The sequence below is a fragment of the Clostridium sp. UBA3061 genome, assembly GCF_002367465.1.
Taxonomy (GTDB): domain Bacteria; phylum Bacillota; class Clostridia; order Clostridiales; family Clostridiaceae; genus Clostridium_J; species Clostridium_J sulfidigenes.
In genome coordinates, this window is record NZ_DFCF01000017.1 from 1 (window position 1) to 49,456 (window position 49,456).

Consider the following 49,456-nt stretch of genomic DNA (forward strand, 5'->3'; position numbering starts at 1 on the left):
TGCAGTCCTATAGAATTAAAATTCAACAACAGAAGCAACAAAAAGACATAATGGAGATAAAACAACAACTTTACAGAGACTTAATTAAGGAGTCTAAGGAACTTTATGATAAGTATTTTGATGTTGCGAAAACAGATAGTTTACTATTAAGCAAGAATTGGTCAACAGTAAAATTTCAATCATCCAATGAGAATGTGTTAACTGTAACTGGTGGTAGTGATGTAAAGCCGGGAAATTACACAGTAACAGGGAATGCAGCCACAGCAGCTAAGGCAATAGTGACAGAGGGACTAGATTCAGGTAATAGCCTTGTGATAAATGGAAAAGAATTTACGCTACAAGGTGATACAGCAAAAGCAAGGGCTGAAAACTTAAATAAAGAATTACAAACTGCTGGAATGAATGTATCGGTTAGATATAGTGATTTTGCAGGAACAGAAGCTGGAAATCAAAGTGGATTTATCTTTGAATCTACAGTTTTAGGTAAGGATAGTACATTTACAATAGGTGGGACAAGTTCATTAGTAGGAACTGTAGTAGATGGAATAGCTGCAACAGCTGCAACTGTAACTGGTTTTACAGTTCAGGATTTAAAAGATGCTAATGGCGAAATAAATATAAATGGTGAAATATTAACTATTGATATTACACCTGAAAATGTTAATGATGATATAGAGAAATTATTACAGAGTAAATTGAAAGATAAAAAATTAACTGCGGAAATTGATGATAGTGGAAATATTACTTTTAGTAGCACAGTATTAGGAAGTAAAGTTGAAGACCCTAATATCAAAATAAGTGGTAATACTGGAACTTTTACTAGTGGAATAAATGCTACTTATACTACTAATACTTTAAATGCAGCTGATATAAAAGGGAAAACTATATCTATTAATGGAAATGTTATTGACTTATCTAAAGCAGTTGATGGACAAGAAGTAGAATATTTAAATAAGGTATTAAAAGAACAAAACATAAAGGTAACTGCTAAGTTAGATGAAGTTGATACAAGTAAGATTATATTTACTTCTACCAAAGCTGGAGCAGATGGTAAAGTTGATGTAGGTATATTAGATGGTACAACAATGTCATCACAAGGCACAGACGCTGAAATAGTATTAAAAGATGATAAAGGTGGAGTATTTACCCATACTGGTATTTCAAATACGTTAACTTTAGATGGAATGACTTTTAAATTTACAGGAGAAATACCAGCAGAAGGGATAAGTGTAAATGGTAAAAATGATGCTGCTGGGGTAAAAGATAAGCTTGTTAATTTTATTAACGATTATAATAAGCTTATGGAAAAGCTTAACACCTTAACTTTAGAAAAAAGAAATAAAAACTATATGCCATTAACAGATGAGCAAAAGAAAGAAATGTCAGAGAATGAGATAAAAATTTGGAATGAAAAGGTTAAGCAAGGACAGTTATATAAAGATTCTGATGTATCAAGAATAGCAAATTCTATGAAGAGTGCTATGAGAGGTCTTGTAGATGGAGTAGATGGAAATTTAGAGAAGTTTGGTATTAAACCAGTGGCAGATTATCAAGGAACTAAAAATGGAACTTTTGTTATTGATGAAGATAAACTTACTAATGCTTTAGAAAATAATTTAGAAGATGTAATGAAATTATTTATTTCAACTCCACCATCAGATGATAGCTTAACTGCTCTAGAAAAGAATAAATCAACGGGCGTTGCTCAAAGGTTAAAAGGCATACTATATAATGAAACTGTAAGTATATCATCAAGTTTAATTAAAAAAGTTGGTATAGAAGGTTCAGCTTCATCGGTTAATAGTGAGATAACAAAAGCTATAAAAAAATATGATAGAAAGATGGAAGATATGGAGAAGGATTTTGCTAAAAGAGAACAGCAGCTATATTCTAAATGGGCAACCATAGAATCTATGATGAATAAGCTTAATGCACAACAAAGTTATCTTACATCTCAATTAGGAATGTAGTATGTTATGGAATTAAAAGAATTGCTTTTAAGGTATAAAGAAATTACAGAGAAGTTTATTGAAGCTATAAAAAATGATGAAGAAGCGGATAAATTTCTAGAAGAGAGAACAGAAATAATAGAAGAAATGAACGGTATGAATATAAAAAAAGAAGAATTAAAGAAAGTAGTAGAAGAAATAAATTTATTAACTGTGGAAAAAGAAGCTTTTAATATTCTTAATGAAGAAAGAAGTAAAATAAAAGATGAGATCTTTCAATTAAAGAAAAGTAAAAGGGCTGCTTTTACATATGAAAATAAATTTAATGGTATTAATTTTATAAATAAAGAGATATAAAATTAAAAAAGAAAAATTAATAAAAAAATAAAAAAAAGTATAAAGTTCATCTTGAACCTACCGATAAATATATTAGAAGATAAAATTAGAATAAACTCATGAGAAACATATCTAGTTATATACTTCTATCAAAGAAGTTATAAATATAAAAGGACAAGGATGTCCGTTAAAATCAAGGAGGAATTAATTATGATAATTAATCACAACATGAATGCGTTAAACGCACACAGAAACATGGGAATCAACACTACTTCAGCAGGTAAATCTATGGAGAAATTATCTTCAGGTTTAAGAATAAACAGAGCTGGAGATGACGCTGCAGGACTTGCAATTTCTGAAAAAATGAGAGGACAAATCAGAGGTTTAGATCAAGCTTCAAGAAACTCTCAAGATGGTATTTCTTTAATTCAAACAGCTGAAGGTGCTTTAAATGAAACTCATTCAATACTTCAAAGAATGAGAGAATTAGCAGTTCAAGCAACTAATGATACTAACATCGGCGATGATAGAGTACAAATTGGTAAAGAAATCACAGAATTACAAAATGAAATCAATAGAATAGCAAGCCAAACTCAATTTAACAAAAAAGGGTTATTAACTGGTTCTTTAGCATCAGGTAAAGGTTCTGTTATATTACAAGTTGGAGCTAACTCAAAACAAACTGTAAAACTAACAATTGCTACAATGAATGCAAGTGCTTTAAAAGTTAATGCTAGTAGTATTAAAATAGCAACAACTACAAATGCTTCAACTATTACAGCTATGATAGATACTATCAACACTGCAATAGATAAAGTATCTGGTGAAAGAGCAAAGCTTGGAGCAATGCAAAACAGATTAGAACATACAATTGCTAATGTTAACACTTCATCAGAAAACTTAACAGCTGCAGAATCAAGAGTTAGAGATGTTGATATGGCTAAAGAAATGATGAACTTCTCTAAAAACAACATTTTACAACAAGCTGCACAAGCTATGCTTGCTCAAGCTAACCAACAACCACAAGGAGTTCTTCAATTATTAAGATAATTTAGAACTGAATTATTTATAAAAGGTACCGATTTATCGGTGCCTTTTTTGTGTAGAGCATTTAAGTTTTTGTGTGAAATAACGATAATAGTGATATATAGAAAAGTGACAGTAAAAAGGAGTGATTTATATAGTTATTAATAAATTGACACAAAATAATATAGATAAAGCTACAGAATATGAGGTATGTGAGGAAATAAGTAGAGATAATAAAAAAATACTAAAAATATTAACTGATGGCAAAAGTATTTATTTAGGAAGCAAATATTCTGTTCAAAGGGATATAGATTGTATAAAGGATTTTATTTTAAGTAATGGGGATAAACATATTATAGTCATTGGATTAGGAGCTGGAGAGTACATAGAAGAAATAGAGCCTTTAATTAAAGACGATAATAAGCTGATTATAATAGAACCTAATATTGAGGTTTATAATAAATATATCTATGGAAAAGAGAATAAGTATGAAAACATAGCAATAATTTCCATGACGGATGAATATTTAAAGTATTTAGAAATGTATATTGGAAGTATTGCTTTAAAGTCCTTTGTAGTTTATGAATACCCTAATTATAGAAATACATATCCTACAGAGATTCATAAAATTTATGAGCTTATTAGAAGCGTAACAAGAAGGAGAGTTATCAATAGAAACACCAATATATTTTTTTCTAAGATTTGGTTTGAATCTACTATTTCTGATCTTAAATATTTAAGTAAAAGCAAAAATATAGTAAATATGAAAAATGCATATAGTGGTAGACCAGCAGTTATAGTATCGGCAGGGCCATCACTATCTAAAAATATAAGTCAACTTAAACAGTTTGAAGATAAAGCTGTGATTTTTACTGGAGGAAGAACCTGGAGAACTCTAATAGAAGAGGGAATAAAGGCAGATTTTCTATCTATAGTAGATGCCCATGAATTATCTTATGAATTGGTTGACGAAGTTATTAATAAAGAAGAAATAACATTAGTACATTCAGAGATTTTGCCTAATAAGGTTCTGAAATTACATAAAGGAAATAGAGTGTTCTATCCTTATGCACCTTGGATAAATGATATATTAGAAAGTCCTAATTATAATTTTACTCATTCATCTGTTGCACATACTTGTACAAAATTAGCTATGTATATGGGATGTAATCCTATAATATTTTTAGGTCAGGATTTAGCTTATACAGATGATAAGGTTCATGCAGAAAATGCTGAATTTGTACAAGAAAAGTATAAAGATAAAGAAGATATCACTAAGGTAGCTGATAACTTTAGTCCTTATGTTGAAGATATATATGGAAATAAGGTAAGAACAAGTATGACATTAAATTTTTTTAGAGAAGAATTTGAGGAAATTATTAAGGAAAACCCTAAAATAGAATTTATTAATTCTACAGAAGGCGGAGCAAATATTAAGGGAACACAGATTAAAGAATTTATGGATAATAAAGTTATGTTTGATAATGTAACAGATAAGAATCATATATCTGTTAATTATGAAAATATGATTGGATGTATAAGCGATGATAAAGTTATAGATATAATTGATTGTGCTATAAATTATTTAAAAGAGTTAGAGATAAAATTAATAGAAGCTATAAAACATAATGAAAAGTATTATGATAATTTTACTAGTAAACATAAAATATTAAAGAGCTCATTAAAGATATTAGAAGAAACAGATGAATTTATAAGAGAAATACCTAAAGAAATTAGATTTATAGAATATTTATTTGCAGATACTATTAATATAGTTTTATATAATCCAGATTATAAAATTGGAAATGAAGATACGGAGTTAAGTAAGGCTAAGAAGATATATGAAAAAAGTAAAACACTATATTCAAACTTGTTAAATGAAGCTGAGTATGCATTAAAATATATAAAAAATGAAAGAAAATCTATATGTAAAGGGGAAACTTACAGTGAATATTAAGGAATTTGCAGAAAATTTAGTAGAACTTATTAGTATAAATAACGAAGAAACAAGAAACAATGGGGGTAAAATAAATACTCAAGTGTTTGAAAGTATACTTGAATATATACAAATATTCATGACAGAAGCTATAAAATTAAATAGTAATTGTATTAATATAGAAAAATTTAATGAAATTCTTAAAGAGATATTAGAAGCCCTAAAAAACAATGATTTAATCTTAATGAGTGATATGTTTGAATATGAGATTATACCAGAAATAAATAAAGTTATAGAACAATTAAGTTAATGAGGTGTATTAGATGAGTAAAAAGATATTAATAACAGGAGCAGATGGATTTATTGGAAGTCATCTTACGGAAACACTTTTAGAAGAAGGTTATGATGTTAAGGCATTTACATATTATAATTCATTTAATTCATGGGGCTGGTTAGATACATTGTCTAAAGATAAGTTAAAGGAAATTGAAGTGTTTACGGGAGATATAAGAGATTCTAATGGGGTTAGAGAAGCTATGAAAGGAGCAGATGAAGTATTTCATCTTGCAGCCTTAATTGCAATTCCTTTTAGCTATCATTCACCAGATTCTTATGTTGATACTAATATAAAAGGAACTCTGAATGTACTACAAGCTGCAAGAGACTTGGAGACTGAAAGGATACTGGTAACTTCTACGTCAGAAGTTTATGGAACAGCCCAGTACGTACCTATAGACGAATTGCACCCATATCAGGGTCAATCTCCTTATTCAGCAACTAAGATAGGTGCAGATAGGTTAGCTGAATCTTTTTATAGAAGCTTTAATATGCCAATTTCTATTGTTAGACCATTTAATACATACGGCCCAAGACAGTCAGCTAGAGCTGTTATTCCAACAATAATTACCCAATTATTATCTGGAGAAACTGAAATAAAATTAGGTTCTTTAACGCCTACAAGAGACTTTAATTTTGTTAAGGATACAGCAAGAGGATTTATAGAAATTGCTAAATCAGATAGAACCATAGGCGAAGAGATAAACATAGCTACTCAAGATGAAATATCCATAGGAAGATTAGCAGAGGAAATGATAAGACAAATAAATCCAAATGCAAAAATAGTATGTGATGATCAAAGATTAAGACCCGATAAAAGTGAAGTAAATAGATTATTAGGTTCAAATGAAAAAATTAAGAAGTTAACAGATTGGTCGCCTAGTTATACTTTCGAAGAAGGAATTAGAGAAACTATAGAATGGTTTAGAAAACCAGAAAACTTAGCAAAGTATAAAGCCGACATATATAATATTTAATTAAAGGAGATGGGCTAAGTGAAGAAGTTTATTCCGCTTTCAGTACCTAATTTAAAAGGAAATGAATTAAAGTATGTAGTAGATGCAGTAGAAAAAGAATGGGTATCTACTGGTGGATCATATATAAATGAATTTGAGGATAGCATAGCTAAATATCTTAATATTGAATCTGCTGTTGCTTGTCAAAGTGGAACTGCTGGTATTCATTTATCGTTAATTTTAAGTGGAGTAGATGCTGGAGATGAAGTTATAGTTCCTACATTGACATTTATTGCAGCAGTAAATCCTGTTAGATATATTGGAGCAGAACCTATATTTATGGATTGTGATGATTCATTAACAATGGATGCTAATAAATTAAAAATGTTTTGTGAAGAAGAGTGTGAATTTATTGGCGGGAAATTAATAAATAAGCTTAATAGGAAGCATATAAAAGCCATAATTGTAGTTCATGTTTTTGGTAATAGTGTAAATATAGAGAGGATAATGGATATTGCGCAAAAATATAATCTTAAAGTTATAGAGGATGCAACAGAAGCATTAGGAACTAAATTCATTTCAGGAAGATATATTGGAAAGTATGCAGGAACTATAGGTGATTTTGGGGTGTACTCGTTTAATGGAAATAAAATAATTACCACTGGTGGAGGTGGGATGATGGTATCCAATCATCCGGAACTTTTAGCAAAAGGAAAATACCTCTCTACTCAAGCTAAAGATGATGAACTTTACTATACACATGATGAGATAGGATATAATTATCGAATGACTAATTTACAAGCAGCACTAGGGGTTGCGCAATTAGAACAATTAGATAAATTTATAGAAATTAAGAAAAGAAATTATGAGTTATATAATAATGGATTGAAAAATACTAAGGGATTAACAATGCTTGATTTTAATAAAGATATACAACCCAATTATTGGTTTTATTCTTTATTAATAAAGAATGATATATATCCATTAAATGTTAAGAAGATTATTCCATATCTTAAAGAAAAAAATATACAAGTAAGACCAATATGGAATTTAATTCATACTCAAAAGCCTTATAGAGAATCAAGAGCTTATAAAATAGATAGAGCTAATTATTATTTAGAAAATGTGATAAATATTCCATGTAGTAGCAATTTAACAGAAGAAGAAGTTAATTATGTTATTAATGTTTTGAATAGTATTTAAAGCATTATTAAGTATGGGGAGATATAGCTATGAATATTCAGGATATAATAATAAATGAAGAGATAAGTATAAGACAAGCTGCTAAGATTTTAGATAAAACTGCCAAGCAGGTTTTACTTATAACAGAAGATAATAAGTTAAAGGCTGTACTTACAGATGGTGATATAAGAAGATGGATTTTAAAGAGTGGGGATTTGTCGGCACCTATAAAAGAAATTGCTAACTATTCGCCTAAATATATAACAGAAACAGAGAGATATAAAGCTAAAAGCCTTATGAAGAAATATTCAATTAGTTCTATACCTGTAGTTAGTATTGAAGGTGAAGTAAAATCAATAATATTTTGGAACGACTTGGATATGTCTAGTGTTGAGAAGAAGCCTTCATTAGATATACCAGTGGTGATTATGGCTGGAGGGTTAGGAACTAGGTTATATCCTTACACTAAAATTTTGCCTAAGCCTCTTATACCTATTGGTGATATACCTATAGTAGAAAGAATCATTAATAGATTTAAGGGATTTGGATGTAATGAATATTATTTAACCGTTAATTATAAGAAAAATATGATTAAAGCATATTTTGAAGAAGTAGTTAAGAATTATAATATATATTATATAGAAGAAGATAAACCACTAGGTACTGGGGGAAGTCTTTATTATCTTAAAGATAAAATAAAGAGCACATTTTTTGTATCTAACTGTGATATATTAATAGATAGTGATTATGAAGCCATGTATGATTATCATAAAGAAAATAAAAACTTTATTACTATGATATGTGCAGTTAAAAATATGGTAATACCTTATGGAGTAGTTAATTTAAATAGTGAAGGAAATATACAGAGTATGGTAGAAAAACCTGAGTATTCATTTTTAACTAATACAGGAATGTACATAATAGAGCCTGAGGCACTACAATTAATAAAGGAAGACACATTTATTCACTTACCTGATATAGCAAAAGAATGTATGGATAAAGGAATGAAAGTTGGAGTTTATCCAATAACAGAGAGAGCTTGGATGGATATGGGACAACCAGATGAAATGCAAGAAATGATGAAAAGATTAGAGGAAGGTTAATGAAAAAGATTGTATTAGTAGGTGGAGGAGGGCACTGTAAAAGTGTCATTGGCTCTATAAGAAGTAAAAATGAATTTGAAATAGTAGGTATTACAGATCCTGTTGACAAAGGGGAGATACTTAATGTTAAGATACTTGGAACGGATTATATATTACAAGATATGCATAATCAAGGTGTTGAATATGCATTTATTACAGTTGGAAGTATTGGAAATCCTAAATTAAGAATTACTTTATATGATATGCTAAGTAAAATAGGATTTAAATTTCCAGCTATAATAGATAAAACGGCTATTGTATCGGAAGAATGTAGTATAGGTGAAGGAACTTTTGTAGGAAAAGGTGCTATAGTAAATACAGAAGCTATAATAGGCAAACAAGCTATTATAAATACAGGAGCTATAGTTGAGCATGACTGCCTAGTTGGAGATTTTGTACATATTGCTCCAGGAGCAACTCTGAGCGGAGGAGTGACCATAGAAAAGTATTGTCATGTAGGAACAAATGCTACTATTATTGAGGGAATAAGTGTAGTCAAAAGTACTGTAATTGGAGCAGGATCCGTAGTAATTAATTCAATAGATAAAGCATCTAAAGTATATGGAAATCCAGCAAGGGGGAAAGAATATGAATAAGGTATTTATTATTGCAGAAGCTGGTGTTAATCATAATGGAAGTGTTGAAGTAGCAAAAAAGTTAATAGATGAAGCAGTAATAGCAGGAGCTGATGCAGTTAAGTTTCAAACCTTTAAAGCGGAAAATTTAGTGACTAAGAATGCTAAACAAGCTAAATATCAAGTAAGAAATTTAAGCGAAGAGACTTCACAGTTTGAAATGCTGAAAAAGTTAGAATTGGATTACGCTGAATATAGAGAGTTGATGGAATATTGTAAAAAGAGACATATAATGTTTTTATCATCACCATTTGATATAGAAAGTATAGAGTTTTTAGATAACTTGGGAATTGAAGTATTTAAAATTCCGTCTGGAGAAATAGAAAATGTCCCTTACCTTGAAAAGGTAGCTAGAACAGGTAAAAAGATTATCTTATCTACAGGAATGAGTGATTTATCAGACATAGAATTTGCTTTAAGCACTCTAAGAAATAATGGTAATAATGAAATTATTGTATTACATTGTAATACAGATTATCCTACTGATATGAATGATGTAAATTTGAAAGCAATGAAGACAATAAAAGAAGCATTTAAGGTTGATGTTGGATACTCTGATCATACAGAAGGAATAGAGGTTTCAATTGCAGCTGTAGCAATGGGAGCAAAGGTAATAGAGAAACATTTTACACTTGATAAAACTATGGAAGGACCTGATCATTTAGCTAGTTTAAATCCAGATGAGCTTAGGATGATGATTAAGTCTATTAGAAATATAGAAAAGGCTCTTGGAGATGGAATCAAGTATCCCACCACTGTAGAAAAAGAAAATAAGAAGATAGTAAGGAAAAGTATCGTTGCTAGTGTAGATATAAAATGCGGTGAAGTTTTCACAGAAAAAAATTTAACTGTTAAGAGACCTGCAAATGGAATAAACCCCAAGATGTGGCACGCTATAATTGGTATGGTTTCTAAAAAAGATTATAGAAAGGATGATCTAATTCAATGGTAAAAAGAATATGTGTGATTACTGGAACAAGAGCTGAATATGGATTACTGAAGCCGTTAATAATGAAAATAATAGATGATAAAGAGATAGATTTAAAATTAGTTGTTACAGGAATGCACATGTCAACAGAATTTGGACTTACATATAAATTGATTGAAGAAGATGGCATAGTTATTGATGAAAAAATAGAAATATTACTAAGTTCAGATTCACATGTAGCTACTTCAAAAGCAATGGGATTAGCTATTATTAGCTTTAGTGAGTATATTAATAGAACTAAGCCTGACATGGTAATTGTACTTGGTGATAGATATGAAATATTGGCTGCAAGTATTTCAGCTATGGTAGCTAATGTTCCTATAGCACATATACATGGAGGAGAGATAACTGAGGGGGCACAGGATGATGTATTTAGGCACTGCATAACTAAACTGAGCTATCTTCATTTTACAAGTACTGAAAGTTATAGAAAGAGGGTAATGCAGTTAGGGGAAGAGCCTAATAGAGTTTTCAATGTTGGAGCTATAGGAATAGAAAATATTAAAGAATTAAAATTATTATCCAAGGAAGAAATAGAAAAAAGTATAAATTTTACTTTGAATAAAAAATTTGCGCTTGTTACATTTCATCCAGTTACACTAGAACAGGGATTAGCAGAGATACAGATTACAGAGTTATTAGGTGCTTTAGAAGAATTTGATGATATGAAATTTATAATTACAAAAGCTAATTCTGATAATGAGGGGAGAAAAATAAATAGAAAGATAGATGAATTTATATCTAAAAACCCAGAGAAATATATTGGTTTTGTTTCTATGGGACAACTAAAATATTTAAGTGCTATGAAGTATTGTAGTATGGTAATAGGGAATTCATCTAGTGGAATTATAGAAGCTCCTTCCTTTAATATCCCTACTATAAATATTGGTGATAGACAAAAGGGAAGATTGCAAGCTAAAACGGTAATCAATTGTGACCCTATTAAAAGTGATATTATTAAAGCAATAAAAAGAGGACTAAGTAAAGAATTTAAAGATAAAATATCAAAGATTGAAAATCCATATGGAGATGGAGATACATCTAACAAAATACTATATGAAATAAAAAAAGCGTTAAGCAAAGAGATAGAGTTAAAAAAAACTTTTTACGATATAAATATGATGTGAAAGGTAAAGGTATAAATGTATAGTAATAAAAGAATCTTAGCAATAATACCTGCAAGAAGCGGTTCTAAGGGGCTAAGGCATAAAAATATAAAATTATTAAATGATAAGCCATTAATAGCATATACCATTGAAGCTGCTATTGAAAGTGATATATTTACCGATATAGTTGTTTCTACTGATTCAGAAGAGTATGCCAATGTATCTAAAAGATATGGAGCAAGTATACCATTTTTAAGACCAGATGAATTAGCTAGCGACATAGCTAGTAGTACAGATATGATTGTGTATACCATTCAAAGATTAAAGGAGTTAGGGAAAGTATATGATTATTTTATGTTACTACAACCTACTTCACCCCTAAGAAAAGCTTTAGACATAAAAAAATCATTAGATTTATTAATAGAAAACAAATTAGATTCTGTAGTAAGTGTTTGTGAGGCCGAACATTCTTTAAGTATATATAATACATTGAGTGATAGTTTATCTTTAGAAGGTTTTATAAATAAAAACAGTGCAACTCGAAGGCAAGATGACAAAAAGTATTATCGTATAAATGGTTCAATATATATATCTAATGTTGAAAAATATTTAAGTGAAAGGGATTTCTACGGAAAGAAAAGCAAAGCATACATTATGAGTAGAGAAAGCTCAATAGATATTGATACAGAGCTAGATTTTAGAATTGCAGAATATATTATGGCCCAAAATATATAATTGAGCTAATTATGTTGAGGTCAAATATCACTCATCATAATGCTATGGAATATTCATACTGGTCTTTCATTTATTAAGAGGTGATAAATTTGTATTATAAACTAAACACACTATATTTTAGTGCTACAGATACAACTAAGAAAGTAATATCTGGTATAGCAGAAGGACTTTCGGAAGCTATGAACCTAAAGGAAAGCATAAATAGTATTGATTTTACCTTACCAAAGATAAGGGAGAAATCTGTATCTTTTTCAAAGGATGATATTGTTATTGTAGGAGTTCCAGTTTATGCAGGGCGAGTGCCTAATGTGCTTTTAAGGTATTTAAATTCTATTGTGGGTAATGGTGCGTTGACTGTCGCAGTGGTGGTTTATGGAAATAGAAATTATGATGATGCTTTGATAGAGTTAAGAGATATATTAGAACTAGATGGCTTTAGGGTTATTGCAGGGGCTGCATTTATAGGACAACATTCTTTTTCTAAAACCTTAGCTAAGAATAGACCTGATGAAAAGGATATGGATATAGTTAGGAATTTTGCTGATAAAATATATAGTAAAATTGCTGCTGGAGAAGATGGACAGGATCTATTAATAAAAGGACAAAAGCCTTATAGAAATTATTATATGCCTAGGGATGAAAAGGGAGAGCCTATTGATATAAGAAAGGTGAAGCCCAAAACTAAGGATAGTTGTATAGATTGTAAACTTTGTGCTAGTGTTTGTACTATGGGCTCTGTTGAGCTTGAAGATGTGACTAAAGTTAATGGAATTTGTATTAAATGTTGTGCATGTATTAAAAAATGTCCTGTAGAAGCAAAGTATTTTGATGATATTGGATATTTAAAGCATAAAGAAGAATTAGAAATAAATTTTATACATAGAAAAGAACCAGAATTATTTTTGTAAACAGATAATTGTAAAAAGCATTAATGGCTAATAATAGCTATTAATGCTTTTTATATGTGATAAAGTTTTTAAAAAACCATAAAGTTATTATGTTAAATATCGATAATATTATTAATTTTAATTATATATTGCTAAAATTTTGTGACAGAGGAGATTAAACTTATGAAAAGCTTAAAATGGAAAATAACTACTATTATTCTTACTATTATTATAATTATTTCGTTATCTATGATGTTTATGGGACTTTTTAAGTCATTTAGTGTTACTAAAAATATTATAAACAAACAATCAGAAGATGCAATAGGTTCAGGTTATAGTGTGCTAGATATTTATCTTAAGGAACAGTTTGGTACATTAAGTCTTAATGATGATGGGAAACTTATAGACTCTAATGGTAAGCCCATTGATGGTGACTATGAGTTTATTGACGAATTAGCGGAAGGTATGGATATACTTGCTACTGTCTTTGCTAAGTCTGGTGATGATTATGTGAGAGTTTTGACCACAATTAGAGATGATAAAGGGGAACGAATTATTGGAACAAAATTGGATGCTAGTGGTAAAGCCTATGAAGAGATTTCAAAGGGGAATGAATATTTTGGAGAAGCTGATATATTAGGTGAAAAGTATATGACAAAATATGCACCTATTTTTGGTGATAATAATGAAGTCATTGGTATTTATTATGTTGGAAAATCTGTAGAATCAATTTTAGATATATATAATGAAGGTGTATTATCTACCATAAAATCGGTAGTTATAGTAATTGTTATTGGACTACTTATATCTGTTGCTATAAGCTATAGCTTAGGGGCATCAATTACAAAACCTATAGTTGCTTTAACTAATACTATAAAAAAACAGTCAAATTTAGACTTTAAGTTTAATGAAAAAGATGAAACATTAAAATATATGAAAAGGAAAAATGAAGTAGGAATTATGGCAAATTCTCTGAAGGTTATGGAGGACAATGTAAGAGACTTTGTTATAAAAACTTCAGAAGGTGCAGAAAAGGTAGTGGCAACTTCCCAGGAACTAACAGCAACAGCAGAACAATCAGCCATAGCTTCTGAAGAAATATCAAGAACTATAGAAAATATAGCTAGTGGAGCAAGTAGCCAAGCTCAAGATACAGGAGAAGCAGCTTTAAGTGTAGAAGAAATGGGTAGTTTACTAGAAGAGAATAAAGAATATACAGAGGAATTAAATAACGCAGCAAAGGATATAGAAAAGGAAAAAGAAGAAGGTTTTATTATATTAAAAGATTTAGTATTAAAAACGGGAGAAAGTAATAATGCTTCTAAACAGGTGTATGAAATTATATTAAGTAATAACGAAAGTGCAGAAAAGATAGAAAAGGCAAGTACAATGATTCAGTCTATATCGGAACAAACAAATCTACTTGCTTTGAATGCAGCTATTGAAGCAGCAAGAGCAGGCGAACATGGAAGAGGTTTTGCCGTAGTAGCAGAAGAGATAAGAAAACTTGCTGAAGAATCTAATAATTTTACAGGAGAAATCAAAACTGTAATAGAAGAGTTAAAATTAAAATCTGAAAATGCAGTAAATAGAATGAAAGAAGTAAAAGGGATAATTGATTCCCAATCTGAAAGTGTAGAAAAAACTGAAGAAAAATTTCATAGAATATCAAATTCTATAGAAATAACTAATAATGTTATAGATAAGCTTAATGAATCATCAGAAAAAATGAATGAAAATAAAGAAAATCTTGTAGACTTAATGCAAAATTTATCTGCTATAGCAGAAGAAAATGCAGCAGGAACTGAGGAAGCTTCAGCAGCTATAGAAGAACAATCAGCAAGTATCGAAGAAATAGCCAATGGTAGTGAAGGATTGGTAAATATTATAGATGAACTACAAGGTATTATCAATAAATTTACAGTATAAATATTCCACGGGGTCAGACCCTGTGGAAATTTTTTCAATATAGCTCATATTTATTAACTAAAGTATATACACTATACTTCGATAATAAAAATATAAAAAGTTTAGTGGGGTTTACCCCCATAGGGAGTGAGATAATGAGATTAAGTAGAAATATGTCCGCTATGAGGATATTTAATAGCTATACTAAGAATTTAGTAGCTCAGTCTAAGGCTTATGGTAGTATTAGTTCAGGTAATAAGATACAGACCTATAGAGATGATCCTAATGCTAAGGCTAAGAGTGATAAGTTGAAGTTAGAGATTAGAGGTCTTCAAATGGCCACTAGAAATATTCAAGATAGTGTAAGTCTTATGCAAACCATGGATGGTGGTATGCAAAGTATAAGTGAATCCTTGCAAAGGGCTAGAGAACTTATGGTTCAAGCTGGAGGAGCAACTACGCCGGAAGATAGAGCAGTTATTCAAAAGGAAATAGATCAGAATCTAGAACATATAACTTATACTGCTAATAATACGGAGATGAATGGTGTAAAGCTGTTAGCCGATAAAAATAATCCAGGTGATACAGTGGATCTACTTATTGGAGCAACTAGTGATTATGTAACTAAACTGCCAACATATAATTTAACATCTACAGGACTGGGACTTGTGAATGCTGACGGTAGCAATAAAATAAGTGTGGAGAATATGAATGATGGGTTAGAACGCTTAGATTATGCTATAGATAAGCTGAATTCTGGAAGAGGAAAGTATGGAGCTCTAAGTAATAGAATGGAGTCTACTGCAGATTATACCAGTGAAATAGTAGGTAAGGTTGAAGGGGCAGAAGGTGAAATTACTGGTACTGATATAGCGCTAGAAATGGTTGAATATGCTAAAAACTCAATTTTAGTGGAATCGGGTATGGCTATGATGGCTCAAAGTAATGAATTTCCACAGGATATTCTACAAATATTGAGCAATGTATATCCTAATAGGTAGAGAAAAAGTAATTTCGTGTAGTAAATAAGGTATTTTAAGTAAAAAGTAAATAATTTACGTTTAAAAGGTTGAATGGAAGAAAAATATAGTATATAATGCAGATATGTGAAAAAATTAAATAGGCAAAATTGACGAAAGTTAGTGACGCAAAGCTATAGGGGCTAAGCCTAAGGGTATGCCAGCCAGTTGCCAAAGAGTAAGTATACTTTTTGTTTTAGGTATTATAGAAGTAAATAATATTTTTATTTTAACCTTGTTGTAATTAAAAGCTACTCTTTTTGAGTAGCTTTTTTTATATAAAATTTATAGTTTTTCATATAAAAGTTGCAATTGGCTTTATAAAATATACCATATTGTAAATGATTACCCAGGTTTATGTTTTACAATGAGTGTTTTACATAAAATTACATGCAACCATATTATTCAATCTTTACCATGCTATTTTTTACTAATGATGAATTTTGTAGATTTATTTCTATTTAAAGTAAGTTTAAAGTGTATAAAATAAATAAAAAATCGTATAACTAACAAAAAAAAGAAGGGATTTAAGTATTTATGTCTAATTTATAAACATCAAGTATGTTTTAGTAGAAAATGGAGGTATAAAATGTCACAAAATGAAGTATATGGATTATTAAAAAAATCTATGAATGTAACTGTTGAGGCGAATAAAGTTATTGCTAATAATATTGCAAATGTAAATATAAAAAACTATAAGAGATATTATGTTCCCTTTGAACAAGTGATGGAAGAATCAACAGCTAATGGTAATTTAAAAACTACAAATGAAAAACATATAGGCATTGAAAGCAAAGATGTACAAGTTAAAAGAGATGACAGTGCATCTATGCGAGAAGATGGAAATAATGTGGATATTGAAACAGAAATGACAAGTCAAGCTGCTAATACTATGATGTATGAATCTTTAGTTAGATTTGCCAGTGGAAAGCTAAATAGTACAAGTAGAGTTATAAAAGGAGGAAACTAAAAGTGGAGGCATTTAGAGGAATGAGAATTTCAGCTAGTGGTCTTACTGCAGAAAGATTAAGAATGGATACTATCTCTTCTAATATTGTTAATGCAGGAACTACTAGAGGAAAAGATGGGAAACCTTATGTAAGAAAAATTGCGATGTTTCAAGAGAACTTAAAGGAAGCCTACAATAAAAGCAATGGAAAAGTAGAGGACAAGTTAAATGGGGTTAAAGCAGTTGGCATTGTAGATGATGAATCAGAACTTATTAAAGTATATAATCCAAGTCATCCAGATGCAGATGAAGAAGGATTTGTAACTATGCCAAATGTAAATATCTCCAATGAAATGGTGGAGTTAATAGCATCAAGTAGAGCTTATGAAGCCAATGTCAATGCAATGAACGCACAAAAAAGTATGTTTTTAAAAACTTTAGAAATAGGTAAATAAAAGATGGGAGTAGTACTTTATGATGAACAATTACATACCAAATGCAACAATTTTTCAAAATGAGCTAAGGGAAATTTATGGGGTAAAAGAAAAGGATACTGAAGAGAATAGCACTTCGAGTGGCACAGGATTTGCAGCTGTTATAAAGGATGAATTGCAAAAGGTCAACGATCTACAAGTTGAAGCAGATAACAATGTAACAGGATATATTGCAGGAGAAAAAAGTATCCATGAAGTAGTATTAGCTACAGAAGAGGCATCTATGTCCCTAGAGCTTGCTATTCAAATAAGAAATAAGCTAGTTGATGCTTATAAGGAATTTAATAATATGCAAGTATAATGGGGGTAAGGATTAGATGAGTAAGCTATCGGAGCTAATGAAGAAGATAAAAGATAAGTGGAATTCCATGTCGAAAACTAGAAAGATAGCTTTAGTGATAATTGCGGTGGTGACTTTTATAGCAGTAGGAACACTACTTTATGTATCACTTAAACCAAAGTATACAGTTTTATTTTCAAATATGGATTCCCAAGATTCAGGAAAGATTATAGCCAATCTAGAGGGCAAAGGAACTAAGTATAAAATAGAAGGAAATTCCATTTTAGTTGAAAAGTCTCAAGTAGATAAACTGAGAATGGAAATGCTGTCAGAGGTTCAAATAACAGAAGGAAGCCAAGGCTTCGAACTTTTTGATAAGGGTAGCATTGGGGCCACAGATGAAGAATCAAGAATAATGTATCAAAGAGCACTTTCTGGAGAACTTGAAAGAACTATAAAGGGTTTTGAAGAAGTTGAGGCTGCAAAAGTAAACTTAGTTTTACCAACCAACTCAGCCTTTGTAACTAAACCAACTCCTGCTAGTGCTTCAGTAACGGTAAAGTTAGTGCCAGGAAATGAACTTTCACCTGAGCAAGTTAAAGCTATTGTACACTTAGTAACAGGTAGTGTGGAAAACTTAGATAAGGAAGACGTTACAATAGTATCAGACAATCTAAAGTTATTAACGGAAGGTTTGTTTGATAATGAAAAAGGAACCCAGGCTACTAGTACAGAAAATCAAATTGATTCAACTAAAAAAGTTGAGAAAGAATATGAAAAGAAAATCTTAAATGTATTAGAACCAATATATAAAGATAATGTAAAAGTATCTGTAAATGCACAGCTCAATTTTGACGCTGTAAAGCAGAATAATGTTACATATGATCCAAAGGGATCCGCAGTAGTAAGTGAGCATATTATTAAAGACAATAGTAAGGGTACTGAAAATACTTCAGGAAGTACTGTAGATAATAATATGACTAATGAGCAAGATGCAGAAAAAGATACTGAAAAAGCAGGCTATTCGGAAGAAACAAGAAATTTTAATAATACTAAGAGTGAAGAAACAGTTGTCAAGGCACCAGGTCAAGTGGAGAGAATTACCACATCTGTTGTTGTAAATGGAGATATGGATAATGCAACTAAGAATACTATAAAAAATTTAGTATCTGATGCCATTGGTTTTAATGAGGCACGAGGTGATGGAATTTCAGTTGAAAGTTTAGCCTTTAATGATGATTATAAAACACAAGCTGAAGAAGAAATTAACGCTATGAAGGAAGCCGAAGCAAAATCTAGAAGGATTAAGCTTATTGCTTTAGGAGTAGGAGCAGTTATAGCACTTATACTTATTATTGTAGTTGTTTCTATTATTAGAAGTAAGAGAAAAGAAGATGATGAAGAAGATGAAGAGGCTATAGAAGGGCTAGATGTAGTTATAGGAGATGAAACTTTAGAAACAGTGGCGGATTTATACAAAGATTTAGATTTAGAAGCAGAAACTGAAAGAGAAAAGATCATGAAAGAAGTTAAAAAATATGCAGAAAAGAAACCTGAACAGGTAGCGGATATTATAAAATCATGGATGACTGATGAAGAAGGGAGATAGTAATGGCTAAAACAGAAAAATTTACAGGTATTCAAAAGGCAGCAATATTATTTATCTCTTTGGGACCAGATGCATCTGCAGCAATAATAAAAAGATTAAATGAAAGAGATATACAAAAGATAACCTATGAGATTGCTAATATGTCATCGGTTAAAGCTGAGGACAGACAAGCTGTTTTAGATGAATTTATGGAATTAAATAAGGCTAAGGATTATATTCTTGAAGGTGGAGTAGAGTATGCTAGAAGCGTTTTATCTAAAGCTTTAGGAACTCAAAAGGCCAACGATATTCTAGAGAGAGTTACAGAGTTTTCACAGCAGTTTAGACCTTTTTCTATTGCTAGAAAAGCCGATGCAACTCAGCTTATGAATGTAATTTCAGGAGAACATCCTCAGACTATAGCATTAATACTTTGTCATCTACAGCCGGACAAAGCGGGACAGATAATGTCTGCACTTCCATCTGAATTACAGAGTGAAGTTGCTTTTAGAGTTGCTACTATGAGTAATATATATCCGGTGGTAGTGAAGGAAATTGAAGAGGTATTAAATAGTAAGTTATCTTCAGTGGTTACTAGTGAAAGTAGTGTTATAGGAGGAGTTCAATCTTTAGTTAATATACTTAACCAAGTTGATAGGACTACAGAGAAAAACATTACAGAAGGTCTTGAAAGGGAAGATATGGAACTTGCAGATAAAGTTAAGGAATCTATGTTTGTATTTGAGGATATTATTACTATCAATGATGTGGAAATTCAAAGAATTTTACGTGAGGTTGATAATAAGGAGCTATGTATGGCTCTAAAGGGTACTTCAGAACAAGTAATAGAAACTATATCAAGAAACCTTTCAAAACGTGCAGCAGCTACATTGAAAGAAGATATGGAATTCTTAGGACCTGTAAGACTTATGGATGTTGAAAAAGCTCAACAAAAAATTGTTGCTTTAATTAGAAGACTAGATGAAGCTGGAGAAATAACAATTGTAAGAGGTGGAGACGATGCACTCATCTTATAGGGTAATAAAAAGTGTTAATGTATGTGAAAGTGGAACCAAGGCAATAGATACAGACTTTTATATAGAGCCAGCTCCCATAGTAGAGGAGACTATAGAGCTTGAGGATACTAATCCTAGGAGTATGGAGGAGTATCTAAAACTAAAGAAAAAGGGTGAAGAAATAGTTGAAAATGCCCATAAAGAAGGGGAAGCTATTCTTGCAAATGCAAATGAAAAAGTAGAAGAGATCTTATATGAAGCCAAGGAAGATGGATTTAATAAGGGTTATGAAGAAGGCCATAGTATTGGTTATAAAGAAGGATATGACAAGGCTTATGATGAAGGAGTAAAAAAAGGTGAAGAAATAATTCAAAATGCAAATTTTATTCTTTATCAAGCTAAGGAAGAGTATGATAAATTTCTTAAGTCTAAGGAAATTGGCATTAGAAAAATTATTGTAAATGCCGTAGAAAATATGCTTAAAAAAGAGTTGGAAAATAAGGAAGCACTAAATGGATTACTTTTCAACATCCTATCTGAAGAGAAAAATGCCAAGATGATAATTATAAGGGTAGCACCTAACTATTTAGAAGAAATAGAGACAAAGATAGAAGAATTCAAGCATAGTATGGGCATCAGAGGAGAAGTTGTGGTTTTACAGGATAATTATTTAGATTATGGAACCTTAGTTGTTGAAAAGGATGATGGAAAAACCACCTTTACTATTAAGGGGAGCATAGAGAAACTAAAGGAAATTCTCATGGAAGCATAGAGGAAGATGGTATTATGATTAATTTGAATATAGGAGACATTGAAAAAAGTATTAGTAAAACAAATTTTAATCATATGGAAGGCGTAGTTAAAAACATTATAGGTCTTACCATTGAAGTAAAAGGAGTTAAGGGTTTTGTAGGGGAAATTTTCCACATATATAATGAGGAAAATAAAACTATAGTCTGTGAAGTAGTAGGTTTTAAAGATGGAAATTTGATTCTTATGCCCCTTGGAAACCTAATAGGGATATCTCCTGGATGCAGAGTAGAGAGAACAGGAAAGCAGTTAAGTATAAAGTGTTCAGATGAACTTTTAGGAAGAGTTTTAGATGGAATTGGAAATCCTTTAGATGAAAAGGAATTGTCCCTTTATAAGAATTATCCCTTGGAAGCTATGCCACCAGACCCATTGAAGAGAAGAAGGATTAAAGAAGTTCTTCCTACAGGGGTAAGAGCCATTGATGGATTTCTTACTTGTGGTGAAGGACAAAGGATTGGTATCTTTGCTGGTTCAGGGGTAGGAAAAAGTACTACTCTTGGAATGATTGCTAGAGAAGCTAAGGCTGATGTAAATGTAATATCCCTAATAGGAGAAAGAGGTAGAGAGGTTTTAGATTTTATAGAAAAGGATCTAGGTCCAGAAGGGTTAAAGAAATCTGTAGTAGTATGTGCTACATCTGATCAACCAGCTCTTGTTAGGCTAAAGGGTGCGTTTACTGCTACAGCCATTGCGGAATACTTTAGAGATAAAGGATTAAAGGTTATTCTTATGATGGATTCAGTAACCCGTTTTGCTATGGCACAAAGGGAAATTGGTCTTGCCATAGGAGAGCCTCCAGCTACTAAAGGATATACTCCTTCGGTTTTTGCAATGTTACCTAAACTTCTTGAGCGTAGCGGTATGTCTGACAAAGGGTCTATTACAGCTTTTTATACAGTCCTTGTTGATGGAGATGACTTTAATGAACCCATTGCAGATGCGGTAAGAGGTATTTTAGATGGACATATTGTCTTAAGCCGTGATCTAGCTACTAAAAATCATTATCCAGCCATAGATGTACTTAAAAGTGTATCTAGACTTATGCCAGAAATTGCAGAGGAAATCCATATAAAGGCTGCCTCACTTGCTAGAGATTTAATGGCCTCTTATAAAGAAGCAGAAGATTTAATAAATCTAGGAGCTTATGTAAAGGGAAGTAATTCTAAAATAGATATGGCCATTGAGTATATAGATAGTATAAATGGATTTTTAACTCAAGAAATAAAAGAAGGTTGCGAAATTGAAGCTAGTAAAGACATGCTTATTAATATGTTTAAATAAAGGTGGTGTAAATTTTGGGACAAACTTATAAATTTAAATTACAAAGGTTATTGGATTTAAGAGAAAAAGAAGAAGATGGTAAAAAAATAGTTTTTATGGAGGCCCTAAGGGAAAAGAACAGGGTAGAAGAAGAACTTAAAAGTCTAGAGGATAGTTTCCAAAGATACTCTACTGTGAATAATAACATGAGTGTAACTGAAAGAAAAATTCAACATCATTATTTAAATCTATTAAATAGTACTATTGATATTACACAAGAAAAGCTTAAAACTGATGAAGAAAGAGTGACGCTCACTAGGAAGGAATTAGTTACTGCTCAAGTAAATAAAAAGATTGTAGGCATATTAAAAGATAAGGATCAGGCAGCATTTATAAAAGAAGAAAATCGAATAGAACAAATTCAAAATGATGAATTTGCACTTTATGGATTTATACGTGAGTGTGGGAGGCGATAAATTTGATGGAAATGGCACAATTTAGTGTTGGAAATGACCTGTATAAAGGTAGTAGTACTAGTGTTAAAGTTAAAAAATCTGAAGGAAATAAAGGATATTCTAATAAGGAATTTTCCAAGGAACTTAAAAACTACAGTACAGATAATGAAAGCTCTAAAACTAAATCAGTAAATTCTATTAAGCAAGAAAAAGTTAAAGAGCCTTCGAAGGATTACATAGTGAGCTCTGAGGAAATTCATGAAGATGAAAAGCTAATTACCTCAGAAGATATGCAGTCACTAATAAATCTAATAATAACTCTTTTGAATAAGGAGGATACTCCTAAGGATGAAATGGTTTCTTCTGATCTTATCAGTGGAAATGAAGGTAAAGTGGAACTACAACCTTTAATAGACCTTTTAGGAAGTGAAAAAAAGGCAAATGGCCTATTAGAATTATTAAGGGAAGCATCAATTAGTAGTGACATGAAAAATAAACTTACAGAGTTATTAACTTTAATTAATGAAGATATTACTGAGCTAGACAATAGTAGTGAAAGTCTTATGAAACTATTAACAGCAGAAGAAGGTATAGATAATGATGATCTAATAAGTCAGTTACAAAAAATAGTTTCAATGAAAGATGCTAATAAAGAAGAGGAGCCTTTAAATATACCTAGAAGAATAGAACTGGAAGCTAATGTTATAGAAAAAAGTAGTGTAGTAGCTAGAGTAGAAAATAATGAAGAAAGTAGTAGTAAAGATAGTAAGTTTTCAAAGGAAACAGCTATTTTGAATAAAGTAATTAATGGTGAAGAGAAGGATTCAAAGGTTACAAGAGCTGCTGATTTTATGTCATACTTTGAAAATAGTGTACAAAAATCAGGAGAAGTATCTAGTGAAAAGCCTATAGCTATTACAAAGAGTGATCTTAATAATGATGTGATAAAAGCTTTATCATACATGGATAAAAATGGGGTTAAGGATTTAACTGTAAAGATTTATCCTAAAGAGTTAGGTGAAATATCCATATCTGTAAGTATGGAACAAGGTGCTTTAAAGGCAATGATTAAGGCTACATCAAAGGAAACTGTAGAGATGTTAGCTTTAGGACTTAAAGACATAAATGAAAAGTTAAATGGAAACAACATAAAAATACAATCAGTAGATATAGGACTGTATGAAGAGGATACTACCTATTATGCCCATGAAAATAGCCAAGGCAAAGCATATGAAAATGGTGGACAAAGAGGAAGTGAAAATGGTAGACAAGGTTCAGAGGTGAATATAGTTGAAGAGGATGTTATATCTGAAGCTAATGTGAAATCCTCTAATGAGATAGATTTACTAGTTTAGGAGATGATGAAATGGCAATATCAACCCATAATACAAAAGTAACATCAGAAGTTTTGGGAAATAAAACGGAAAATGGCACACCTATTGTAAAACCAGGGGCAGAGCTTGACAAAAATTCCTTCTTTAAAATATTAGCTGCTGAGCTTTCTAATCAGGATCCAACTCAATCACAAGATACTACTGCATATGTCTCACAGTTAGCTCAATTTACAACCCTTGAACAGATGAGTTCATTAAATTCTACAATGACTCTTTCTTCTGCGCAAGGATTAACTGGAAAATTTGTAGCCTTAGATGCCTTAGATGCTAATGGAGTACCTCAGTGTGGCGTAGTTAGGGCTGTGTATAAACATAAGGGAGACGTTTATGTTACTGTGGAAGGTGTAGATGGAAAATATACAGATTATGAATATAGCCAAGTTACAGATGTCATTGATTCAGGAGATCCCAATATGGATAACTTAACCTTCTCTAATGCAGTAACATTGATGGGTAAAATTGTTGAAATAGCACTACCAGCAGATACATCTGTAGAAAAGCCTAAGGAAGATGGCAAGGAAGAAGAAAAGCCAGTAAAGCCTAAGAGTATTACAGGGAAAGTTCTAGAAGTATATAGGGATGCAGAAGGCATCAAGCTTAAGGTTGAAGTTGAAGTTGATGGAAAAATAGAAATTAGAGATTACTTATTTGACTCTGTAATTGGAGTAAAAGGTTAATAAAATTATATTAAAAAATAGAGAATCGGAGGGATAGTATAATATGTTAAATTCAATGTACTCAGGGATATCAGGTTTAGGAGCAAATCAAAAAAAGTTAGATGTAATAGGAAATAACGTGGCTAACTCAGGAACTACTTCCTTTAAATCATCTTCAGTTACTTTTCAAGATAGTATGTATCAAAGTTATAAGGGAGCATCAGGTCCAGGATTAAACTTAGGAGGAGTTAACCCTTCTAGAGTTGGTATGGGAGTTTCTATACAAAGTATAGTAACAAATATGGCTCAAGGAAGTCTGCAACCAACAGGAAGACCTTATGATGTAGCTGTAGATGGAACAGGATATTTTATAGTAGCTAAAGGAAAAGAAAATGGCACAATAACAGTTAATCCAGATCAAAGTATGGAATCTACGACTTTAGAGAGTTTTTATACAAGAGATGGTTCATTTAAGGTAGATAGTAAGGGAAATCTTCTGAATTCTAATGGATATAGAATTATGGGTTATGCTATAAGTGATGGAACAGCAACATCTCCATTAGGTGGAATAGTTAATTATGTAGATGGAGAATCTGAAAACTTAAATGCTAATCAAAATGAATTAGTAGCACTTAAAATACCAGAGACTGTTTCTAAGCTAGTAACTGATAAAGATGGAAATCCAGAAGTAGATGCTGGTGGAAATCCAACAGGAAGAAGAGAAGATGTTAGAATTCAAGGTTTCTCTATAGAAAATGATGGATTAATTAAGGCTGTCCTTGCTGATGGTAGTACTACTGTTCTTGGACAAGTTGCCATGGCATCATTTACCAACAATGAAGGTCTTGAAAAAATAGGAAATAATCTGTATACTCCTTCAGCAAACTCAGGTAATCCATTAGCTAGAGTTGGAAAATATAATAATGAAGCTGCTTTAGGTGTAAGAGAAGATAATGGAAAGGCATATGGAAAAATTCTAAATGGATTCTTAGAGATGTCAAATGTTGATTTATCTGCACAGTTTACAGATATGATAGTTGCAACTCGTTCTTTCCAAGCTTGCGGTAAAATCATCACAACTGCAGATGAAATATTACAAGAACTTGTAAATTTAAAAAGATAATCTATTTAAATATGTAAATGTGATTTTCCTTAGGCTAAGACAGTGTTTATATTGATCTTAGCTTAAGTAAATTTACTATATCATAGGAGGTATAGGAGAATATGATAGAGGTTAATCCCTTAAATGGAAACAAATTTATTCTTAATAGTAATCACATTGAAAAAATTGAAGAAATCCCAGAGACAGTAATTACCTTAGTCAATGGAAAAAAGTATTTAGTTAAAGAAAGTTCTAAAGAAATAGTTGATAAGGTTATAGAGTTTAGACGAAAATACTGGGCAAATGTACGGTTGGAGGAAAGCAATGAAGAAGAATGATATGTTAACAGCTATAGGTTTTGTGATTGCAATTGTTCTTGTATTTTATGGAATGCTAAATGGAGGATCGTTAAAGCTATTCTTTGATGTACCATCCTTAGCTATAACAGTAGGAGGGTCCTTCGGTGCACTTTTAATGTCTTATCCAATGAATGAAATAAAAAGATTTATCAAGGTTGCAGCACAAGCTTTCAAAGAAGATGGAACATCTAAGGTAGATAATATTGCACTATTTGTTAATTTATCTAAAAAAGCTAGAAGAGATGGACTACTTTCTTTAGAAGAAGATATACAAGAGATTAGTAACGAGTTTGTTAAAAAAGGCTTAAATATGATAGTTGACGGTATTGAACCTGAATCTATTAGAGAAGTTATGACTTTAGAAATTAAAGAATTAGAAAAAAGACATGAAGATGCAGCATCTATGTTCACAACTTGGGGAGCATATGCTCCAGCCATGGGTATGATTGGAACATTGATTGGACTTATTCAAATGCTTGCTAACCTATCAGATGCAGACAACTTAGCATCAGGTATGGGTAAGGCTCTTATTACAACTTTTTATGGATCAATGCTTGCTAACTTAGTTGTACTTCCTATAGCAGGAAAGCTGAATTATAAAACATCTAAGGAAGTAAACCAAATGGAAATGATGATTGAAGGAGTACTTTCTATACAATCAGGAGTAAACCCAAGGGTAATTGAAGATAAAATGATAGTATATTTATCACCAGAGGATAGAGTAAAGTATTTAAGTAGTGTTAATCAAGGAGAGTAGGTGAATAATTATGGCCAAGAAAGACATAAAAACTGATGGGTGGTTAGCTACTTATGCAGATACTGTTACTTTGCTATTAACCTTCTTTGTTTTACTTTATTCACTATCAACTATAGACTCACAAAAATTTCAGCAGATAGCTGTAGCCATGCAAAGTGCTTTTAGTGGTAAGGCTGATAGGTCCATACTTGAATTTAACTCAAGTAGTGGTGATGTACCTATAGTTGGAAAGCCACAGCTTACAGTGGAGGATATTCAAGAAAATGAAGACTTGGAAATTTTAGAGGACGTATTAACTTACATTAAGGAAAATGATTTAGAGAATGATGTTCAAATATATGAAGATGAAAAAGGTCTTAATATCCAGATGAAGGATTCGGTGCTTTTTGATACTGGAAAGGCAGAACTAAGGTCAGATAGTAAAAACGTATTAGATAAGGTTAGTGACTTAATTGGAAAGGTAGATAACAAGATTATAATTGAAGGTCATACAGATAATGTACCAATTAACACACCAGCTATGCCAAATAACTGGCACCTATCTTCTGCTAGAGCATTAAGCGTACTGGATTATTTTCTTGGTAGTAAAAAGATTTTAAATCCTCAAAGATTTTCAGCTCAGGGATGTGGAGAGTATAGACCTATAGCAAAAAACGATACGGATGAAGGTCGAGCTAAAAATAGAAGAGTTAATATTATAGTTGTAACTAATGTAAAGGAGCAAGGAAATGAGCAAGAAAAATAGTAATGGCAATGAGTTAGAAAAAGAAAAGGGCGGAAGTTCTAAATTGGTTCTAATTATAGTAACCGCTATAGTAATATTTGCACTTATAAGTGGAGCTGTATTTGTTGGATATACCATTGCAACAAAGAATGTAGGTAAAAATAATAATGGCACTAGTGAAAGTAATGTAGTAGAAAAGGAAGCTACCTTAAATTTAGACGAGTTCTTAGTAAATTTAAGTGATGAGGGAAAGTCTAAATTTGTAAAGGTGAAAATTTCCTTAGGTTCGAATTTAGAGAATAAGGATTTGCAAGAAGAACTTACAGCAAAGATTCCACAAATAAGAGACTGTATAAATAAGGTATTAAGAGCTAAGAAATCTACGGATTTTAAAACAGAGGGAGATGCTTTATTAAAAGAAGAGATAGTCGTAAAGGCAAATGAACTTTTAAATAGTGGTAAGATAACCAATATTTACTTCACAGATATAATTGTTCAATAGGTGACCTATGGATAGTCAATTGATTTTAACCTTATTAAAACTTGTAATATTTTTCCCATTAGTTATAGGATTAATTCTTTGGCTAGGGAAGACTGTTGAGAAATATAGTCACATAAACAGAAAATCTACAATGAGAGTAGTAGAGAGACTAACCATTAGTAAGGATAACTCTCTGCTCATTGTAAAGATAAGAGATAAATATTATTTAGTAACTTCAGCTCAAGGAAAAATAGAAATTGTAGAAGAAGTTGCAGGGGAAGATTACAAAGAAATTGAAATGATTAAATTAAAGAATAGTAGTGAGTTAAAACAAATTTTTAAAGACAAGTATCTTAAATGGAGAAAGTAAAATATTATTTTAGGAATAAAGGGATAATACATATGAAAAAATTTGATCTAAAAAAGTTTATAAAACCCATAACGCTAATACTACTGGTGTTTTGTGTTATTTCAATTAGTAGTAAAGTAGCTTATGCTACTGGAGATACCATGCCAATTCCAGATATAAATATATCCTTTGGTGATGGGGATGCAAAAACTCCTACTGAATATGTGGACAATATAAAATTATTATTAGTACTAACAGTACTTACAATACTTCCATCAATCCTTATAATGACCACAGGATTTATAAGAATTGTAACAGTACTTTCTTTCTTTAAGAGTGCTATAGGAGCTACATCACTGCCAAAACAAATAATTGTTGGGTTGTCCTTATTTTTAACTTTTTTTGTAATGGCACCTACCTTTTCAGAAATTAATGAAAAGGCAGTTCAGCCTTATATGAAGGAAGAAATAACAATGGATGTTGCTATAGATAAAGGGATAAAGCCCATGAGGGAATTTATGTTAAAGCAAACTAGAGTAAAAGATTTAAAGTTGTTTCTTGAAGCTGGAAAGGTAGAGGACGCTATTAAAGTAGAAAAGGATGCAGATGGTAAGGAAACTTATAATTATGATGATGTTCCACTTTATACAATTGTACCAGCCTTTGTTATAAGTGAGTTAAGAACAGCCTTTGAAATAGGATTTTTGTTATTTATACCATTTATATTGGTGGACATTGTAACAGCTAGTGTTCTTATGTCTATGGGTATGTTTATGTTACCGCCAGCTATGATTTCTCTGCCATTTAAATTACTTTTATTTGTATTAGTAGATGGATGGAATTTGTTAAGTCAATCCTTAATACTAGGATTTTAGAGAGGTGATGTAATATGACACAGACTATGGTGGTTGCAATATTACAGGATATGGTGAAGACAGCTTTAATGGCAGCTGGACCAATACTACTTACAGCTACGGTAGTAGGTCTTTTGATAAGTATATTTCAAGCCACAACTCAGATACAAGAACAAACTTTAACCTTTGTACCTAAAATAATAGCTGTGGCAATAGTGGGAATAATTACTGCCACATTTATAGGAAACACAGTGATAGGTTTTACTCAAAGAATTTTTTCAATAATTTCTAATATAGGAGCTTAGGTGGGATAACGTTGGTAGATATTTTAATGTTTATAGCTTTTTTAATGGTGTTTATGAGGATAACATCCTTGATTTTTACAGTGCCAACCTTTTTCCCAACAGGAACACCAAATATAGCAAAGATTGGTGTAGGACTTATTATATCCATGATTTTATCTCCCATAATCAGTACTGAAGCATTACCAGAAATAAGTAATATGTTTGTTTTAATAGTGCTTATAGGTAAAGAAGTAATTATAGGAATATGTCTAGGATATATAGTAAATTTACTGTTTAGTGTTGTACAAATGGCAGGACAAATTATGGATTTTTCCATGGGCTTTTCTATGATGAGTCTATTTGACCCAGTTGCAGGTGAAAACATATCAGTAATGGGAAGGTTGATGTACTGGATTTGTCTTGCTGTATTTATGTTAGTTGATGGACATCTTATTTTAGTGCAGTGTCTTATAGATAGTTTTACTTCAGTTCCTGTAGGGACTGTAACCTTTAATAAAGAAATTTTGGGATATATTATTCAAGTTGTATTTGAATTTTTTACTATTGGGATTAAGATTGCAGTGCCAATAATGCTTATAATACTTATGACGGAAATTGTATTGGGCTTGGTATCAAGAGTTATGCCTCAGCTTAATGCTATGATACTAGGAATGCCAATCAAGATTTTTGTTGGACTTGCAACCTTTGTAATTTCTATTCCTTTAATTATGAAAATTATAGCTTCAAATTTTGGTGCTATTAAGCATATATTCTCGGAAATATTCACTATGATGCCCTTTATATTAATTTCCGCATCTAATGATAGTGGAGATAAAACGGAAAAACCTACTCCTAAAAAGCTTCAAGATGCTAAGAAAAAAGGTCAAGTAGCTAAAAGTAAGGAATTATCTTCTGCCTTAACTCTTTTAGCAGCTACTTTAGTTATAGCTATCTTAAGTAGCTTTGTGCTAAAGGTATTAAGCTCCAGTATGACAAAGTATCTAGGGAGTTACTTAAATTTTCAATTAAGCCAAGAGAGTTTAGTAGGACTTTTAATAAAGGTATTCATAGATATATTTAAAATATTTATACCAGTGGCAGTTCCTATTATGGTTATAGGCGTAATTGGATCAATAATTCAAACTGGTTTTATATATACTGGAGATCCATTAAAACCTAAGTTTAGCAAACTAAATCCTATAAGTGGATTTAAAAGAATGTTTTCTATAAGATCCTTAGTGGATTTAGTAAAAAATTTAGGTATTGTTTCTATTGTAGGATATATAGGATATAAGTTTGTTATAGATAATTACTATAGTCTTTTGAACTTTGGAAATCTTAAAACAGGAACAATACTTACAGAATTGGCTAGTTTAATAATTAATGTTTTTGTTAAAGTTGGGATAGCCTTATTAATAATAGGATGCATAGATTTTTTATATCAGAAATTCCAACATAATAAGGATTTAAAAATGACTAAACAAGAGATAAAGGAAGAATATAAACAACAAGAAGGAGACCCTATAGTTAAGGGAAAAAGAAAACAAAAGCAAAGAGAAATGGCTATGAGAAGAATGATGCAATCAGTACCAGATGCTACTGTTGTAATTACAAACCCAACTCACATTGCGGTGGCTTTGAAATATGAAGAAAATAGTGGAAAAGCACCGATAGTTGTGGCAAAGGGCAGTGAGTATGTGGCGTTAAAGATTAAGGAAAAGGCTATTGAAAATAATGTACCAATTATAGAAAATAAACCATTAGCTAGACTCATGTTCAAAGAAGTGGATTTAGATAAGGAAATTCCCTTTGATATGTATAAGGCAGTGGCAGAAATATTAGTATTAGTTTATAAAATGAAGAAATAATGTAAAAAGGATGATAATTATGCTTAAAGATAAGGGATTTAGTATTAAGAATAACTTAGATATAATAGTAGCATTTGGGGTAATTCTTATTGTACTAATGATAATTATACCATTACCCCCAGGAATACTTGATATTTTCTTTGCCATTAATATTTCAATATCTATAGTTATAATGTTACTTACAATGTTTACTACAAATGTATTGCAACTATCAGTATTCCCAACATTATTACTTGTAACTACCCTATTTAGGTTAGCACTAAATGTATCATCTACTAGACTTATTCTAGGACAAGCAGATGCAGGAAAGATAGTGCAAGCTTTTGGAGAGTTCGTAATTGGTGGAAACTATTTCGTAGGAATAATAATATTTTTAATTATTGTTATTATACAGTTTTTAGTTATAACTAGTGGTGCTGGAAGAGTATCTGAGGTTTCAGCAAGATTCACCTTAGATGCAATGCCAGGAAAGCAAATGAGTATAGATGCAGATTTAAATGCAGGAATGATTACAGAAGAAGATGCTAGGAAAAAGAGACTTGACCTTCAAAGGGAAGCAGATTTTTATGGAGCTATGGATGGTGCATCTAAATTTGTTAAAGGTGATGCCATAGCAGGTATTATAATTACTATAATAAATATTTTAGGTGGTATTGTTATAGGGGCAGTAATGATGGATATGAGCATAGGCGAGTCTGCTGCTAAGTTTACACAACTCACCATAGGAGATGGACTTGTAAGTCAATTACCTGCACTGTTAATTTCTACAGCTTCGGGTATCTTAGTTACTCGTTCAGGAAGCGATGATAACTTTGGAGCACAGGTATCATCACAATTGACAGCATTCCCAGTAGTTATAGCAATTGCATCTCTAGTACTTTTTATCCTTGGAATAATTCCAGGGATGCCTACACTAGTATTCTTTGCTCTATCTGCAGCATCAGGAACAAGTGCTTATCTAATGTATAAGGATGAAAAGCAACAAGCTAAGCAGAAGATAGAAATAGAAGAAAAGGAAATTGTAGAGAGTGAGAGTAGAGAGCCAGAAAATGTGATGAATTTAATTTCTGTTGAGCCATTAGAGGTAGAAATAGGCTATGGACTTATTCCTATGGCTGATGAATCCTCAGGAGGAGATTTATTGCAGAGAATCTCATCAGTGAGAAGACAATGTGCTATAGAGATGGGAATTGTGGTTCAACCTATTAGAATTAGAGACAATCTGCAAATTAGAAATAATGAATATGTAATAAAGATAAGAGGAACAGTGATAGCTAGAGCGGACATAATGCCAAGCATGTTTCTATGTATGAATCCTTCTGGAGAAGATATAAATATTCAAGGAATAAAGACCATAGAACCTACCTTTGGAATAGAAGCTCTTTGGATAAATAAGGATCAAAGAGAAGATGCAGAGATAAAGGGACTTACTGTGGTAGATCCAACTACAGTTATGGTTACTCATCTTACAGAAACTATTAAAGCTCATTCTTATGAACTTCTTGGACGTCAAGAAACTAAAGTTATTTTAGATTCTGTAAAGGAAAAGTATCCTACTGTGGTAGAGGAACTTGTACCGGACCTTATGACCATAGGAGAAATTCAAAAGGTGTTACAAGGACTTTTAAAAGAGAAGGTATCTATAAAAGACATGGTAACTATATTAGAATGTCTTGCTGATAATTCGCGAAATACTAAGGATATTGAAATGTTAACGGAATATGTAAGATTTTCATTAAGTAGAACTATTTGCAATGATCTAGTGGATGATGAACATAGAATTACTGCAGTAACCATATCTCCAGATATAGAAAAACTAATAGGAAGTAATATTCAAAAATCTATGCAGGGTTCTTTCCCAGCAATAAATCCAGATATTACAACAGAAATATTTAATAGTATTAAGGGAATGTTAGAAAGTACACACTTTCCAACTAATATACCTATAATTCTAGTTTCTCCAAGAATTAGACCAGCTTTTAGAAAGCTTATAGAAATGGTATTTCCAAGCATTGTAGTGTTATCTTTAAATGAAATACCTAATGATGTAGAGATAAGGACCGAAGGAGTTGTATCTATCTAATGATTATAAAGAAATATGTAGCTTCTACCATGAAGGAAGCATTAAGTAAGATAGGTAAGGAGTTAGGAAAAGATGCTGTAATTATAAGTCAGAGAGCTATAAGAAAGCCTGGTATTAAAGGGTTGTTTTCTCCTAAAGTAGTGGAGATAACCGCAGCTGTTGAATCTAAATCTAATGATTTAAGTTGGGATGATAAAGAAATAAACAGTAAGAGTATTTTACCAGTAGATATAGTGGAAAATGATGAAGTGGAGCTAAGACAAGAAGTTGAAACAATGAAGAGTCTTATAAATTCCTATTTTTCTACTCAAAGCAATAATTCTATAAATGAAGAAATTAAATTAGAAGAATTAGATAACAAAAACAAAGAAGAAAGTGAGTTGCAACAAGAAAAGACTAATAATAGTGAAATTTATTTTAAAGAAGCCAAGGAAAGACTTAGAGAAGTAGATATATCTAAAGATATAATTGAAGAATTAATAGAAACTATAAAAATAAATAAACAAGTGTCTTCCGTTGATGAAATCATGAATGGAATTAAAGAGGAACTTGGCGCTATTATAAAAATAGATTCTAGTGAAATAAATGGAACCATAGCTTTAGTTGGTCCTACAGGAGTAGGAAAAACTACAACTATAGCAAAGCTAGCAGGGGAGCTAGCTCTTGTAAAAAAGAAAAAGGTAGGTTTAATTACTGTAGACACCTATAGAATAGGAGCAGTAGAACAGTTAAAAACCTATGCAGATATTATGAATATTGATTTTAAAGTGGTATTTTCATTAGCTGAGATGGAAGAAGCTATAAACTCAATGAAAGACTGTGATGTGATCTTATTAGATACTACTGGAAGGAGTAGTAAAAATACTATGCAAGTATTAGAATTGAAGGCTTTTCTAGATAGGGCTAAGGTGGATAATGCTTATTTAGTAGTCAGTGCTACTACTAAGAGTGGTGACATGGACATCATAGCTAATGGATTTTCTAATATAAATTACAAGGGACTAATACTAACTAAGCTAGATGAGACTTCAACTTATGGTTCCATACTAAATATATGTAGAAGGACTCAAGTTCCTATTAAATTTATCACTGTAGGCCAGAATGTACCAGATGATATAAAGGTACCATTGGAGGATGAGATAATAAAATTGGTGTTAGGGGAAAATAGTATATGTTAGACCAGGCTTCAAGATTAAGACAAATGGTATTTGAAAAGCAAGATACTATGGAAGAAGGCAATAATAATACTAAAATCTTTACCATAACTTCCGGTAAGGGAGGGGTAGGTAAGAGTAACATGGTAATTAATTTAGCAATTTCTCTTAAAAAACTAGGGAAAAAGGTCTTAGTACTAGATGCAGATTTAGGTATGGGCAATGTAGATGTTTTAATAGGGACTATACCTAGATATACCATTTTTGATATAATATTAAATAATAAATCTGTTAATGAGGTAGTAATAAATGGACCTTTAGGTATAAAAATTTTATGTGGAGGTACAGGACTTTCTAGATTAGATGACTTAAATAGGTCGCAAAGAGAAGTTTTAATTAATAAGTTAGGAGAAATAAAAGATTTTGACTATATATTAATTGATACAGGAGCAGGCATAAATAGAACAGTTATGGCCTTTATAGAGTGTAGTCATGAAGTTTTTATTGTGACTACCCCGGAACCAACAGCATTAACGGATGCATATAGCTTATTAAAAACCATATGTAATCATAATGTGAAAAATAGAGCAAAGATTATTGTTAATAAGGTTTTAAGCAAGGAAGAAGGAAATGATACATTTAATAGACTTAATAGTTCAGCAAATAGATTTCTAGGAGCTAATCTAGTGCATTTAGGAAACATCGCTGAAGATAAAAAATTAGTGCAAGCTGTAAGGATGCAAAGACCTGTGGTATTGTCTTTCCCTAAAAGTGAAGTAAGTGAAAACATTGAGTCTATTGCAAAGGGGTTAGAAGGTATATCTTATAATAAGGGCAATAGCATCCAGGGTATATTTAAAAAAATGCTTAATATTTTTTCATAGGAGGAGAGTATGAAAGCTAATAATATGATGGAAATCAATAATAAAATAGAGATTTATACAAAAAATCGAGAATTAGCAAAATCAAAAATTCAGGATATTGATGAAGATGGTATATATATAGCTATAGCTACACCTATACTAAATGGCATAAGCTATCCCTTAAGTACTGGAGACACAGTTAAGTGTAATTATAATGATGGAAAAGGTAATATATATAATTTTCAAGCTAAGGTGAAAGGGAGAAAATTTGATAAAATAGCCTTGATTACATTGGAAAGAGAAAGTGAATTGCATAAGGTACAAAGAAGAGACTATGTAAGATTGCCATTTATAAATGCTATGAAATATTCACCAATAGATAAGTATAATGAAAGTGTCCTCAGGGATATTGAAAACTGCGATTATAGGGAAGGACAAACTTTAGATTTAAGTGGTGGAGGTATTAGAATAAAGGTAAAGGAAAGTCTTAATTTAGGGCAACTAGTTATGTTGAATACTAAGATTAATAACGAAGATATATTAGCCTTAGGTAAAATCGTTAGAGATGAAACACAAAATAAAAATGAATATGTATATGGAGTAAAATTTCAATTTATTGATGATAAGGTAAGGGAAAATATAATACAGTTTATTTTTAAGAATATGAGAAAGTTAATGAAAACAAAGTAGGAGGGAAATGATGTGTCTGTAGCTTGTGATGTAGATGTTAGAGAAGAAATAATTAAAAAAAATATACCTCTTGTAAAGTATATTGCTTCCAAGATTATCGTAGGAAAAAATAAATATGTTGAATATGAAGACTTAATAAGTTATGGAATGATTGGGCTTATGGATGCTATAAATAAGTTTGATGACACTAAGGGTATGAAATTTTCCACCTATGCTGCCATAAGAATAAATGGAAGTATTATAGATGAAATACGAAAAAATAGTCCTATATCTAAAAGAGCCATCGATAAGCTTAATAGATACAATAAGGTAGTGGAAGAATTACAAAATAAACTTTACAGAGAACCAAAAGATATTGAAGTAGCTGAAAGAATGGAAATAAGTTTAAAGGAGCTTACAGATATACAAGGTTATGTAAACTATATTTCAATGATGTCCTTAGAAACTATTTTATTTGGTGATGATGAGGAAATGTCTTTAATCAATTCCATAGAGGATACTAAAAGTCCTTCTCCACAAAAGTCTTTGGAAGAAAAAGAAATGCTAGAGTACTTGAGGAGAGGCCTGGATAATCTAAAGGAAAGAGATAGACTTATACTAAATCTATACTACTTTGAAAAACTTACTTTAAAACAAGTAGGAGCAGTGTTAGAAGTATCAGAATCAAGAGTTTGTCAACTTCATAGTAGAGCTATTTTAAATTTAAGAAAAGAAATTGAGAAACTCCAATATGATATTAAGTCATAGAAGATAGGTGAGAATATGTATATTTTATTAATTATTATTGGAGTGGCTTTAATTGCTACAAATATAAGGGCTATAATGAGAGAAGAAAATAACTTTAGTAAAGCTATGATAGATGCAGAATCTAATATAGATGAAGTAGACATGAGACTTGTTGAAATAAGAAGTGAGTTTGCTAAAACAATTACAGAATTACAAAGAGAAATAAATGACTTAAAAAAAGTAAATCATACTGTATTTATTAAAAATGAATTATTAGAAAAAAGGGATGATTCAGATAAAAATATTAGTAATGATGAGTACATAAATACCTTGGTAGATAAGATTGATTCCTTAGATGATGATATTCTTCTTCAAGGAGAAAATATGGATGAATTAATGGACGATTTAAAAGAAGAAGAAAAAGACGGTAATCCTAAAAAAGAAAAAGAAGATAGTAATCCTAAAAAAGATATAAAGGGTAATAGCTTAAAAGTAGAAGAGGTAAAAGCCTTATTAGCTGAAGGCTTAAGTGAAGAAGGCATAGCACAACGGCTGAATATAGGAAAGGGTGAGGTCTTATTAATAAAGGAATTATATTTAAAATAAAAAAATTTATTAAAGTTTTAAGTGATAGAAAAATTTTATTTGGTATAGGCATTGGCATAATACTAGGAATATTTTTTAGTATCCCTGCAAAAATAGATTATAAACTCAGCGATGGTGAAATTGAAATAAGAGCAAAAAAATTAGGAATGACCTATCCAGACCAGATTAAAATTGATATAAAGGCGGGTGCAAACAATGATTAGAGGATTGTATACAGTAGCTTCAGGAATAATTACCAGTGAAAAAAATCAAAGTGCTATTATGAATAATATAGCAAATATAAACACTACAGGATATAAATCACAGATTTTGTCCATGAAGAGTTTTGATGAGGTATATATTTCTAATAAAGATGGAAAAAACAATGAAAGAGTAACCATTGGAGCTATGAGTAATGGAGTAGAAATAAATGATCGAACCACTAATTTCTCACAAGGAACTATAAAGGATACAGGAGTAACAACTGATTTTGCCCTTCAGGGAGAAGGATTTTTTGTAGTTCAAAGACAAACCGCTAATGGAGCTACAAATTATTATACAAGAGATGGTCATTTTGCTGTAGACACTTCAGGATATTTAGTGACCTCTAATGGAGATAGGGTACTTAGTAGGAGTGGGAATGGATTAGCACCTATATATATAGGTGAAGGAAGTATTTCTGCAGACAATATTGGGAATATATCTGTAGATGGACGAGACGCTGGCAGATTAGCTGTAGTTAATTTTCCAAAGGATAACCAAGGTAAATATGAAAATCTAAATGAATTTACATATAATCTTTATGAAGGAGTTAATCCTACCTTTGTTAATAATCCTTATGTAGTTAATAAATCCCTTGAAGGATCTAATGTTAGCGTAGTTCAAGAAACTAGTAACATGATGACTGTTATGAGAAACTTTGAAAGTAATGCAACTATTTTAAAGGTTTTAGATTCTACCTTGGACAAGGCTGTAAATGAAATAGGTAAAGCTAGATAGAATTAATAGAGAAAGAAAAATTTGAGGAGTGAGTTTATGTACGGTATGTTTTACACCAATAGAAGTGCAATGGAAGCACAACAGAATAAATTAGACTTAGTATCAAATAATATAGCAAATTCCGGTACTATTGGATATAAAAAAGTAACATCTACATTCCAAGACCTTTATACCAGTTCATTAGAGAGACTAGGAGTACCATGGTCTAAGAATGCAAATACTGAACTTTATGTTGGTACAGGGGTTAAATCTACTAATGAAGTTAGAATAAAAACTCAAGGAAGCTTAACTAATACAAAGATATCTACAGATTTAGCTATAGATGGAGAAGGATTCTTTAAAGTATATAAACAAGATGGAAGTGCAGCCTATACTAGAAATGGAAACTTCAAAGTGGATGCTTCAGGAATTTTAGTAGATAATAATGGATATAGATTATCTATAACTGATGCTAATGGTAATGAGATAAATGTGCCAGGGGGTCCAATTAACTTTGCTAAAGATAAGTTTTCTATAGATGCAAATGGGGCTTTATCCTTAGATAATGATGGAAACTCTATAAAAGTTGGAGATATTAAAACTTATAAGACCATAGGTGATACAGATTTTATTTCTGCAGGACAAAGCTTATTTGTTCCAATAGAAGGAGCTACTGTATTGGAGACTACGGATAGAGATATTTATCAAGGGTTTACGGAAAGATCTAATGTAGATATGTCTACTGAGATGACTGACATGATTGTAGCCCAAAGAGCTTTTCAATTAAGCTCCTCTGCATTAAAAACTGCAGATGATATGTGGGGAATGATAAATAACTTAAGATAGTAATGGAAATAGAAAAGAATGAAAGACATAGTTTTTCATTCTTTTTTTATATTTTCAAACATATAATATAACATTAACAAAGGATAAATTTTAAATAGAAGGGGTGATATTATGGGGTAGGATATTTATTTGGATGTTTGCTAAGTATATTATTTTGGAAGTTTGATAGACATAGATTAGCAATAAAAGTCAATGAGAAATTTAGTGCTAAAATAAGAAGCAAAGTAGTTTTACGATGGGTATACTTTATACTTATACCTACCATAGGGATAATTATAAGTCTTATATCTAATAGGGAGATTGTTAATGCTATTGTAGCTTTCTTCGTTATTGAGATAAGCAATAGTGAAAGAAAAACAGTAATTAAAAAATCCACTGAAAAAAAGGAGTTTTACAATACTTTATCCTTAATTAGCAAATCATTGATTTGTGGTTTTTTAGCACCCTTAATTTATATTCTAATCATAGGTAATGGAGGAGGAGTAATATATACATTAATATATTATATCAGTGACGATGAGAGTCTAAAGTTTATTAATGGTATATTAAATGTGTTAAATATTATTCCAACTCTAATAGGTGGAATGTTCTTATATATTGTCTATATTATTAGAAATAAAACCTTTAAAATTAATTTCAAGGGGGATTTTTTAAAAAATCTATTTACTAATCCACTTTTAAACATTTATATTTTTGCTGCATATATTGAATCAGTTAATTTTTACTACATAGAAGATAAGGGGGTACATTATCTAAAAAGTTATGGGGTGTATCAAGGAAAGATTGATGATTTATGTGTTAAGGATTTTTTAACTGTGATATATGGAGTGTGTTTTATTTTCTTTGTTATATTTTGGATTTATATTATTAATAAGGGATCAATTCTAAAATTAGTGGTACAGTAAACAAAAGGAGGCTGTCTTTAGGGACAGCCTCCTTTGGAGCTAAAGAATTACTTAATTTGGTTTATAACCTCTGTAAGAGGTGGAATAACTTGTTTCTTTCTAGAAACTACCTGGTCAATATATGCTGTTCCATTGTTTAACTTAATGTTAAAGGCTCTTGAGAATACTTCTTTGTGTTCGCCACACACAATGAATAAAGAAGAACTTTTAAATATGTCAGTAACCATAAGAATAATTAGGTCAAACTTTCCTTGACTTGCTTTTTCATTCATTACAGTTTTTAAATCATTAATTAGTGGAGTAAATCCATCCATATAAGTAGTTGTTATTTGTCCAACACCTACTTTAAAATTACCCATATTAAAGATTTTGAAATCTTGGTATAAAAGTTCCTTTGAGCTTTTTCCTTCTAATGAAGTTCCAGCTTTAAACATCTCTTGAGCAAATTTTTCTATATCTATACTTGCTATTTCAGCTAATCTCTTTAGTATGATTTCGTCTACAATAGTTGCTGTTGGAGATTTTAATAGTAGAGTATCGGAAATAATAGCTCCACATAATAATCCAGCTACTTTCTTAGATGGTCTAATTCCATTTTCAAAGAAAATATTAGCAACAATGGTAGAAGTACTTCCTACAGGCTCATTTCTAAAGTATATTGGTTGACCTGTTTGAATATCTCCTATTCTATGGTGGTCGATAATTTCTAAAATGTCTGCATCTTCAAGACCGTCTACAGACTGAGTCTTTTCGTTATGATCCACTAAAATTACTTTCTTTCTTTGTTGGGTTATTAAATGATATCTAGAAATGCTTCCAACCACGGAACCATCTTCATCTAAAACTGGATAACTTCTATATCTAGTTTCTAGCATAATATCTTTAATCTCCTCAATGAAGTCACTAGTAGAGAAGGTAATTAAATTATTTTTAGTCATTACGTATTCTATAGGAATACTTTGAGGTATTAGTCTAGCAGCAGTAAAAGAGTCATAAGGAGTAGTGATTATAGTGCATCCTTTTTCTTTAGCTAGGTCAATAATTTTTTCAGAGGGATTTGTATTATTAGTGATTATCATTAATCTAGCATTACAATCTAATACAAATTCTTGAACTAACTCACGGTCTCCACAGATGCAAATATCTCCCGCTTCTATTAAATTTCTATCATTTGGTTCCATCATAGAAACTACAACTTTCCCCTTAAGTTCTAAGTTTTCATCTGATAAGTAAACAATTTTAGCGGATAGAGTTTCTAAAATGTTACTTAGACTTGTTTTACTTTTAGCTAAAACGTAATTATCCCAAATGTCTAGATAACTAGCTGCCAGATTTGATACAGATACAATTCCAGCTAATTTTTCATTAGGATATATAACTGGGAGAGTTTTAATGTTTTTTTGCTTCATTATAGACCAAGCCATTTTTAAGGATATGTCTGAAGCAATAGGAGCTACTGTATCTATTTTTAAATCTATAATTTGAGGTTTTACAGTTTGAACAAGCTGTGGTGGCTGAACTCCAAAGTAATCTAGGATAAACTGAGTTTCTCTACTAATTTCCCCTAGTCTAATTGGAATTGCATTGATTCGTTGGGTTTTATTTTTAAACTCTGAATAAGCAATGGCTGCACAAATAGAATCAGAGTCAGGATTTCTATGACCTGTTATGTATACTTTATTTACCATGAATAACCTTCCTTTATAATATCTATTCTTATTTATAATTAGTATTTTAAAGGTTTATTTACCTTATGTAAAGTTAAAGTTTTCATATACTGGTAGGATGGTACATATATTTTAATGATAGATTATTTCTAACTATAAATAAAAAAATTGTAAGGGGGAAAAAATGTGAGTGCTAAAGAATATAGAGGGCTATCTACCAATGAAATAGAAGATAGGCTGAAAGAATACGGACTAAATGAGTTACAGAGTAAGAAAAAAGTGTCACCTATAAAAATATTCTTGTCACAATTTAATGATTTGATTATTTGGATACTAATGGTGGCAACCGTTATATCGGGTTTTATGGGGGATAAAGCAGACGCTATAACTATTCTAATAATTATAGTAATGAATGGAATTTTAGGTTTTGTACAAGAATATAAAACTGAAAAATCCTTAGAACAGTTAAAAAAATTATCATCACCTACTGCTAAGGTAATAAGGGATGGAAAAATTGAAGTTATTAATTCCATATATTTAGTACCAGGAGATTTGGTTATATTAGAAAGTGGGGATAGGATACCTGCTGATAGTATTTTAGTTGAAGGAAATAATCTTATGATGGATGAATCTCTTCTAACTGGTGAATCCGTAGGAGTGCACAAGAATCCAGAGGACAGTGATAATAATATATATATGGGAACTATCGTATTGACAGGTAGGGGAAAAGCAAAGGTATATGGAACTGGAATGAATACAGAAATGGGGAGAATAGCTCATATGCTTCACTCTATAGAAGATGAACCATCCCCACTAAAGGAAAGATTAAATTCCCTTGGAAAAGTACTTGTAGTTCTTTGCTTAACTATATGTGCAGTAGTAACCTTTTTAGGTATTTATAGAGGTGAAAATGTCTATGACATGTTTTTATCTGGGGTTAGTTTAGCCGTTGCTGCTATTCCAGAAGGGTTATCAGCTATAGTAACTGTTGCCCTTGCTTTAGGGGTATCAAGAATGCTTAAGAGAAATGCCCTAGTAAGAAAGTTACCAGCAGTGGAAACCCTAGGATGTACCTCTGTAATATGTAGTGATAAAACAGGAACTTTAACAGAAAATAGAATGACGGTAACAGCACTTCTTCATAATGGAAAAATTCATGATATTGATGAAGATAAAAGTTTTGACCATGATATTTTAAAAAAGATATTTGTATATTGTAATGATTGTAACTATAATTATTCTTCTAATTCCATGGAAAAGGCTTTAATGGGAGACCCAACAGAGACTGCTTTAATAAAAGGCTTCTTTAAAAAGGTTTCTGAAATAGAAAGATTTAATAGTAAAGTAGAGAGGATTTTTGATATCCCATTTGATTCTACAAGAAAAATGATGACAGTAATTGTGAAGGACGTAACTACTAAGAAGGATGTATGTTATGTTAAAGGAGCTCCAGAGCGAGTACTTGATAGATGTTCACATATATTAGTAAATGGAAGGGTAGAGCCATTAACTATACCTTATAGAAGAAGTGTAGAAAAGCTTATTGATGATATGTCCTTTAGAGCGCTTAGATGCATTGCAGGTGCATATAAAGATAATAACTTAATTAAGGGAGACAAGGTGGAAAATGGTTTAATTTTTGTAGGGGTGGCTGGAATTATAGACCCACCAAGAAAAGAAGTAAAGGATGCAGTTTTAAAGTGCAGAGTTGCAGGAATAAGACCGGTTATGATTACAGGTGACCACAAAAATACAGCCTTTGCCATAGGGAAAGATCTAAATATATGTAATGAAAGCAAGGAAGTAATTACAGGAGCTGAACTTGATAGAATAAATGATAAAGAACTTGAAAAATCCATAGACGATTATAGAATATTTGCAAGGGTTAGCCCTAAACATAAATTAAGAATAGTAAAAGCTTTTAAAAGTAGAGGTAATATTGTAGCTATGACTGGGGATGGAGTTAATGATGCCCCTGCTATTAAAGAAGCTGACATTGGAATAGCTATGGGAATTTCAGGAACAGATGTAACTAAGGAAGCGGCATCTATGATATTGTTAGATGACAACTTTGCTACTATTGTAACTGCAGTAGAAGAAGGTAGAGTTATATATGATAATATTAGAAAATTTATAAGATATCTATTATCCTGTAACTTAGGTGAAGTATTGACTATGTTCTTAGCTTCATTGTTTTATTTAGAAGTACCACTGCTTCCAATTCAAATTTTATTTGTAAATTTAGTTACTGATGGACTTCCAGCTATAGCTCTTGGAGTAGACCCACCAAATAAAAATATAATGTATGAAAAGCCAAGAAAAAAAGGCGAAAGTGTTTTTGCAAGGGGATTAAAAGAAAAGATATTAATTAGAGGTGCATTAATTGGTGTTTGTACAGTTCTTGCATTCTTAGCGGGTAAGTATTATGGATATGGATTAGGAGTATGTAGAACTTTAGCCCTTGGAACTTTAATTTGCTCACAGTTAATTCACGTATTTGAATGTAGAAGTGAAAAGTATTCTCTCTTTGAAATCAATCCATTTACCAATATGTATTTATTGGGTTCTGTTATTATTTCAGTGACAGCACTTTTATTAGTAATATATGTTCCTATGTTACAAGGTATATTCCATACCATGTCTATAGGTATTGGACAGTGGGCAATCATTGTATTTTTCTCAGGAATAATATCCTTTATTAATAGCATTGCTACTTTTGTAGGAAACAGAACTTAAGAATATTTTAAGTGAAAAATAGCCATGGTACTTTCTGATATTCTCATCCTTATAATAGACAATTTTATTATTTAAACTGTCTACCATAAGGGAAGCATATCACTGTAGATGCCTTGGCTATTTATATGCTTATAGCTTGTACAAATATATTGCTGTAATTTTAAGCAGAGCCCAACAATTACAAAAGATTAGCAAATATGGAGGCACCAATTACTGTGAATAAACCTGCCACTGCTATTGCAAGACCACTCATAGCACCTTCTATTTCTCCAATTTCCATTGCCTTTGAAGTTCCTATGGCATGGGAAGAGGTTCCTATGGCAATTCCTTTAGCAATTGGTTCATGGATATGAAATACCTTACAAATAACTTCAGCAAGGATATTACCAATAATACCAGTTACAATAATGACAGCTACTGTAATTGTAACAATTCCATTTAGCTCTTCTGAAATTCCCATTCCTATAGCTGTGGTAATGGACTTTGGAAGCAAGGTTACATACTGTTCATGGGTAAACTGAAAAAGCAAGGCGAATAAAAATACACTTATAAGACTGGCTGCTACTCCTGAAAAAATTCCTATTATAATAGCTTTAAAATTGTTTTTTAATAAATCCAGTTGCTCATATAGAGGGATTGCTAGACATACTGTAGCAGGAGTTAGTAAATAGCTTAAATATTTTGCTCCATTATTGTAACTTTCAAAATCTACTTTAAAAATAACTAAAGCTGCCATTACAAAAAGAATTGAAATAAGTAAGGGATTAAAGATCCCATTATTAAATTTCTTTTTTAAAAACAACCCTATTTCATAGCCTAGAATACTGACCACTACTCCGAAAAATGCTGAATTACATAATAAATCCTTCAATTTCTATTCATCCTCTCTAGCTTAATCATAAACTGGGTAACCTTACCTGTCACTATCATTACAATAACTGTGGTTAAAATAGTTATTATAATAACAGGAATCCAAATATTCTTTAGTACATCCCAAGAAACTAATAAACCAACTGCTGCTGGTATAAACATAAGAGGCATAATTTCTATTAAAAAAGTTCCAGTTTCCTTCACTTGTTCAAGGGAAATTATTTTTGTTTTTAAAATTATAAGCATGAGAATTAAACCATATATACTAGCAGGAATAGGTAATGGAATAATATATTTTAATATTTCTCCAATAAAAGTTACTGCCAAAATAATTCCAAATTGACGAAAATACTTCATATAAACATCCCTTTCTAAATTGGTACTACCAATTTAGAATTGTACATCTTTTTTATAGGTATGTCAAAAAACACAGGATACAAATAGTATCCTGTGCTAACTAAAAAAGTTAAGTTTTCCAATTACGCCCCAGCCAAGGGAGCTTCATTACTTATTTAAATCTTCTATCTTGTCTTACTCTCTGTATCTTCTTTTGACCACCTTCAACAGGAACTAAGTCTCTCTTATTAGTAAGGTTCATAACGTTCATTATGCTTATGTAGTCCTTAACTTTCTTTTTCTTCTTTTTCTTTTTAGAATAATCAGGTTTTAAACCTTGGATTAATAAAGAATGGCCTTGAGATACAGGAATGAATTCTGGCTTTTTAAACCATCTCTTTTTCTTATAAACACAAGTTGCTATAGTTCTAGCACTGTCTTGTTTCACTACAATAGTAACAATAATAGTATTTAAAATTCCAAGAAAAGATTTCTCCTCTGTTTTAACAGATAAAGCCCTTCCTTGAACTTGTGTTATTCTATCACCATATCTATTTATAAAAGCATTAGAATAACTTTGTGATAATTTGTCTTTGAATCCCATATGAATAACTCCTTTACATGAAGAATAAATAACTACGTATAATATCTGACTGTATTCAAGTGTATAATATTACACAATATCATTATTATATAATAATTAAGTTGTTATAACAAGTTTATGTTTAATTTTTAAAAATATATCATGAATTTTTTAAAATTATAATATGAATTTTTATGTTTTTGTTCCAAAAGTCCTTTTATAAGAATATTAATATACTAAATGATTTTATTTGGGAGGACAGTATGAAAAGAGTTTTAAAACCCAGTGAAGTTTTGTACGATTTTGAAATTGTTGAAGATAGAGAAATAGAAGGCGAATTTATATTGCCACAATATAAGGATGCATATAATAAAATAAAAACCTCACTTCTTTTAAATGGGGAAGGATATAATATTTACTTAGTTGATGAATTTTGCAAGGATAGAGTAAAACATATTATTAGCTATGTAAAACATATATTGACGGATGGAAAGCCACCAAAGGATATATGTTATGTTATAAAAGGAAATGTAAAGGAACCTGTTCCTTTGTTTGTTAACAATGGATATGGAAATAAGCTTAAAAAGGTAGTAGACAAAATTCAAGAATTTTATGCAGAAAGTATATTTAAATTTTATAATGGTATAGATAATAAAGAAAAAGAGCACCTTATTAGTACTATTAAAGATAGGCGTAGCAAAATAGTTGGAGATTTAATTAAACTTTCTAAAGAATATGGTTTTGATATAAAAACTAGTGGGGATGGATTTACATTTATACCCCTAGTTGATGGAAAAGAAATGACAGAGGATGAATTCGATAATCTTAAGGAAGAAGAAAAATTTGAAATATTAAATAAAGTGGATGAGTTAAAGATAAATGCTAATGACATATTAGAAAAGTTAAGAAATATGAAAAATGATGAAATAAATAGAATTAGAGAGATAATGGATAACTTTTTTAAAGAAGAAATGGAAGAGTTAAATGTAATAATAGAAGAAGAATTTAATGATGATAGTGAGGCTAAGGCTTATATTCATTACTTAATTACTGAGATTAAGGGTGAACTTGAGGAAAACTATTCTATAAGCTACGAGGATGATGAAGAAGCTATAAGAGACATTATATATAAATATGATGTAAATGTAATTGTTGATAATTCAGATATTGAATATCCACCAGTAATCTTTGAAGAAGATCCTAGTGTATCTAACCTTTTTGGATCTATAGATTATGAAAATCATAATAATATATATGTATCTACTGTAAAATCCATAAGAGCAGGTAGTTATTTAAGAGCTAATGGGGGATGCCTAATTCTTAGAGCCAGTAGTCTACTTAGTAATTCTCAGTCTTATTATTATTTGAAAAGAGCTATAATATCAGAAAAAGTAGACTTGGATTACAACAGAGGATATATAGAACTATTTACTTTAAGTAGTTTAAAACCAGTACCTATGCCAATTAATACTAAAGTAATAATAATTGGGGATTATGATATTTATGACGCATTGTATAACTATGATAAAGAATTCAGAACAATATTTAAGACGAGGGCTGATTATAGAGGAGTATTGAAGGCTGAGAATAAGGTTAAAACTGTATTAATAAAAGAAATAAATAGATTGTCTAAGGAAAATAATATTAAACCTATAACATCTAGTGGCATAAGAGAAATTGCAAAATTTTTATCTAGAAAGGCAGAAAATAAAAATAAGATACATTTTGACCATGATGAATTATCAAACCTTATAATACAAGCTAATTATAAAGCAGCAGAAGAGGCAAGGGAGTTTATTGATGGAGATAATATAGAGAACATTGCTTATAGGAAAGAACCTATAGAAAGAGAATATCTAGAGTTATATGATGAAAAAAGATTGTTAATAGATGTTTCGGGAAGCAAGGTGGGGCAAATTAACGGGCTTTCTGTCATTGATACGGGATATACAAGTTTTGGTAAACCTGTTAAAATAACCTGTACATGTTTTAAGGGAGAAGGAAAAATCATTGATGCTCAAAGGGAATCCAACCTAAGTGGTAAAATTCATACTAAGGGAATTAATATTTTAAAAGGATATATTAATAATATCAATGGAGGATATAAAACTCTACCAGTAGATTTCAATCTTAGCTTTGAGCAGTTATATGGAGTTATAGATGGTGATAGTGCATCAGTAGCTGAAGCATTAGCTATAATATCTGCTCTTTGCAAGATTCCTATCAAACAAAATATTTCAATTACTGGATCCATAAATCAATTTGGTCAAGTACAGCCTATAGGTGGTGTAAATGAAAAAATTGAAGGATTCTTCGAAGTGTGTAAAATCATGGATGATACGGAAGGAAAGGGAGTTGTTATTCCTCTATCTAATAAAGATGATTTAGTACTTTCAAGAGAAGTTGAGAGAGCAATTTTTGAAGGTGAATTTAAAATATATACTATAGAAACTGTGGAAGATGCCATGGAGTTAATATTTGATGCTGAAGAAATTACTATGGATAATATAATGGAATTAATAAGTAAGCAGTGTATAGAATATGAGAAGAAATGATGGTAAAGGAATGGTGCAAATTCCTTGAAACCCCCATGAATAGAACAAATAGTTA

At 31.0% G+C, this 49,456-nt stretch carries 49 protein-coding genes and 1 riboswitch; of the genes, 45 read left to right on the top strand and 4 right to left on the bottom strand.

All coding sequences use genetic code 11. The features are described from left to right. The 43 genes from fliD to B2P65_RS15640 form a co-directional block, all read left to right on the top strand. The coding region (gene fliD, locus B2P65_RS15430; protein WP_346880473.1) for a flagellar filament capping protein FliD at positions 1-1,970 on the top strand (1,970 nt) is incomplete at its 5' end. Between the two features lie 6 nt (positions 1,971-1,976). Beyond that, positions 1,977-2,306, top strand: coding sequence for a hypothetical protein (locus B2P65_RS15435; RefSeq protein ID WP_346880474.1), 330 nt, complete (start codon positions 1,977-1,979; stop codon positions 2,304-2,306). A gap of 189 nt (positions 2,307-2,495) precedes the next feature. Further along, positions 2,496-3,335: a flagellin gene (locus B2P65_RS15440; protein ID WP_346880475.1), complete on the top strand. Its 840-nt coding sequence runs from the start codon at positions 2,496-2,498 to the stop codon at positions 3,333-3,335. Between the two features lie 121 nt (positions 3,336-3,456). Further along, the gene (locus B2P65_RS15445; RefSeq protein ID WP_346880476.1) at positions 3,457-5,268 is read left to right on the top strand and encodes a motility associated factor glycosyltransferase family protein; all 1,812 of its coding nucleotides are present in this window, start codon (positions 3,457-3,459) and stop codon (positions 5,266-5,268) included. After that, the gene (locus B2P65_RS15450; protein ID WP_346847873.1) at positions 5,258-5,557 is read left to right on the top strand and encodes a hypothetical protein; all 300 of its coding nucleotides are present in this window, start codon (positions 5,258-5,260) and stop codon (positions 5,555-5,557) included. Before B2P65_RS15445 ends, B2P65_RS15450 begins: the two co-directional genes overlap by 11 nt. A gap of 13 nt (positions 5,558-5,570) precedes the next feature. Continuing rightward, a complete protein-coding gene (locus tag B2P65_RS15455) occupies positions 5,571-6,560 on the top strand; it encodes an NAD-dependent 4,6-dehydratase LegB (protein WP_346880477.1) in 990 nt (329 codons plus the stop codon). Between the two features lie 18 nt (positions 6,561-6,578). Next, the gene (locus B2P65_RS15460; RefSeq protein WP_346880478.1) at positions 6,579-7,742 is read left to right on the top strand and encodes a LegC family aminotransferase; all 1,164 of its coding nucleotides are present in this window, start codon (positions 6,579-6,581) and stop codon (positions 7,740-7,742) included. A 29-nt stretch (positions 7,743-7,771) separates the two neighbouring features. Further along, on the top strand, positions 7,772-8,824 hold the full coding sequence (locus B2P65_RS15465) for a nucleotidyltransferase family protein (RefSeq protein ID WP_346880479.1): 1,053 nt from the start codon (positions 7,772-7,774) through the stop codon (positions 8,822-8,824). After that, positions 8,824-9,459 (top strand): acetyltransferase, encoded by a 636-nt coding sequence (locus B2P65_RS15470; RefSeq protein ID WP_346880480.1) that lies wholly within the window; start codon positions 8,824-8,826, stop codon positions 9,457-9,459. The genes B2P65_RS15465 and B2P65_RS15470 overlap by 1 nt, the downstream gene beginning before the upstream one ends. After that, entirely contained in the window at positions 9,452-10,450 is a 999-nt protein-coding gene (neuB, locus tag B2P65_RS15475) for an N-acetylneuraminate synthase (RefSeq protein ID WP_346880481.1), read from the top strand. Before B2P65_RS15470 ends, neuB begins: the two co-directional genes overlap by 8 nt. Beyond that, complete coding sequence (neuC, locus tag B2P65_RS15480) at positions 10,444-11,613, top strand: UDP-N-acetylglucosamine 2-epimerase (protein ID WP_346880482.1); 1,170 nt, start codon at positions 10,444-10,446, stop codon at positions 11,611-11,613. Before neuB ends, neuC begins: the two co-directional genes overlap by 7 nt. Positions 11,614-11,628: 15 nt before the next feature. Beyond that, positions 11,629-12,327 (top strand): acylneuraminate cytidylyltransferase family protein, encoded by a 699-nt coding sequence (locus tag B2P65_RS15485; protein WP_346880483.1) that lies wholly within the window; start codon positions 11,629-11,631, stop codon positions 12,325-12,327. 89 nt (positions 12,328-12,416) lie between these two features. Beyond that, the gene (locus tag B2P65_RS15490; protein WP_346880484.1) at positions 12,417-13,235 is read left to right on the top strand and encodes an EFR1 family ferrodoxin; all 819 of its coding nucleotides are present in this window, start codon (positions 12,417-12,419) and stop codon (positions 13,233-13,235) included. Between the two features lie 162 nt (positions 13,236-13,397). After that, complete coding sequence (locus B2P65_RS15495) at positions 13,398-15,143, top strand: methyl-accepting chemotaxis protein (RefSeq protein WP_346880485.1); 1,746 nt, start codon at positions 13,398-13,400, stop codon at positions 15,141-15,143. A gap of 134 nt (positions 15,144-15,277) precedes the next feature. Next, positions 15,278-16,123, top strand: a complete 846-nt coding sequence (locus B2P65_RS15500; RefSeq protein WP_346847882.1) for a flagellin — start codon at positions 15,278-15,280, stop codon at positions 16,121-16,123. Positions 16,124-16,234: 111 nt separating this feature from the next. Then, positions 16,235-16,317, top strand: a riboswitch (cyclic di-GMP riboswitch). 413 nt (positions 16,318-16,730) lie between these two features. Continuing rightward, positions 16,731-17,111 carry a flagellar basal body rod protein FlgB gene (flgB, locus tag B2P65_RS15505; protein WP_346847883.1) on the top strand — a complete coding sequence of 127 codons (381 nt, stop codon included), beginning with the start codon at positions 16,731-16,733 and terminating at the stop codon, positions 17,109-17,111. A 2-nt stretch (positions 17,112-17,113) separates the two neighbouring features. Continuing rightward, complete coding sequence (gene flgC, locus B2P65_RS15510; protein ID WP_084178021.1) at positions 17,114-17,545, top strand: flagellar basal body rod protein FlgC; 432 nt, start codon at positions 17,114-17,116, stop codon at positions 17,543-17,545. Positions 17,546-17,564: 19 nt separating this feature from the next. Then, positions 17,565-17,885 (top strand): flagellar hook-basal body complex protein FliE, encoded by a 321-nt coding sequence (gene fliE / locus B2P65_RS15515; RefSeq protein ID WP_346847884.1) that lies wholly within the window; start codon positions 17,565-17,567, stop codon positions 17,883-17,885. A gap of 16 nt (positions 17,886-17,901) precedes the next feature. Beyond that, positions 17,902-19,473, top strand: a complete 1,572-nt coding sequence (gene fliF / locus B2P65_RS15520) for a flagellar basal-body MS-ring/collar protein FliF (protein ID WP_346847885.1) — start codon at positions 17,902-17,904, stop codon at positions 19,471-19,473. 2 nt (positions 19,474-19,475) lie between these two features. Beyond that, positions 19,476-20,489: a flagellar motor switch protein FliG gene (gene fliG, locus B2P65_RS15525; RefSeq protein ID WP_346847886.1), complete on the top strand. Its 1,014-nt coding sequence runs from the start codon at positions 19,476-19,478 to the stop codon at positions 20,487-20,489. Continuing rightward, positions 20,473-21,240, top strand: coding sequence for a FliH/SctL family protein (locus tag B2P65_RS15530; protein ID WP_346847887.1), 768 nt, complete (start codon positions 20,473-20,475; stop codon positions 21,238-21,240). The genes fliG and B2P65_RS15530 overlap by 17 nt, the downstream gene beginning before the upstream one ends. Before the next feature lie 14 nt (positions 21,241-21,254). After that, a complete protein-coding gene (gene fliI / locus B2P65_RS15535; protein ID WP_346880486.1) occupies positions 21,255-22,562 on the top strand; it encodes a flagellar protein export ATPase FliI in 1,308 nt (435 codons plus the stop codon). Between the two features lie 14 nt (positions 22,563-22,576). Next, positions 22,577-23,017: a flagellar export protein FliJ gene (fliJ, locus tag B2P65_RS15540; protein WP_346880487.1), complete on the top strand. Its 441-nt coding sequence runs from the start codon at positions 22,577-22,579 to the stop codon at positions 23,015-23,017. Between the two features lie 5 nt (positions 23,018-23,022). Next, complete coding sequence (locus B2P65_RS15545) at positions 23,023-24,351, top strand: flagellar hook-length control protein FliK (RefSeq protein WP_346880489.1); 1,329 nt, start codon at positions 23,023-23,025, stop codon at positions 24,349-24,351. A gap of 11 nt (positions 24,352-24,362) precedes the next feature. Then, complete coding sequence (locus B2P65_RS15550) at positions 24,363-25,067, top strand: flagellar hook capping FlgD N-terminal domain-containing protein (protein WP_346847890.1); 705 nt, start codon at positions 24,363-24,365, stop codon at positions 25,065-25,067. Positions 25,068-25,110: 43 nt separating this feature from the next. Then, on the top strand, positions 25,111-26,169 hold the full coding sequence (locus B2P65_RS15555; protein WP_346847891.1) for a flagellar hook-basal body complex protein: 1,059 nt from the start codon (positions 25,111-25,113) through the stop codon (positions 26,167-26,169). Positions 26,170-26,270: 101 nt separating this feature from the next. Then, positions 26,271-26,486, top strand: a complete 216-nt coding sequence (locus B2P65_RS15560; RefSeq protein WP_346847892.1) for a flagellar FlbD family protein — start codon at positions 26,271-26,273, stop codon at positions 26,484-26,486. Then, positions 26,473-27,264: a motility protein A gene (locus tag B2P65_RS15565; RefSeq protein ID WP_346847893.1), complete on the top strand. Its 792-nt coding sequence runs from the start codon at positions 26,473-26,475 to the stop codon at positions 27,262-27,264. The genes B2P65_RS15560 and B2P65_RS15565 overlap by 14 nt, the downstream gene beginning before the upstream one ends. Positions 27,265-27,274: 10 nt before the next feature. Further along, positions 27,275-28,009: an OmpA family protein gene (locus B2P65_RS15570; protein WP_346847894.1), complete on the top strand. Its 735-nt coding sequence runs from the start codon at positions 27,275-27,277 to the stop codon at positions 28,007-28,009. Beyond that, on the top strand, positions 27,993-28,490 hold the full coding sequence (locus B2P65_RS15575) for a flagellar basal body-associated FliL family protein (RefSeq protein WP_346847895.1): 498 nt from the start codon (positions 27,993-27,995) through the stop codon (positions 28,488-28,490). The genes B2P65_RS15570 and B2P65_RS15575 overlap by 17 nt, the downstream gene beginning before the upstream one ends. A gap of 7 nt (positions 28,491-28,497) precedes the next feature. Then, complete coding sequence (locus tag B2P65_RS15580; RefSeq protein WP_346877382.1) at positions 28,498-28,839, top strand: flagellar biosynthetic protein FliO; 342 nt, start codon at positions 28,498-28,500, stop codon at positions 28,837-28,839. 32 nt (positions 28,840-28,871) lie between these two features. After that, complete coding sequence (fliP, locus tag B2P65_RS15585) at positions 28,872-29,693, top strand: flagellar type III secretion system pore protein FliP (RefSeq protein WP_346877383.1); 822 nt, start codon at positions 28,872-28,874, stop codon at positions 29,691-29,693. Between the two features lie 14 nt (positions 29,694-29,707). After that, positions 29,708-29,977, top strand: a complete 270-nt coding sequence (locus B2P65_RS15590; protein ID WP_346847898.1) for a flagellar biosynthetic protein FliQ — start codon at positions 29,708-29,710, stop codon at positions 29,975-29,977. Positions 29,978-29,988: 11 nt separating this feature from the next. Beyond that, entirely contained in the window at positions 29,989-31,824 is a 1,836-nt protein-coding gene (locus tag B2P65_RS15595; protein ID WP_346847899.1) for a fused FliR family export protein/FlhB family type III secretion system protein, read from the top strand. 19 nt (positions 31,825-31,843) lie between these two features. Beyond that, complete coding sequence (flhA, locus tag B2P65_RS15600; protein ID WP_346847900.1) at positions 31,844-33,907, top strand: flagellar biosynthesis protein FlhA; 2,064 nt, start codon at positions 31,844-31,846, stop codon at positions 33,905-33,907. Next, a complete protein-coding gene (gene flhF / locus B2P65_RS15605) occupies positions 33,907-35,085 on the top strand; it encodes a flagellar biosynthesis protein FlhF (protein WP_346877385.1) in 1,179 nt (392 codons plus the stop codon). Before flhA ends, flhF begins: the two co-directional genes overlap by 1 nt. After that, entirely contained in the window at positions 35,079-35,945 is an 867-nt protein-coding gene (locus B2P65_RS15610) for a MinD/ParA family protein (RefSeq protein ID WP_346847902.1), read from the top strand. Before flhF ends, B2P65_RS15610 begins: the two co-directional genes overlap by 7 nt. Before the next feature lie 9 nt (positions 35,946-35,954). Next, on the top strand, positions 35,955-36,614 hold the full coding sequence (locus B2P65_RS15615; protein WP_346847903.1) for a flagellar brake protein: 660 nt from the start codon (positions 35,955-35,957) through the stop codon (positions 36,612-36,614). A 12-nt stretch (positions 36,615-36,626) separates the two neighbouring features. Beyond that, positions 36,627-37,361 (top strand): FliA/WhiG family RNA polymerase sigma factor, encoded by a 735-nt coding sequence (locus B2P65_RS15620; RefSeq protein ID WP_346847904.1) that lies wholly within the window; start codon positions 36,627-36,629, stop codon positions 37,359-37,361. Positions 37,362-37,376: 15 nt separating this feature from the next. Next, positions 37,377-37,946, top strand: a complete 570-nt coding sequence (locus B2P65_RS15625) for a hypothetical protein (protein ID WP_346880488.1) — start codon at positions 37,377-37,379, stop codon at positions 37,944-37,946. A gap of 195 nt (positions 37,947-38,141) precedes the next feature. After that, entirely contained in the window at positions 38,142-38,924 is a 783-nt protein-coding gene (locus B2P65_RS15630; protein WP_346847906.1) for a flagellar hook-basal body complex protein, read from the top strand. 36 nt (positions 38,925-38,960) lie between these two features. Then, complete coding sequence (locus B2P65_RS15635) at positions 38,961-39,749, top strand: flagellar hook-basal body complex protein (RefSeq protein ID WP_346847907.1); 789 nt, start codon at positions 38,961-38,963, stop codon at positions 39,747-39,749. Positions 39,750-39,886: 137 nt separating this feature from the next. After that, a complete protein-coding gene (locus B2P65_RS15640) occupies positions 39,887-40,654 on the top strand; it encodes a hypothetical protein (RefSeq protein ID WP_346847908.1) in 768 nt (255 codons plus the stop codon). A 47-nt stretch (positions 40,655-40,701) separates the two neighbouring features. On the opposite strand, the gene B2P65_RS15645 is transcribed toward B2P65_RS15640, so the two are convergent. Further along, on the bottom strand, positions 40,702-42,342 hold the full coding sequence (locus B2P65_RS15645) for a putative manganese-dependent inorganic diphosphatase (RefSeq protein WP_346847909.1): 1,641 nt from the start codon (positions 42,340-42,342) through the stop codon (positions 40,702-40,704). A 165-nt stretch (positions 42,343-42,507) separates the two neighbouring features. Between B2P65_RS15645 and B2P65_RS15650 the strand changes: the two genes are divergently transcribed. Beyond that, positions 42,508-45,057 (top strand): calcium-translocating P-type ATPase, PMCA-type, encoded by a 2,550-nt coding sequence (locus tag B2P65_RS15650; RefSeq protein ID WP_346877389.1) that lies wholly within the window; start codon positions 42,508-42,510, stop codon positions 45,055-45,057. Positions 45,058-45,235: 178 nt separating this feature from the next. Here B2P65_RS15650 and B2P65_RS15655 read toward each other — a convergent pair whose 3' ends face one another. The 3 genes from B2P65_RS15655 to B2P65_RS15665 all read right to left on the bottom strand — a co-directional run bounded on the left by B2P65_RS15655 (position 45,236) and on the right by B2P65_RS15665 (position 46,867). Beyond that, on the bottom strand, positions 45,236-45,928 hold the full coding sequence (locus B2P65_RS15655; protein WP_346847911.1) for an LrgB family protein: 693 nt from the start codon (positions 45,926-45,928) through the stop codon (positions 45,236-45,238). Continuing rightward, complete coding sequence (locus tag B2P65_RS15660; RefSeq protein WP_346847912.1) at positions 45,925-46,284, bottom strand: CidA/LrgA family protein; 360 nt, start codon at positions 46,282-46,284, stop codon at positions 45,925-45,927. The genes B2P65_RS15655 and B2P65_RS15660 overlap by 4 nt, the downstream gene beginning before the upstream one ends. A 151-nt stretch (positions 46,285-46,435) precedes the next feature. Beyond that, on the bottom strand, positions 46,436-46,867 hold the full coding sequence (locus B2P65_RS15665) for a hypothetical protein (protein ID WP_035129279.1): 432 nt from the start codon (positions 46,865-46,867) through the stop codon (positions 46,436-46,438). 242 nt (positions 46,868-47,109) lie between these two features. On the opposite strand from B2P65_RS15665, the gene B2P65_RS15670 reads away from it, so the two are divergent. Next, entirely contained in the window at positions 47,110-49,401 is a 2,292-nt protein-coding gene (locus tag B2P65_RS15670; RefSeq protein WP_346847913.1) for an AAA family ATPase, read from the top strand. The last annotated feature ends 55 nt before the right edge of the window (positions 49,402-49,456 follow it).

Bases quoted from the DNA above. Each gene is read 5' to 3' on its own strand.
- B2P65_RS15455 (WP_346880477.1), top strand. From the start codon at position 5,571: ATGAGTAAAAAGATATTAATAACAGGAGCAGATGGATTTATTGGAAGT.
- B2P65_RS15565 (WP_346847893.1), top strand. From the start codon at position 26,473: ATGAAGAAGAATGATATGTTAACAGCTATAGGTTTTGTGATTGCAATT.
- flgB (WP_346847883.1), top strand. From the start codon at position 16,731: ATGTCACAAAATGAAGTATATGGATTATTAAAAAAATCTATGAATGTA.
- fliP (WP_346877383.1), top strand. From the start codon at position 28,872: ATGAAAAAATTTGATCTAAAAAAGTTTATAAAACCCATAACGCTAATA.
- B2P65_RS15610 (WP_346847902.1), top strand. From the start codon at position 35,079: ATGTTAGACCAGGCTTCAAGATTAAGACAAATGGTATTTGAAAAGCAA.
- B2P65_RS15485 (WP_346880483.1), top strand. From the start codon at position 11,629: ATGTATAGTAATAAAAGAATCTTAGCAATAATACCTGCAAGAAGCGGT.
- B2P65_RS15500 (WP_346847882.1), top strand. From the start codon at position 15,278: ATGAGATTAAGTAGAAATATGTCCGCTATGAGGATATTTAATAGCTAT.
- B2P65_RS15465 (WP_346880479.1), top strand. From the start codon at position 7,772: ATGAATATTCAGGATATAATAATAAATGAAGAGATAAGTATAAGACAA.
- fliE (WP_346847884.1), top strand. From the start codon at position 17,565: ATGATGAACAATTACATACCAAATGCAACAATTTTTCAAAATGAGCTA.
- B2P65_RS15470 (WP_346880480.1), top strand. From the start codon at position 8,824: ATGAAAAAGATTGTATTAGTAGGTGGAGGAGGGCACTGTAAAAGTGTC.
- neuC (WP_346880482.1), top strand. From the start codon at position 10,444: ATGGTAAAAAGAATATGTGTGATTACTGGAACAAGAGCTGAATATGGA.
- B2P65_RS15530 (WP_346847887.1), top strand. From the start codon at position 20,473: ATGCACTCATCTTATAGGGTAATAAAAAGTGTTAATGTATGTGAAAGT.
- B2P65_RS15590 (WP_346847898.1), top strand. From the start codon at position 29,708: ATGACACAGACTATGGTGGTTGCAATATTACAGGATATGGTGAAGACA.
- B2P65_RS15555 (WP_346847891.1), top strand. From the start codon at position 25,111: ATGTTAAATTCAATGTACTCAGGGATATCAGGTTTAGGAGCAAATCAA.
- B2P65_RS15575 (WP_346847895.1), top strand. From the start codon at position 27,993: ATGAGCAAGAAAAATAGTAATGGCAATGAGTTAGAAAAAGAAAAGGGC.
- B2P65_RS15625 (WP_346880488.1), top strand. From the start codon at position 37,377: ATGTATATTTTATTAATTATTATTGGAGTGGCTTTAATTGCTACAAAT.
- B2P65_RS15570 (WP_346847894.1), top strand. From the start codon at position 27,275: ATGGCCAAGAAAGACATAAAAACTGATGGGTGGTTAGCTACTTATGCA.
- B2P65_RS15615 (WP_346847903.1), top strand. From the start codon at position 35,955: ATGAAAGCTAATAATATGATGGAAATCAATAATAAAATAGAGATTTAT.
- B2P65_RS15670 (WP_346847913.1), top strand. From the start codon at position 47,110: ATGAAAAGAGTTTTAAAACCCAGTGAAGTTTTGTACGATTTTGAAATT.
- B2P65_RS15545 (WP_346880489.1), top strand. From the start codon at position 23,023: ATGGAAATGGCACAATTTAGTGTTGGAAATGACCTGTATAAAGGTAGT.
- flhA (WP_346847900.1), top strand. From the start codon at position 31,844: ATGCTTAAAGATAAGGGATTTAGTATTAAGAATAACTTAGATATAATA.
- neuB (WP_346880481.1), top strand. From the start codon at position 9,452: ATGAATAAGGTATTTATTATTGCAGAAGCTGGTGTTAATCATAATGGA.
- B2P65_RS15495 (WP_346880485.1), top strand. From the start codon at position 13,398: ATGAAAAGCTTAAAATGGAAAATAACTACTATTATTCTTACTATTATT.
- B2P65_RS15635 (WP_346847907.1), top strand. From the start codon at position 38,961: ATGTACGGTATGTTTTACACCAATAGAAGTGCAATGGAAGCACAACAG.
- B2P65_RS15660 (WP_346847912.1), bottom strand. From the start codon at position 46,284: ATGAAGTATTTTCGTCAATTTGGAATTATTTTGGCAGTAACTTTTATT.
- B2P65_RS15560 (WP_346847892.1), top strand. From the start codon at position 26,271: ATGATAGAGGTTAATCCCTTAAATGGAAACAAATTTATTCTTAATAGT.
- B2P65_RS15580 (WP_346877382.1), top strand. From the start codon at position 28,498: ATGGATAGTCAATTGATTTTAACCTTATTAAAACTTGTAATATTTTTC.
- B2P65_RS15550 (WP_346847890.1), top strand. From the start codon at position 24,363: ATGGCAATATCAACCCATAATACAAAAGTAACATCAGAAGTTTTGGGA.
- B2P65_RS15665 (WP_035129279.1), bottom strand. From the start codon at position 46,867: ATGGGATTCAAAGACAAATTATCACAAAGTTATTCTAATGCTTTTATA.
- fliG (WP_346847886.1), top strand. From the start codon at position 19,476: ATGGCTAAAACAGAAAAATTTACAGGTATTCAAAAGGCAGCAATATTA.
- B2P65_RS15630 (WP_346847906.1), top strand. From the start codon at position 38,142: ATGATTAGAGGATTGTATACAGTAGCTTCAGGAATAATTACCAGTGAA.
- B2P65_RS15440 (WP_346880475.1), top strand. From the start codon at position 2,496: ATGATAATTAATCACAACATGAATGCGTTAAACGCACACAGAAACATG.
- B2P65_RS15435 (WP_346880474.1), top strand. From the start codon at position 1,977: ATGGAATTAAAAGAATTGCTTTTAAGGTATAAAGAAATTACAGAGAAG.
- fliF (WP_346847885.1), top strand. From the start codon at position 17,902: ATGAGTAAGCTATCGGAGCTAATGAAGAAGATAAAAGATAAGTGGAAT.
- flhF (WP_346877385.1), top strand. From the start codon at position 33,907: ATGATTATAAAGAAATATGTAGCTTCTACCATGAAGGAAGCATTAAGT.
- B2P65_RS15645 (WP_346847909.1), bottom strand. From the start codon at position 42,342: ATGGTAAATAAAGTATACATAACAGGTCATAGAAATCCTGACTCTGAT.
- fliI (WP_346880486.1), top strand. From the start codon at position 21,255: ATGATTAATTTGAATATAGGAGACATTGAAAAAAGTATTAGTAAAACA.